The sequence below is a fragment of the Maricaulis sp. genome (assembly GCF_015665295.1).
Taxonomy (GTDB): domain Bacteria; phylum Pseudomonadota; class Alphaproteobacteria; order Caulobacterales; family Maricaulaceae; genus Maricaulis.
Genome location: NZ_JADFAJ010000002.1, coordinates 1 through 41,515 on the forward strand (window position 1 = coordinate 1; position 41,515 = coordinate 41,515).

Annotated in this window: 33 protein-coding genes and 2 pseudogenes; 24 read left to right on the plus strand and 11 right to left on the minus strand. The window is 65.1% G+C overall.

Annotated features, from left to right (window positions below; translation table 11 throughout):
• The 8 genes and pseudogenes from QZZ02_RS01355 to QZZ02_RS01390 form a co-directional block, all read left to right on the plus strand.
• Positions 1-1,586 (plus strand): annotated as a pseudogene (locus tag QZZ02_RS01355) (hypothetical protein); the annotation flags it as partial.
• Positions 1,583-3,418 carry a hypothetical protein gene (locus QZZ02_RS01360; protein WP_291841759.1) on the plus strand — a complete coding sequence of 612 codons (1,836 nt, stop codon included), beginning with the start codon at positions 1,583-1,585 and terminating at the stop codon, positions 3,416-3,418. The pseudogene QZZ02_RS01355 and the gene QZZ02_RS01360, both read left to right, overlap by 4 nt.
• Before the next feature lie 9 nt (positions 3,419-3,427).
• Positions 3,428-5,281 (plus strand): hypothetical protein, encoded by a 1,854-nt coding sequence (locus QZZ02_RS01365; RefSeq protein WP_291841760.1) that lies wholly within the window; start codon positions 3,428-3,430, stop codon positions 5,279-5,281.
• A gap of 164 nt (positions 5,282-5,445) precedes the next feature.
• Positions 5,446-6,210 carry a hypothetical protein gene (locus tag QZZ02_RS01370; protein WP_291841761.1) on the plus strand — a complete coding sequence of 255 codons (765 nt, stop codon included), beginning with the start codon at positions 5,446-5,448 and terminating at the stop codon, positions 6,208-6,210.
• The gene (locus tag QZZ02_RS01375; protein WP_291841762.1) at positions 6,207-6,911 is read left to right on the plus strand and encodes a hypothetical protein; all 705 of its coding nucleotides are present in this window, start codon (positions 6,207-6,209) and stop codon (positions 6,909-6,911) included. The genes QZZ02_RS01370 and QZZ02_RS01375 overlap by 4 nt, the downstream gene beginning before the upstream one ends.
• A complete protein-coding gene (locus QZZ02_RS01380) occupies positions 6,908-7,645 on the plus strand; it encodes a hypothetical protein (protein WP_291841763.1) in 738 nt (245 codons plus the stop codon). The genes QZZ02_RS01375 and QZZ02_RS01380 overlap by 4 nt, the downstream gene beginning before the upstream one ends.
• Positions 7,642-8,385 carry a hypothetical protein gene (locus tag QZZ02_RS01385; RefSeq protein ID WP_291841764.1) on the plus strand — a complete coding sequence of 248 codons (744 nt, stop codon included), beginning with the start codon at positions 7,642-7,644 and terminating at the stop codon, positions 8,383-8,385. The genes QZZ02_RS01380 and QZZ02_RS01385 overlap by 4 nt, the downstream gene beginning before the upstream one ends.
• The gene (locus QZZ02_RS01390; RefSeq protein WP_291841766.1) at positions 8,382-9,095 is read left to right on the plus strand and encodes a hypothetical protein; all 714 of its coding nucleotides are present in this window, start codon (positions 8,382-8,384) and stop codon (positions 9,093-9,095) included. The genes QZZ02_RS01385 and QZZ02_RS01390 overlap by 4 nt, the downstream gene beginning before the upstream one ends.
• On the opposite strand, the gene QZZ02_RS01395 is transcribed toward QZZ02_RS01390, so the two are convergent.
• Positions 9,092-9,781: an SOS response-associated peptidase gene (locus tag QZZ02_RS01395; protein ID WP_291841767.1), complete on the minus strand. Its 690-nt coding sequence runs from the start codon at positions 9,779-9,781 to the stop codon at positions 9,092-9,094. The genes QZZ02_RS01390 and QZZ02_RS01395 overlap by 4 nt on opposite strands.
• Positions 9,782-10,626: 845 nt before the next feature.
• Here QZZ02_RS01395 and QZZ02_RS01400 point away from each other — a divergent pair.
• Together QZZ02_RS01400 and QZZ02_RS01405 are read left to right on the plus strand one after the other, a co-directional pair.
• Complete coding sequence (locus QZZ02_RS01400; protein ID WP_291841768.1) at positions 10,627-12,348, plus strand: hypothetical protein; 1,722 nt, start codon at positions 10,627-10,629, stop codon at positions 12,346-12,348.
• A 219-nt stretch (positions 12,349-12,567) separates the two neighbouring features.
• Complete coding sequence (locus QZZ02_RS01405; protein WP_291841769.1) at positions 12,568-15,816, plus strand: error-prone DNA polymerase; 3,249 nt, start codon at positions 12,568-12,570, stop codon at positions 15,814-15,816.
• A gap of 295 nt (positions 15,817-16,111) precedes the next feature.
• Here the strand turns inward: QZZ02_RS01405 and QZZ02_RS01410 are convergent, their stop codons facing one another.
• The 3 genes from QZZ02_RS01410 to QZZ02_RS01420 are packed head-to-tail and all read right to left on the minus strand — an operon-like array spanning position 16,112 to position 18,912.
• Positions 16,112-16,882 carry a DUF1295 domain-containing protein gene (locus QZZ02_RS01410; RefSeq protein ID WP_291841770.1) on the minus strand — a complete coding sequence of 257 codons (771 nt, stop codon included), beginning with the start codon at positions 16,880-16,882 and terminating at the stop codon, positions 16,112-16,114.
• A gap of 9 nt (positions 16,883-16,891) precedes the next feature.
• Positions 16,892-18,592 carry a sodium:solute symporter family protein gene (locus tag QZZ02_RS01415; protein ID WP_291841771.1) on the minus strand — a complete coding sequence of 567 codons (1,701 nt, stop codon included), beginning with the start codon at positions 18,590-18,592 and terminating at the stop codon, positions 16,892-16,894.
• Positions 18,589-18,912 (minus strand): DUF4212 domain-containing protein, encoded by a 324-nt coding sequence (locus QZZ02_RS01420; protein ID WP_291841772.1) that lies wholly within the window; start codon positions 18,910-18,912, stop codon positions 18,589-18,591. Before QZZ02_RS01420 ends, QZZ02_RS01415 begins: the two co-directional genes overlap by 4 nt.
• A 125-nt stretch (positions 18,913-19,037) precedes the next feature.
• On the opposite strand from QZZ02_RS01420, the gene QZZ02_RS01425 reads away from it, so the two are divergent.
• The gene (locus tag QZZ02_RS01425) at positions 19,038-19,403 is read left to right on the plus strand and encodes a BlaI/MecI/CopY family transcriptional regulator (protein ID WP_291841774.1); all 366 of its coding nucleotides are present in this window, start codon (positions 19,038-19,040) and stop codon (positions 19,401-19,403) included.
• 2 nt (positions 19,404-19,405) lie between these two features.
• On the opposite strand, the gene QZZ02_RS01430 is transcribed toward QZZ02_RS01425, so the two are convergent.
• From QZZ02_RS01430 to QZZ02_RS01440, 3 genes are all read right to left on the minus strand, one after another.
• Complete coding sequence (locus QZZ02_RS01430; protein ID WP_291841775.1) at positions 19,406-20,368, minus strand: alpha/beta fold hydrolase; 963 nt, start codon at positions 20,366-20,368, stop codon at positions 19,406-19,408.
• Positions 20,369-20,478: 110 nt separating this feature from the next.
• Positions 20,479-22,776 carry a TonB-dependent receptor gene (locus tag QZZ02_RS01435; protein ID WP_291841776.1) on the minus strand — a complete coding sequence of 766 codons (2,298 nt, stop codon included), beginning with the start codon at positions 22,774-22,776 and terminating at the stop codon, positions 20,479-20,481.
• Complete coding sequence (locus QZZ02_RS01440) at positions 22,773-23,684, minus strand: alpha/beta hydrolase (RefSeq protein ID WP_291841777.1); 912 nt, start codon at positions 23,682-23,684, stop codon at positions 22,773-22,775. Before QZZ02_RS01440 ends, QZZ02_RS01435 begins: the two co-directional genes overlap by 4 nt.
• A gap of 83 nt (positions 23,685-23,767) precedes the next feature.
• Between QZZ02_RS01440 and QZZ02_RS01445 the strand changes: the two genes are divergently transcribed.
• From QZZ02_RS01445 to QZZ02_RS01470, 6 genes are all read left to right on the plus strand, one after another.
• Positions 23,768-24,376, plus strand: coding sequence for a TetR/AcrR family transcriptional regulator (locus QZZ02_RS01445; RefSeq protein ID WP_291841778.1), 609 nt, complete (start codon positions 23,768-23,770; stop codon positions 24,374-24,376).
• On the plus strand, positions 24,373-25,167 hold the full coding sequence (locus QZZ02_RS01450) for an enoyl-CoA hydratase/isomerase family protein (protein WP_291841779.1): 795 nt from the start codon (positions 24,373-24,375) through the stop codon (positions 25,165-25,167). The genes QZZ02_RS01445 and QZZ02_RS01450 overlap by 4 nt, the downstream gene beginning before the upstream one ends.
• On the plus strand, positions 25,167-26,669 hold the full coding sequence (locus QZZ02_RS01455) for a long-chain fatty acid--CoA ligase (protein WP_291841780.1): 1,503 nt from the start codon (positions 25,167-25,169) through the stop codon (positions 26,667-26,669). Before QZZ02_RS01450 ends, QZZ02_RS01455 begins: the two co-directional genes overlap by 1 nt.
• Positions 26,666-27,061 carry a MaoC/PaaZ C-terminal domain-containing protein gene (locus tag QZZ02_RS01460; protein ID WP_291841781.1) on the plus strand — a complete coding sequence of 132 codons (396 nt, stop codon included), beginning with the start codon at positions 26,666-26,668 and terminating at the stop codon, positions 27,059-27,061. Before QZZ02_RS01455 ends, QZZ02_RS01460 begins: the two co-directional genes overlap by 4 nt.
• Positions 27,058-27,447 carry a phosphate acetyltransferase gene (locus tag QZZ02_RS01465; RefSeq protein ID WP_291841782.1) on the plus strand — a complete coding sequence of 130 codons (390 nt, stop codon included), beginning with the start codon at positions 27,058-27,060 and terminating at the stop codon, positions 27,445-27,447. Before QZZ02_RS01460 ends, QZZ02_RS01465 begins: the two co-directional genes overlap by 4 nt.
• A 70-nt stretch (positions 27,448-27,517) precedes the next feature.
• Positions 27,518-29,164, plus strand: a complete 1,647-nt coding sequence (locus QZZ02_RS01470; RefSeq protein ID WP_291841783.1) for an NAD(P)/FAD-dependent oxidoreductase — start codon at positions 27,518-27,520, stop codon at positions 29,162-29,164.
• 81 nt (positions 29,165-29,245) lie between these two features.
• Here the strand turns inward: QZZ02_RS01470 and ppa are convergent, their stop codons facing one another.
• The 3 genes from ppa to QZZ02_RS01485 form a co-directional block, all read right to left on the minus strand.
• Complete coding sequence (gene ppa / locus QZZ02_RS01475; protein WP_291841784.1) at positions 29,246-29,773, minus strand: inorganic diphosphatase; 528 nt, start codon at positions 29,771-29,773, stop codon at positions 29,246-29,248.
• Between the two features lie 110 nt (positions 29,774-29,883).
• Entirely contained in the window at positions 29,884-34,416 is a 4,533-nt protein-coding gene (gene gltB / locus QZZ02_RS01480) for a glutamate synthase large subunit (protein WP_291841785.1), read from the minus strand.
• Positions 34,413-35,834: an NAD(P)-dependent oxidoreductase gene (locus QZZ02_RS01485; RefSeq protein ID WP_291841787.1), complete on the minus strand. Its 1,422-nt coding sequence runs from the start codon at positions 35,832-35,834 to the stop codon at positions 34,413-34,415. The genes gltB and QZZ02_RS01485 overlap by 4 nt, the downstream gene beginning before the upstream one ends.
• A gap of 399 nt (positions 35,835-36,233) precedes the next feature.
• Between QZZ02_RS01485 and moaA the strand changes: the two genes are divergently transcribed.
• From moaA to QZZ02_RS01520, 7 genes are all read left to right on the plus strand, one after another.
• Positions 36,234-37,259 carry a GTP 3',8-cyclase MoaA gene (moaA, locus tag QZZ02_RS01490; protein ID WP_291841789.1) on the plus strand — a complete coding sequence of 342 codons (1,026 nt, stop codon included), beginning with the start codon at positions 36,234-36,236 and terminating at the stop codon, positions 37,257-37,259.
• A gap of 4 nt (positions 37,260-37,263) precedes the next feature.
• Positions 37,264-37,515, plus strand: coding sequence for a MoaD/ThiS family protein (locus QZZ02_RS01495; RefSeq protein WP_291841790.1), 252 nt, complete (start codon positions 37,264-37,266; stop codon positions 37,513-37,515).
• 3 nt (positions 37,516-37,518) lie between these two features.
• Positions 37,519-37,989 carry a molybdenum cofactor biosynthesis protein MoaE gene (locus QZZ02_RS01500; protein WP_291841791.1) on the plus strand — a complete coding sequence of 157 codons (471 nt, stop codon included), beginning with the start codon at positions 37,519-37,521 and terminating at the stop codon, positions 37,987-37,989.
• Positions 37,989-38,501: a molybdenum cofactor synthesis domain-containing protein gene (locus tag QZZ02_RS01505; protein WP_291841792.1), complete on the plus strand. Its 513-nt coding sequence runs from the start codon at positions 37,989-37,991 to the stop codon at positions 38,499-38,501. The genes QZZ02_RS01500 and QZZ02_RS01505 overlap by 1 nt, the downstream gene beginning before the upstream one ends.
• Positions 38,501-38,989: a cyclic pyranopterin monophosphate synthase MoaC gene (gene moaC / locus QZZ02_RS01510; protein ID WP_291841793.1), complete on the plus strand. Its 489-nt coding sequence runs from the start codon at positions 38,501-38,503 to the stop codon at positions 38,987-38,989. The genes QZZ02_RS01505 and moaC overlap by 1 nt, the downstream gene beginning before the upstream one ends.
• Positions 38,986-40,170: a gephyrin-like molybdotransferase Glp gene (gene glp / locus QZZ02_RS01515; RefSeq protein WP_291841794.1), complete on the plus strand. Its 1,185-nt coding sequence runs from the start codon at positions 38,986-38,988 to the stop codon at positions 40,168-40,170. The genes moaC and glp overlap by 4 nt, the downstream gene beginning before the upstream one ends.
• 89 nt (positions 40,171-40,259) lie before the next feature.
• A complete protein-coding gene (locus tag QZZ02_RS01520; RefSeq protein WP_291841795.1) occupies positions 40,260-40,937 on the plus strand; it encodes a GntR family transcriptional regulator in 678 nt (225 codons plus the stop codon).
• Between the two features lie 57 nt (positions 40,938-40,994).
• Here QZZ02_RS01520 and QZZ02_RS01525 read toward each other — a convergent pair.
• Positions 40,995-41,515 (minus strand): annotated as a pseudogene (locus tag QZZ02_RS01525) (class I SAM-dependent DNA methyltransferase); the annotation flags it as partial.

Below are 41,515 nucleotides of genomic sequence, written 5' to 3' on the forward strand. Positions count from 1 at the left end.
ATTATGTGCTGATCGCCGCCATGCTGGCGGTCGTCGTCATTGGCGGCGCGCAATGGGCTCGCGGGCCCGGCGTTTACGGAGACGGCGCTGGCCGGGTGCCAACCGGGGCCACACCCATTCCCGAAAGGCCGGAGGTTTCGGATTCCTCCATTGCGGTCCTGCCCTTTGCCGACCTGTCACCGGAGGGCAACCAGGCCTATTTTGGCGACGGCATTGCCGAGGAAATCCTCAACGTGCTGACCCGCGTGGACGGGCTGCATGTCGCCTCCCGCACCTCGGCCTTCCAGTTCCGCGGCGACGAGCTGGGCATACCGGCCATCGCACAGGCGCTGAATGTCCGGCATGTTGTCGAGGGCTCGGTGCGCAAGGCTGGGAGCACGCTGCGCATTACCGCCCAGCTGATCGATTCCGAGACCGACCAGCACCTCTGGTCGGAGACGTTCGACCGGCCACTGACAGCGGAAAACATCTTTGCCATTCAGGACGAGATTGCATCGGAGATTGTCCGCGCGCTCAGCGAAACGCTGGGTATGGAACCGCCCGATGTCTCCGTGAGTAGCGACACGGAAAATCTGGATGCTTATGAGCTCTTTCTGCGCGGCCAGGATATTTTCCACCGGCGGAACAATGACAACATTCCGGACGGCATCGCCTATTTCGAACAGGCCGTCGACGCCGACCCGGACTTTGCCCGTGGCTGGGCCGGGCTAGCCGCTATCTATGGCATCGCCGAAAGCTGGATTGGTGGCGGCGAGGCCGATCAGGATTTCGACGCGCTGGCGCTTGAAGCCGCCGACCGGGCTACGGCTCTGGATGCCAGTCTCAGCCTACCGTACTCTGTCCGCGGCAATGTCGCGCGTCGACGCTTCGAGTGGTCCGAAGCACTCAACCAGACCAATGCTGCCGTCGAGCGCGACCCGACGAGTGCCAATGCGTGGTATTTCCGGGGCTCGATCTGGCTGGATGCCGGTTTCTTTGATCAGGCGGCCACCGATTTTGAAGCATGCCTCGAACGCGATCCGAACTATGAGATCTGCCGCCGTTTCCTCGCTTTTGCCGAACTCTATCGCGGGCATACGGACCTGGCACTTGAGCTTTTTGAAGCCGGCATCCTGGCGGGACAGGAATCCTATCCCCATATCATGGCCCCGGTCTATTTCGCCACCGGAGACGCCGCGACAGCCCTATATTTCCTCGCTTACTTGGCTGAGGACCGTAGAACCGACGCCTATCTCGAAGCCCGTTACCGGTATTATAGCGACCATAGCCTGACGAACGCAGAATTCGAGCGAATGCTCAGGGCTATTTATCTGCGCGAAAACGGCTCTCTCGAGGGCTTCGAGCCACCTTCCTTCGCATACAACGAAGACTTTCCGATTGATGACTTCGATATTCGCTGGAACCCCCTCCAGATTGACCGGTTCCGGCCGGAAGTCCGTGACGCCTTTATCGCGGCGCGCCACAGGGCCATGGAGGCCGCCAGCCTTCCCGATTTCTGGCGTGAACGCGGCTTCCCGCCACAATGCCACCCCGCTGGAGAAAATTATTTCGAATGCGGCTGGTATGACGGGGAGGCGGACGGATGAACCATTTCCTCGCCGAGCTGCGCCGCCGCAACGTCTTCCGTGTGGCCGCCGCCTATCTGGTCGCGGGCTGGCTGGTGATGCAGGTCGTGGCGACCATCGGAGCCGCCGCCGGACTGCCCGACTGGGCCGACAGCCTGGTGCTTGTCCTCCTGATCGGGGCCTTCCCGATTGTCCTGTTTATCGCCTGGGCGTTCGAACTGACGCCCGAGGGCACGAAGAAGACCGAGGCCGCAGACGCGCCCACAGGGTTCAAACCGCTCGGCCCCAGCGATTATGTGCTGATCGCCGCCATGCTGGCGGTCGTCGTCATTGGCGGCGCGCAATGGGCTCGCGGGCCCGGCGTTTACGGAGACGGCGCTGGCCGGGTGCCAACCGGGGCCACACCCATTCCCGAAAGTCCGGAGGTTTCGGATTCCTCCATTGCGGTCCTGCCCTTTGCCGACCTGTCGCCGGAGGGCGACCAGGCCTATTTTGGCGACGGCATTGCCGAGGAAATCCTGAACGTCCTTGTACGGATTGATGGGCTGGACGTCGCCTCGCGCACGTCTGCCTTCCAGTATCGGGGCGAAGCCTATTCCATCCCGGAAATCGCAGAAGGTCTGAATGTCCGGCACGTTCTGGAAGGCTCGGTGCGTACCGATAGCGCCACGGTACGCATTACCGCCCAGCTGATCGATGCGCGTGATGACCGGCACTTGTGGTCAGACACGTTTGACCGGCCGCTGACAGCCGGTGCCATTTTCGCCGTGCAGGACGAGATTGCCACGGCCATCGTCGAGGCGCTGCGCGGCTTCCTGGATGAGTCCGTTCCCGAACCGGTCGTCGCCGTCGCGGCCGTGACGGATGATGTCGATGCCTACACCCTCTATCTTCAGGCGCGGTCCCTGTATCTCGGCCGCCGCGATCTTGGCCAGGTGATGGACCTGCTGGATCAGGCAATCGCCCGGGACCCCGGTTTCGCGCAGGCCTATGCCATCCGCGCCGGCGCAACGCTCCTGCTGGTAGAGTACAGCGAAACCAGCCGTCCCCTGGAGGATTTGCATGCCGAAGCGGCCCGGTTTGCGCGCCATGCCCTGGACATCGATCCAGAGAATGCGACAGCCATGGCCGTGCTTGCCAATTCACAGGCATTCCAATCGCGCCTGCTGGGCCGGTGGGCGGATTATTCAGACATCATTGCCCAATTCACACGCGCGCTGGACTTCGATCCCCATGACGGATCGGCGCGCAACTGGCGCGGGCTGGTCTATCTGGACATGGGCTATCTCGACCTCGCGCTGAATGATTTTCAGGTGTGCATGGCGCAGGAGCCCCGTTATGCGCCCCGTGTCGAAAATACCTACGATACACTCTATGCCATGGGGCGCGCCGAGGACGGATTCGCGACGTACAGAAATGCCCTGAACGCGGGCCTCGTTACCGGTGAATGGCTGAATTTCGGGATGCTGGCCCATTTCCGAGAAGACATTGCCTTTACCCAGGCAGTCAATCTGGCGTCAGTCTTGCCGCGCTATCCGCGCGCCGGCGAGATCTACGAAGCCTTTCTGAACCTGGACGAAAATCATTCCGAGCTAGGGGCCGATGCATGGCGGTATGCCGAAAGCATTGGCAATACCGGGGAATACATGGTCGCGATCCTGCTGCTTCCGCTCGACCCGAGCAATTCAAGTCAAAACCCCTTCATCTACTGGCAGTCGGAACTGCACGCCTGGCGTCAGCTGGACCGGTTCAAGGACCGGATGCGCCAGACCGGCATACTCGACCACTGGCGTGAGCACGGCTTTCCGCCGCAATGCCGCGCCGGCGAAGACGACGATTTTGATTGCGACTAGGATGACCGGATGAACCGCCTGCTCTCCGAACTGCGCCGCCGCAACGTGTTCCGGGTCGCGACCGCCTATCTGGTGGTCGGCTGGGTGCTGATCCAGGTCGTCTCGCTGATCGCCGAACCGTTGGGCCTTCCGGATTGGACCGATACATTCTTCATCGTGCTGCTGGGGGTGGGCTTTCCCATTGCCCTACTGCTGGCTTGGGCGTTCGAGATGACGCCCGAGGGCATGAAGCTGACGGTTGCCGTGCCCGCAGACGACGGCATTGCCACACAAACCGCCCGCAAGCTGGATTATGCTATCGTCGCCGGGCTGGTCGTGCTTGTCGGCGTCATCGTCTGGCAGCAATTGGCGAGCCCGCAAGCGGCAACCGCTCCGGAGCTCGCGGCGCGGGCGGAGGCCGGCGAAGGGGCATCCGTCGCGGTGCTTCCCTTTGCAGACATGAGCCCCGATAGCGATCAGGCCTATTTCGCCGATGGGATTTCGGAAGAGATCCTCAATGTCCTCGTTCGTATTCCTGACCTCCAGGTCGCGGGCCGCACCTCCAGTTTTGCCTATCGGGGTCAGGACCAGGATTTGCGTGAGATCGGCAGTGCGCTGAATGTCAGCCATGTTCTGGAGGGTAGCGTGCGCCGCAGCGGGACGCGGCTTCGGATCACCGCCCAGTTGATCCGTTCCGAGGACGGTTTTCATCTCTGGTCGGAAACCTATGACCGGGAACTGACCGATATTTTCGATATCCAGGACGAGATCGCGGGGGCGGTTGCCGATGAACTCGCCACTTCCCTGGGACTCGAGACGGGGGCGATCAGCGTTGCGCGCACCTCCGATCTGGGCGCCTACGAATCCTTCCTTCATGCCCGACAACTCTTTCGCGAGCGCGGTCAGGCCAATCTCGAACTCGCCGCTGCCATGCTGACCGAAACGCTGGCGCGCGACCCCGAATACGGGCCCGGATGGACACAGTTATCTGGTGTTTATTGGGTGATGCACTATTACCGTCAGGGCAACAGCGCGCCTGCGCCTGAGCTTGCGGTGAGGTGGAATGCCCTGGCCGTAGAGACCGCGCGCCGGGCGATTGTGATCAATCCGGCCGACGCCCAGGCCCATGCCTTTCTTGGAGCGGCGCTTACCGAGAACTGGAACTGGATCGAGGGGCTGGACATGCTGGACCGGGCCGTAGCCCTTGCTCCCAATGACCCCGACGTCCTCGACACGGCCGCTCAGATACTCGGAAAAGTGGGGTATGTGACGGAAGCGTTGGCGCTTTCCGAACATGCGGTGGCGCTGGATCCGCAGGGGGCGATTTTCCGCAACACGTTGGGAAACCTGCTCGCCTATCAAGGCCGGTTCGAAGAATCCAACGCTCAATTCCGTGCCTCAATCGACATCGACCCGAGCTTGCGCTTCCCGTATGCCAACCTGATGTGGGGCCTTGCGAGGGCCGGTGACATGGCCGGAACCCAGTCCGCGCTCATCGCCATGCGCGACCGCGGCCACCTGGTTCGTGGAGATGAGGATTTGATCGAGCCCTTCGTCGCTGCGCAAAGCCTGACAGACATGCAACCGCTTGCCGTGGAAAGCCGGGGCTTTGTCCGTTCCCTGTATGCCTTGCTGGCGTCCGACATCGAGTATTATTTCTCCCGAGCCCCGATCCGTGACATCGACGAGCTGCCCAGCAATTGGGCTAACTACAACCCGTTCTGGCAATCTTTCAGAGGCGAAATTTTCGCCGATCCGCGATGGAAGTTCTGGGTCCGCCGTGGGGACCTGGTGGATCTCTGGAGGGCGCGCGGCTTCCCGTCCCAATGCCGACCCGTGGGCGAGGAGGACTTTGAGTGCCTTCCGCCGAGCGAAATGGATTAACAACACTGTGGCGCGCGGCTGGTGCAAAGGGAAGCCGAGGCAGACCCGGCGATAGGCACGCGGGGGATTTGCTTTGCGTCTGTCTCCGGGACGCGCGCTCAATCTTTCCCTTTTGTAATTCTTCCCGCCCCTGCTAGCGTCGTTGTCAGGAGAGGAAAAAGAGGATGATTCTTCAAAGGATTAGCAAGGCCGTCCGCGAACAGAACTGGCTCGCTGTGGCGATCGAATTCGTCATCGTCATCGCCGGCGTGGTGATCGGTTTCCAGATCACGGCGTGGAATGCCGCCCGCCAGGAGCGCATCGACGAACGCGACACATTGATCCGGCTCTATGATGACATTGCGGCCAGCCGGACTGCGCAAATCCGGGATATTGCCTTTCTCGAACAGCAGATATCGGATCAAGCCGTCATAATTGGGTCGCTATCGCGCTGCTCTGTCGCGCCGGAAGACGACACGATGTTCCAGCGCGGAATCTCGACGCTCGGATGGATCAACCCGCCGCGGCTCAATCGCCGCACCATCGATGAAATGCTTGCTTCGGGGCGTACCATTGTCATCCGCAACCGGGCTATTCTCGACCAACTGGCCAACATCGTTTCTATCGTCGAGTGGCGGGCGGCGGCCTTCGATGACACGATGAACAGCATGCTGCAAAATCGCCAGCGCATTGAACCGCAATTGCGGTTTGGCCTCGATCAGGTCATCGACAATCCCTTCGTTCCCGAACACCGGGTCCGGATCAGCTACGACATAACGGCGATCTGCCAGGACAGTCTGCTGACCAATTCGATCTCATCGGTCAGCTATCTGACCCATGAGCGCATGGACGCTTACCGGCCGCTCATCGGGATCTACGGAGCGCTTCTTGTCCAGATCGCCGATGAACTTGAATTGCGTTGGGATATCGATCCGGAGGCCATTGAATGATCCTCGCCCGTCTCTCCTCTGCGATCAAGGAACAGAACTGGTTCGCCGTCGTCCTTGAATTCATCATCGTCATCGCGGGTGTCGTGATCGGTTTCCAGATCACGGCATGGAATAGCGAGCGGGCCGAGGACGCTCGCGCATCAATGCTGATAGAGCGCATTGAAGAAGAATTTCGAGTTCTTGAGACGAGTTTGTCCGACTACGAGCGTTTACTGGCCAGTTATGAAGCCGCCAGTGAAAATGTGATCGCGGCGATCCGGAATGATACCGTGTCCACAACGGATCCGGCGCTGATGAGGGACTGGCTGGGCCTGACCCGCCATGTCGGTCGACCGCCTGCACGTTCCGCCATCTTTGCCGAGATGATTGCGTCCGGCGAGCTGTCGCTTCTTCCTGAGGCATTGAGGACGGCTTTAGCGGAGTTTGATCAGGAAATTCAGCGCAACGCCTATCTGTGGCCAGAAGCGGCCAGTCATCTGACAGGTTCGACTGCCCTGTTCGATGCCGTAGAATACAACTCGTTGTCGGCGGATCACGACGTAACCTCCTTCGATCCCAATTTGCTGCCTCTGGCAGAATCCGATCTGGAAGCTCTGGTGATTTATCAAGGCGCGCTCAGAATAACCTATGAGCGAATACTGGGAAGCGCTCGCGAGGTTCTTGCCGCGATTGAACCAGACCAAGGGGGAGCGATGCCATGATCCTCGCCCGCATCAGCCGCGCTATCCGCGAACAGAACTGGCTCGCCGTGGCGATCGAGTTCGTGATTGTCGTGGCCGGCGTCATGCTGGCCTTCCAGTTCACCGCCTGGAATGAGCAAAGCCAAAATGCGGTCCGGGTCGAACAGGCGCTCGCGCGGCTGCAACTGGAGACCGAGGAGAATATCGGCGCCCTGCGACAGCGCATCGACGCCAATGCCCGGCGTGGAGCCGACCAGCAGGTCATGATTGCCGTGGCGATGCGCGGGCATCTCGAGGACGGCGAAGCCGAGGCCTTCGAGCGCGGCGTGGCGCAACTGATGTATTTTTCGCGCCATCCGGTCCGGCGGAGCATCTATCAGGCGCTCGAACAGTCCGGTGACCTGGCGCTCATCGCCGACCGGGACCTGGTGATCGCGCTGAACCGCTACCAGGCCAGTCTGGCCTGGATCGACAATCAGCACGCCAGCTTCCGACGCGGGCTCACCACCTTCACCGACACGCTGGCGGAATTTTCCTTCCACGAACCGACGGATGATCCGACCATCACCCGCGTCCGTGTCGACCTGGAACGCCTTGCGGCCGAGCCACGGCGGACCAGCGCGCTGGTCCAGATGGCCCGAATGCACGCGATTTTCGGCTACTATGTCATCCAGCTGGAGGCCGAAACGGTTGAACTCTGCCACCGCCTGGCCGATGCCACCGGCCGCCCCTGCGCTGAGGAGAGAACGCCATGATCCTCGCTCGCATCACCAGGGCGCTGCGCGAACAGAACTGGTTCGCGGTCAGCCTCGAATTCGTGATCGTGATCCTCGGCGTCGTGATCGGTTTCCAGATCACGGCCTGGAATGAGGCGCGCACCGCGGTCGCACTCGAGCAGATCTATCTGGAAAGGCTGCATGACGACATGGCGCGCTCGCGCGCCGTGCTCGAGGCCGAAATCGCCAATTCGAGGGAATGGCACGAAGATGGGGACGCGATACGCATAGCCCTTCTGACCGGTGATCGTGAAACCGCGGGCACGGGATGGCAGCTCAATGCCGCGACCCGGCTCGTCGTGGGTTCGCCGCAAATGGGCACGCTGAACGAACTGATCAGCGGCGGCCAGATGAATCTGATCCGCGATCCCGATCTGCGCCGTCGCATCGCGCAGACAGACGCCCAATTGCGCAGCTATGCCGATTACATCGCGCTGATGAGCAATACCGCACCGCCCTTCATGTACACCATCCAGTCTCGCCTTGAGACCGGGACAGGCGGTGCCGAGGACGTGCATTTCGATTTCGACGCGCTTGCCGCTGACGAGGAATTCCTCAATGCGTTCGGCCACATGCTCCGTCTGAGTTCGGTCAATCGCTACTGGCTCGAGGGCATGCTGACCGAGGTGAATGAGCTGGAAGCCATCCTCACCGACACGCTGGATATCGAGGCCGCCATCGCACCGGCCGACGCGCCGGAAGAAATGGTCGCCGAATGATCCTGACCTCGATCACCAAGGCCCTGAAGACCCAGAACTGGCTCGCCGTCGCAGTCGAATTCATCATCGTGCTGGCCGGCGTGGTGATCGGCTTCCAGATTTCCGCCTGGAACGAGACCCGGATCGAGCATCAGCGCGAAGCCCTGATCCTGGACCGCCTGCACGCGGACTTCGTCGAGATCGAGGCCCGTACGGCGACCATGGTCGCCCAGCTCGAGACACGGATCGAGGCGGGCACGTCCTTCGAGACTCTCCTGCTGCGTGACCAGACCTTCGTCAGCGATGCTGACTTCTTCGAAGCCCTGCAGAACGCCATCGGCACGCCCGTGCCCAATGGTCGCTCGGCGACCTATGCCGAACTGGTGGCCTCCGGCGAGATGCGGCTGATCCGCTCGGAAGCCCTGCGCGAGGCGCTGGTGGAGTTTGACGAGCAGGTGCGTCGCCAGGAGCTGGCCTATGCCTCCCTCGCCCGGCTGATCACCGACAATGCTGGCCTCCTGCTGGAAGTCCAGGGCTATGCGGTGGAAGACCCCGAGGCGCTGCGCCCCGATCTCTATCGAGGTCTCGCCGAGATACGCCAGTCACCCGAGATCTTCACCGCCGCCCGCCTGACCACCCGCGCCAACCAGGTCAACCGGATATGGCATGAAGGCACGCTGGAACGGGCACAGGCCGTGTTGGCGGCGATGGAAACCGGCGACACCCCCTAGAGCAGGCCCACCCGCTGCGGGCCGTCGCCCGGCTCGGTCAACCATTCCTCGTCGACGCGGACATTGCCGACGGCCTTGTTGGCCTCGCGGATATCCATCGCCTCGGAGGGCAGGCCTTTCAGCAAAGGCTCGATGTCGTGATTGTCGGCATCGGTCCAGGCTTCGAAATCCTCCGGACCGAGAATGACCGGCATGCGGGTGTGGATGGCGGCCATGGCCTCATTGGGCGCGGTGGTGAGGATGGTGAAACTGTCGATTGTCTCGCCCTCGACCTCGGCCCGGTCCCACAGGCCGGCAAAACCGAACCAGTCCTGATCCTTCACGGTGATGAAATGCGGCTGTTTGGCGCCTTTCGGACCGGTCCACTCGTAAAAGCCCACCGCCGGGATGATGCAGCGCCGCTTCTGGAAGGGCATGCGGAAGCTGGGCGCCGAGGCGGCCGTCTCCGACTTGGCGTTGAAGGTGGAGAATTTCATCTCCTTGAGCGGTTTCTGCCAGAAATAGGGCACCAGCCCCCAGCGCGCCATCACCGCTTCCGTACGGCCGTCCTCGCGACGGATGATCGGCGCTCTCTGGGTCGGGGCGATATTCCAGCGCGGCTCGAGATTGAGCGCGCCCTGCTGGAGCTTGAATGTCTCCTGCAGAATCCACCACTGAAGCTTTCCAAGGGCATAGCGACCACACATGCCGGGCAGACTAGCCCGATTGGCGGGGCGTGCGAAAGCGCCCGGATTCGTCGCTTGACTCTGCCGCGCCAGATGAGAACATAAGAAGAACATCAAGCGAGAGCCAAATCTGATGACTGTGCCGTCACACCCTGACCGGCGGCAGCAGCTTGCCGAGCTGCGCCGTCAGATACGGGCCCTGGACCTGGGGGAGACAGACCCCGCCGCATCGCCCGCCGAACCCGCGGAGGCCGTGCCCCCGTGCGATGCAGCACGGATCGGTGCCGACCCGTTGCAGCTGGCGCCGGGCCTGCACGAGATCTGCCCGGCCGGCTATCTCGACACGCCGGCGGCGCTGGCCGTGCAGGCCGGGCTGATGGCCACTCATCTGGCGGCGGCAGGCCGGGAACGCCCCGTGCTCTGGGTCCGGCGGTCCATGGGCACCGGCCAGGATTTCGGTCGCCCCTACCCGCCAGCCCTGGCGCAATGGGGGCTCGATCCGGCCCGGCTCATCCTGGTCGAGACGGGCTGCGAGAGCGACACGCTGTGGACGCTGGAAGAGGGGCTGAAGACCGGCGCCGTGGTGATCGGCGAGACCGGTCCCTCGGCCCGCTATGACCTGACCGCCACGCGCCGGCTCGACCAGGCGGCGCGGCGGGCCGGAGCCCTGGCTCTGGTCCTGCGGCCGCATGAAGGCCTGGCACCGAGCGCCGCGCTCAGTCGCTGGCGTATCGCCGCCCGCCCGTCCCCGGCACGGGCCTGGATCGGCGCAAGAGGGCTGCCGGGATTGGGAGAACCGCGGTTTCACGCCGCACTGGAACGGGTCAGGGGCGGCCCGCCACAGGAATACGAGATCGAGTGGAAACATGCGTCGTTTCATGTCCTTGAGCCTGCCCCGCTGGCCGACCGACCGGCACCGCCAGAGCGCAATACCGAGCGCAAGACCGGACCCGACACCCGCCCCGCCAGCCCGGCCGCGTCCCGCTTCGGCCCGGCCCTGGCCGGTCAGCTTATCCGCCTCACCGGATAAGCCGGCCCCGTCAGACAAGCTGGCGACGGACGCCCGGCCGGCGCCCTTCGCCCTGGTCCACACCACGACGGGGGGCGAGCGCCTCTATGCGCTCGATGCCGAGGCCGCACGGCGCGGTCTGCAGCCCGGCCAAGCGGTCTCCGATGCCAAGGCACTGGAGCCGACCCTGCAGCTGCGTCCGGCCGACCCGGCCGGTGATGTCCGGCGCCTGGCCGCGCTGGCGCGGGGCTGTGGCCGCTGGTCGCCCTGGACCGCACCCGACCCCGGCCTGCCCGGCGAGGATGGCATCCTGCTGGAAATCACCGGCTGCGCCCATCTGTTCAGCGGTGAAGAGGCCCTGCTGCACGACGCCCTGACCGCCCTGCGCCGCCAGGGGCATGAGGCCCGTGGCGCCATCGCCCCGACGATCGGTCTCGCCTGGGGCCTGGCCCGTCATGCTGCGCCCGGCGCGCCGGGCGGGCAGGTCATCGTCAAGGACATATCCGCCGCCCTCAACCCGCTGCCGGTCGCCGCCCTGCGCATTGGCGAAACCGCCGCCACCCTGCGTCGTTTCGGGCTCAAACGGGTTGGCGATATCGCCAGCCTGCCACGCGCCAGCCTGGTCCGGCGCTTCGGGCGCGCCCTGGTCGACCGGCTTGACCAGGCGACCGGCCGGACCCGCGAAGTCCTCAATCCGCTACAACCGGTCACGCCCTTTCGCGCCCGCACCCGCTATGTCGATGCGCTGCTCCTGCTCGATGGCCTGAAACAGGGGGTTAAGGACACGGCAGAAGGCCTGTGCGGGGCGCTGGAAACGGCCGGACGCGGCGTCACCCGGCTCGACCTCCACCTCTTCCGGGTCGACGGCAAGACCCATCTCCTCACCCTGGGCACCGCGGCACCGGCCCGCGAGGCCGGTCATCTCGCGCGCCTGTTCAACGAGAAGCTGGACCGGGCCGAGATCGATATCGGTTTCGGCATCGCGATGATCGAGCTGACCGCCCGCGCCACCCAGCGCCTCGGCGAACGCCAGGACGGGCTGGTCGATGACGGCCGGGTCGACGAGACCGATCTGGCCCGCCTGACCGATCGCCTCGTCGTGCGGCTGGGCGAGGACAAGGTCCAGCGCGCCGCCCGCCGGGCCAGCCACCAGCCCGATCGCGCCGCGCTCTGGCGTCCGGCACTGGCCAGTCCGCCAGCCCCTGCTGCCGCGCGCCGCGCCCCCATGCTGGCGGTCGCCGAATCCGAGCCGCAATCAACGCTCCTGCCACCACCCCGGCGCCCCCTGCTCATCCTCGCCCGGCCGGAACCGGCCGAGGCCGTCGCCGAGATTCCCGATGGCCCGCCACGCAGCTTTGTCTGGCGCCGCGTCCGCCACCAGGTCGACCGGGCCGAGGGCCCTGAACGTCTCGCTCCGGACTGGTGGCGCGAGGGCATCTGGCAAACCGACCGCCCGGCCCGCACCCGCGATTACTTCCGCGTCGAAACCCGTGAAGGCCGCCGTTTCTGGCTCTATCGCGACGGCCTCTACGGCCTCGAGACCACCCGACCCCAATGGTTCGTCCATGGCGCGTCGTGAGAAGAAGGAAATGAAGGAAAGGCTTTCGCCTTTCCTTCCCGGCGCAGCGGCGGGGGTGCCCGGCCATGCCGGGCGGAGGGGTCAGGCGCAAGCCGGAAAAAAACCCATCGACCTGCCGCAAAGCGGCAGCCCACTTCCCCCGCAAGCGGGAGAAGAAAAAGGAACATCGACCCGTCGCTGTGCTCCGGCCCACATCCCCCGCCATGCGGAGGAAAAACTATGAGCCGCGACTTTGCCGAACTGCTCACGGCCAGCAATTTCACCTTCCTGACCGGTGCCTCGCATCCCGACGAGATGGTGGCGCAGGCGAAGGCGCTGGGCCTGGCCGGGATCGGGCTGGCCGACCGCAACAGCTTTGCCGGCATGGTGCGCGCCCATCTGGCCGCGAAGGAGGCCGGCATCCCGCTCCTGGTCGGCACCCGCCTGGTCACGCGCTGCGGGCTGGAGATCGCGGCCTATCCGACCGATCTGGCCGCTTATGCCCGTTTGACCCGCCTGCTGACCGACGCCAATTTCGCCACCACGAAGGGCAATTGCGACCTGCACGCCGACGACCTCGCAAACGCCTCGGCCGGACAGATCCTGCTGCTCATCCCGCCGCACGAGCCGGACCAGGCCTGGCAGGACCGGGTCAGCGCCCTATTGCCGACCCTCAGGGGCGAGACCCATCTCGTCCTGACCCGCTGGTTTGACGGCCGCGATGGCGAACGCCTGCACCGCCTCTCGCAGCTGGCCAATGACTGGAGCCTGACGACAATCGCCAGCACGGATGCCCGCTATCACGCGCCAGGCCGCAAGCCGCTGGCCGATGTCGTGACCTGTATCCGCGAGCATGTCCGCATTACCGAGGCCGGCTTCCACCTCGCCGCCAATGCCGAACGCCATCTCAAGCCGGTGGCCGAGATCTACCGCCTGTTCCACGGCTATGAGGAGGCTGTTGCGCGCTCGGTCGGGATCGCCCGCCGCCTGACCTTCTCGCTGGACGAACTGGTCTATCATTACCCCGACGAGGTGATCGGCGAGAATGAAACGCCGAACGAAACCCTGCGACGCCTCGCAGCGGAGGGTCTGCAAACCCGCTATCCCGCCGGCGTGCCGGACAAGATTGCCCGCGCCGTCGCCACCGAACTCGACCTCATCGAAGGGCTCGACTACCCGTCCTATTTCCTCACCGTCCAAGACGTGATCCGCTTTGCCCGTTCGCGCGGAATCCTGTGTCAGGGACGCGGATCGGCGGCCAATTCGGCGGTCTGTTTTGCGATCGGCATCACCGAGGTCGACCCGAACCGGATCGATCTCCTCTTCGAGCGTTTCGTCTCGGCCGAGCGCGGCGAGCCGCCTGACATCGACGTCGATTTCGAGCACAACCGGCGCGAGGAGGTGATCCAGTACGTCTATGAGAAGTACGGGCGTCGCCGCGCCGCCATGACGGCGACCGTGAATTGCTATCGTCCGCGCGGCGCCATCCGCGAGGTCGGCAAGGTGTTCGGCCTGTCCGGCGATGTCATCTCGGCCCTGTCGAAAAGCCTGTGGGGCTGGTCCAGCGACGATCTCCAGGAGAGCCGCATCCGCGACGAGCTCGGCCTCGATCCGGACAGTCCGGCGCTCGCCATGACGCTGCGCTATGCCCGCGAGCTGATGGGCTTCCCGCGTCATCTCGCCCAGCATCCCGGCGGTTTCGTGATGACCCGCGCCCGGCTCGACGAGATCGTGCCGCTGCACAATGCCGCCATGCCCGAACGCACCATGCTGGAATGGGACAAGGAGGATATCGACGCACTCGGCCTGATGAAGGTCGATGTGCTGGGCCTGGGCATGCTGACCTGTGTCGCCCGCGCCTTCGAGCTGCTGGCCACGCACCATGGCCGCCATCTGACCATGGCCAGCATCCCGGCCGAGGATCCGCGCGTCTATGACATGATCTGCAAGGCCGACACGGTCGGCGTCTTCCAGATCGAGAGCCGGGCCCAGATGACCATGTTGCCGCGCCTGAGGCCGCGCAATTTCTACGATCTGGTGATCGAGGTGGCCATCGTCCGGCCCGGCCCGATCCAGGGCGATATGGTCCATCCCTATCTGCGCCGGCGACGTGGCGAAGAGATCGTGGAATTTCCCTCGAAAGAACTCGAAGAGGTACTGGGCAAGACGCTCGGCGTGCCGCTCTTCCAGGAGCAGGCCATGCGGATTGCCATTGTCGCCGCCGGCTTCACCCCGGCCGAGGCTGACCGGCTGCGCCGCTCCATGGCCGCCTTCCGGCGCTCGGGCACGATTTACGAAATGGGCCAGAAACTGATGAATGGCATGATCGCCAATGGCTATGAGCCGGACTTCGCCGAGCGCTGTTTCAGGCAGCTCGAGGGCTTCGGCGAATACGGCTTTCCCGAAAGTCATGCCGCCAGCTTCGCGCTCATCGTCTATGTCTCCTGCTGGCTGAAGCATTATTATCCCGACGTCTTCCTCGCCGCCCTGCTGAACAGCCAGCCCATGGGATTCTATGCTCCCGCCCAGCTGGTCCGCGATGCCCGCGAGCATGGCGTTGATGTTCGCCCGCCCGACATCAATCACTCCGACTGGGATGCCACGCTGGAGGAGACCGATATCCCGCGCCGCGACGGCACCGGCATGCGCTTTGCCGTGCGCCTCGGCCTGCGCCAGATCAAGGGCATGAAGGAACCGGCCGCCGCCCGCCTCGTTGCCGCCCGCCAGGCCGAGGGGCCTTTTGAAAGCCTGGCCGATCTCGCCCGCCGGGCCCGGCTCGACAAGGGCTCGCTGGATCGGCTGGCCAATGCCGATGCCGCCGGCTCCCTGGCCATGGACCGGCGCAAGGCGAGCTGGACCGCCTTGGCCGAGGCCGGCAGGCCGCTGCCTCTCTTCCAGCACGCCGACAGCTGGGGGCATGAGCATCCCGTCGCCCTGCCCGAACTGACCGGTGGCGAACAGGTCGCCCAGGATTACGCCACCCTGCGCCTCTCCCTGAAGGCCCATCCGCTGAGTTTCTTTCGCGGCGAGCTGGCCGAGACCGGCCATGCCACCTGCTCGGCTCTCAATGAGATGCGTGACGGGCGCTGGGTCACCCTGGCCGGCCTGGTCCTGGTGCGCCAGCGCCCCGGCTCGGCCTCGGGCGTCATCTTCGCCACGCTGGAAGACGAGACCGGCATCGCCAATGTCATCGTCTGGCCGAGCTGTTTCGAACGCCATCGCCGCATCGTCATGTCATCCAAGCTTCTGGGTGTGACCGGCCGGGTTCAACGCGAAGGCCCGGTCATCCATGTCGTCGCCAATCGCCTCACCGACCAGTCCTGGCGCCTCGCCGCACTGGCTGATGGAGCCGATTTCGCCGAGGCCGTCGCCCATGCCGACGAAATCACCCGCCCCAATGCCGACCCCAGAACCGTCGCCCTCTACCGCCGCGTCATGCAGGGCGAGCGACTGGAGGACATATTGCCAAAGAGCCGGGATTTTCATTGAGGGCGGAGGCTCGAAGGGCGGCGAGTGTCTGCCTGTGGGTCCCGGATCTGCGCCCCGCCTGCGCGGGGCCTCCGTCCGGGATGACAAATGGGTTCCCCCGCGAAAGAGGGGCTCCAGCGCACACCCCGCCATGAATCACTTGCCGGGAGAAAGCCGTATCGGGTTCTCGAGCTCAAGGGGCCTGCCCGCGAAGCGGCGCCTGCGGCGCCCTTGACCTCGAGAACCCGATACGGCCCGCTGGCTGACAAGTGATGTATGGACAGCTCCACGCGGAGCGCGTCCAATTGCGCAACCTTCACCCCCGCTTCGGCCACCAGGGCACGAAACCCGGCGTCCGGGCGACATAGTCCGCATAACTAGGCCGGCTTTCGTGAAGACCTTCCTCCAGCATTTTGGCGCCGGTCCAGCGGGTCAGGGTGAAGGTGAGGAAGAGCGGGCCGATGATTGTCCACCAGCCGTCTCCGTCGGCGACCGTGATCAGCCAGAGGCCCCAGAAGAGGACGGCATTGCCGAAATAATTCGGATGACGGGTATAGCGCCAGAGCCCCCGGTCCATGACCTGGCCCTTGTTCGCAGGATCTGCCTTGAAGGCGGCCAGCTGACGGTCGCCGATCACTTCAAAGGCGAGGCCGATGGCAAAGAGGGCCATGCCCGCGATTGCGGCCGGGGCGGTGTAGCGGGCGCCCTCCATCACGGCATGCTGGACCGGCAGGGCGGTCACCCACAGGAGCACGCCCTGCAGGAGGAAGACAGCGACCAGCATGAAGATGGCCTCCTTGCCCGGCGGTGAGCGTTCGAGGAGCTTCTGGTAGCGCTTGTCCGCCCCCTCATGCTGCCAGCGCGTGAAGAGATGATGGCCCAGGCGCAGGGCCCAGATCGCCACCAGCGCGACATACCAGGTCGCGCCCTCCGCCCCGGCGAACAGGAGCGAGGACAGGGCCAGGACCAGAAAACCCAGCGGCCAGATACTGTCGATATAGGAGGGATCCTTGCGCGGGACGCTGAAGGGCCAGGCCAGCATCATGACGCCGAGCATGAGGGCGAGATTGAGAAGATAGGGGATCATGCCTCTAACCTAGGGTGCCCGGATCCGTTCGACCAGTTCGCGGACCTCGGCCGGCGGGGCCGGTGTCATGAGCGAGACCGTCACGGAAATCACAAAGCTGATCACCATGCCGATCGTGCCAAAGCCTTCCGGCGAGACGCCGAGGATCCAGTACTCGGCATCATTGGGGATCCAGCCGAAGATCTTGTAGGTGAGGATATAGGCGCCGGTCACACCCAGGCCGGTGACCATGCCGGCAATCGCGCCTTCCTTGCTCATGCGTTGCCAGAAAATGCCCAGCAGGATGGCCGGGAAGAAGCTGGCCGCCGCGAGCCCGAAGGCCAGCGCCACGACCGAGGCGACAAAGCCCGGCGGGTAGATGCCGGCGAGGATGGCGATCAGCACGGCCCCGGTCGCCGACAGTCGGGCGATCAGGAGTTCCTGCTTGTCGGTCATGGATTTGAACAACACCTTGCGACACAGGTCGTGCGAGATCGAGGACGAGATCACCAGCAGGAGACCGGCTGCCGTCGACAGGGCCGCCGCGATCCCGCCCGAGACCACGAGGCCGATCACCCAGGCGGGCAGGTTCGCAATCTCCGGATTGGCGAGCACGAAGATATCACGATTGAGTGTGGTGACTTCGTTGGTCGCCGGGTCGGCGCGGTACTGGATGCGACCATCGCCATTGCGGTCCTCGAAGCCAAGAAGACCGGTCGTCTCCCAGCGGTGGAACCAGTCCGGCGTCGCGCTTTCACCCTCGGCCAGCGTCGTGGTTTCGGGCTCATAGACACTCTCATTCACCGTCTCGATGAAATTGGTCCGGGCGAAGACGGCGACCGCCGGGGCGGTGACGTAGAGAATGCCGATGAAGAGGAGCGCCCAGCCGGCCGATTTGCGCGCATCCGCGGCCTTGGGCACGGTGAAGAAGCGCACGATCACATGGGGAAGGCCGGCGGTCCCCGCCATCAGCGCCAGGGTGATTGCGAAGACATCGAAGGTCGATTTGGAGCCGTCGGTATAGGGGGCAAAGCCGAGCTCGGTGAGCATGCCGTCCAGCTTCATCAGGAGCGGCGTGCCATCACTGGCATTGCCGATGAAGCCCAGCTGCGGCACCGGCGAACCGGTCAGCTGCAGCGAGATGAAGATGGCCGGGGTCATGAAGGCGAAGATCAGCACGCAATACTGCGCCACCTGAGTATAGGTGATCCCCTTCATGCCGCCGAGTGTGGCGTACATCAAAACGACCAGTCCGCCGATCACCACACCGGCCTCAATGGGAATTTCCAGGAAGCGCGAGAAGGCAATGCCGACGCCCTGCATCTGGCCGGCGATATAGGTAAAGGAGACAAAGATCGCGCACACGACGGCAACAACGCGGGCGGTGTTGGAGTAATATCGGTCGCCGATGAAGTCCGGCACCGTGAACTTGCCGAAACGCCTGAGATAGGGCGCCAGAAGGAGTGCGAGCAGCACGTAGCCGCCGGTCCAGCCCATCAGGAAGACCGAGCCGTCATATCCGGAAAAGGCGATCAGGCCGGCCATGGAGAGGAAGGAGGCCGCGCTCATCCAGTCGGCGGCGGTGGCCATGCCGTTGAAGACCGGCGGGACGTGATGGCCGGCGACGTAGAATTCATCGGTCGAGCCGACCCGCGACGCGATCGCGATCCCGATATAGAGCGCGAAGGATGTAATGACGAAAAAACCGGTCCAGAACAGGGTCGGGGTCATGACGCATCCTCCGGGTCGGGAGCGTCCGCCGGCGTTACCGGTGTCATGTCACCGCTGCCGAGCCGGTTGGCAAAGCGTGCCTCCAGCCGGTTCATCGCCCAGGCATAATAGAAGATCAGCACAATGAAGGTGAGGATGGAGCCCTGCTGGGCGAACCAGAACCCCAGCGGCGCGCCGCCCAGCGAGACCTGGTCCAGCCAGGGACGCAAAAGGATGCCGAATCCGAAGGATACGGTGAACCAGACCGCCAGCAATATGCCCATGAGGCCCAGATTGGCGCGCCAATAGGCCTTGCGCGCGGATGACTTGTCTTGCGCCATTTGCTCCCCCAGACTGATCGCATGACAGTGATGACGATCGGCGGCGCGAGCTTTGCAAACAAATCCTTAACACACCAGACCTGTTGCGTTTCAGGTCAGGAACGAGATGTGGAAGGATGACTGAGATGAGCCAGAGCGACCGCCTTACCGAAGACGAAAACGCCACCATGCGCATCCTGTGGGATCGTGGCGGCGCCTCGGTCAGCGAGCTGGCCATCGCCACCCGCCAGCCGGCGACGACCACACTCAACCTGCTGCACGGGCTGCGCCGCAAGGGCGCGGTCGAGCGCCAGCAGGCCGGGCGCGACATCGTCTACCGGCCGCGCCTGAACCGCGAAACCGCCCGCAGCCACGCGCTCGGCCGTCTGCTGTGTGGTGACAGCACCACCCCTGACAATGGCCTGGGCGTGGTCGTGCTGCGCGAGAGCGATATCGACCCGAAGGACTGGGCCGACCTGCAGGCCGAGATCGCCCAGCGCCGCAAGGCCTGACCTCATCCTGCCGACAGGAAAGCCCGCAGGTCAGCCAGCGTTTGCCCTGGCGCTTCCTCGTGCACCACATGCCCCAGACCGGGATAGGTGACCAGGCGGGCTTCCGGGATGGCCGCGACAAATTGCGGACCATGCGCCGGCGGCACGATGACATCGGCCTCGCCCCACATCACCAGGGTCGGCACGGCAATGCGGGCCAGATCGGCGCTTGGTTCCGGCAGGGTGAAAACGCGCAGGCGCTCGACCATGGCCTGGCCGACACCCTCACCGCGCATCATCGCATGGACGCGTTCCGGCGTTCCGTCCGGCATGGCGGACGCGTCACCATAGAGCATTTGTGTCGCCGCGGTGATAACCGGCTGCGGCGCCTGGGTGAGATAGAATTGCACGCCCATGGGGACCGGAACGGGATTCTCGGTGACGCCATTGATGGAAAACCCGCCGGGCGCCAGCAACACCAGGCGCTCAACTTTTTCGGGATGATCCGCAGCCTGGCGCCAGGTCACCAGGCCGCCGAGTGAATTGCCGATCAGCGTTGCCCGCTCGATCGCAAGTTCCGACATCAGCCGATCCAGAAACGCAACCGTTTCGGGCACCGAGTAGCGGGCCTGCGGATCGCGGCCGGTCAGGCCGTGGCCGGGCAGGTCCATGCGCACGACACGATAATCGGCGGACAGGTCGGCAGCCCAGGCGTCCCAGCTTTCCAGTGAATGGGAAAAGCCGTGCACAAGAACAAGCACCGGCGCCTCGTCCGGCCCCTCGATGCGAACTCGCGTCTGCACGCCGTCCACATCGACCAGCCGGTCGGCTTCACGCCACCAGGGTGAATCAATGGAGGCAGCAAGCCCGGCCTCGTCGATGGCCCCACCTGCCGGATTCGACTGGTTGGCTGAGCGGGTGAACAGGAAAACGGCGACCCCGGCGATGAGCAGCAGGCCAAGAAGCAGAGAAATCAGGAAACGCATGGCAGACCTCATGGCGCGACATGAAAGAACGGCGGCACCCCGAAGGGCGCCGCCGCAGGATAGTCCGGACCGGGCGGACGGGGGAGGTTCCCGTCCGCCGGCTGGTCGACCTAGTAGCGCCAGGTGATGGTCGCCGTGAAGGTCCGCGGCGGGCCGTAATAGCCAACCAGCGTGCCCTCAAGGCCCAGCTCCGGAGCCAGGGTCGTGTTGTTGACGAAGTCATAGCCGGAGACCCGGTATTCTTCGTCGGTCAGGTTGCGGCCATGCAGGCCGAACTGCCAGTGACCCTCATCACCTTCCCAGACAGCCGACGCGTTCCACAGCGTGTAGGCGCGCTGGTCGAGCAGTGCGAAGGGGAATTCGAACTGGCTGGAATCGCCGCGATGGCTGAGCGTGTTGATGATCGACAGGTCGCCACCATTCATCGGCGCGATATAGGTCAGCGTCGCCGAGATCGTGGTGTCCGGCGTGTTCTGGATCACGACCTGATCGGACACATCGACGCCGAAAGCGTTGATGAACTGATCATACTCGCCATCCAGCAGGCCGACAGCCCAGCCGAGGGTCATGATATCGCCCTGGTTGAGGACATCGGAGGCAAGGTCCAGCGAGCCCTCATACTCGATACCGCGAATGGTCGCGGCGCCGGCATTGGTGGTCACACCGGTGAAGGTGTCGTTGACGCCGTCATTGTCGGTATCAATGCCGACCGAGCCCGGCACCTGGATGTCGGTATAGTCCATGTTGAAGACGGCAAGGCTGTGGCTGTAACGATTGCCCTGGTACTTCCAGCCGATCTCGATGCTGTCGACCGTTTCCGGATCGAAGCTCATGAACTCATAGATCTCGTCTGCCTCAACCGTGCCGTTCTGATCGAAGTCCGGTGCGCCGGTCGTCTGGGCCCGCGGGTCGAAACCGCCGCCCTTGAAGCCTTGGGAATAGGTCAGGTAGAAATTGTTCGAGGCATTGGGCTGCCAGGCCAGCGAGGCGGTCGGCGAGAAATCATCCCAGGAATTGGTGCCGGTAAAGTCCGACGTCGTGGCGATCGGGAAGCCGGCACCGCCGAAGAATTCGGAGAAACCGCCGAGATAGGTCCGGCGCAAAACCGTCGAAGTCCGCTCGTCCTCGGTGTAACGGCCACCCAGGGTCAGCGAGAACTCGTCGGTCAGATCATAGGTGAAGTTGGCGAAGACCGACCAGGTCTTGGTGTCCACTTCGCCGAAGGTCTGGGCGTTGAGACCGGCCAGGACATTGTCCAGCAGCACGTCAAACACCGTCATCGCGCTGGCGTCGAGATAGTAGTAGCCGACCAGGCCGTTGAGGCGCTCGCCGGAATAGAGCAGCTGGAATTCCTCGGAGAACTGCTCGTTCTCGTAGATCGCCGGAACATCGAGATCGCCGGACGGCAGGTTGTCGAAATCGATCGGGGTGACCGAAGTGTCGGACCGGTCGGCAAGGATGTTGCGGACGGTCCAGTTGTCGTTGATCTGCCATTCGGCGGTCAGCGCGAGGCCATCGCCTTCGACTTCCTGGTCGACCACATTCAGGCCGGCCCGGGTGTCATGGACATTCGACAGGATCGGAGCGCCGGACAGCGCGCCGACGGTCAGACGGTGACCGCCGCGGGCGTTCGAGGTGTCCGAGACATTGTCATAGGCCAGACGGACGAAGAAATTGTCGGTCGGCTCCCACTCGGCAGATACGCGATAGCCGAAGACATTCTTGTCGTAATTGTCCTCGCCGGTCGTCAGGTTCTCGCCGAACCCGTCGCGCGTGAAGCGGCCCATCGAGCCACCGACACGGATAGTGTCGGTCAGCGGTGCGCTGCCGGACAGAACGGTGTCGAGCTGGCCATAGCTGCCAAACCCGACGCGGGCCGTCATGGTCGGCTCGTCGGCATCGATGCGACGGGTGACGTATTTGACGGCGCCACCGATCGTGTTGCGGCCGTAGAGCGTGCCCTGCGGACCGCGCAGGACTTCGATCCGGTCGACATCATAGATATCGAGGACCGCGCCCTGCGGGCGATTGAGATAAACGTCGTCAACATAAATGCCGACGCCGGCTTCGAAACCGGCGACCGGGTCTTGCTGGCCGACGCCGCGGATGAAGGCCGACAGGGTCGAATTGGTGCCGCGCGAGACTTCCAGCGTGATGTTCGGCGTGGTGTCGGCAATGGCGACAATGTCCAGCGCGCCCATTCGCTCGAGGTCTTCACCGCTCATGGCGCTGACGGACAGCGGCACGTCCTGCAGTGTTTCCTCGCGGCGGCGAGCCGTGACGGTGATGACGTCGCGGCCTTGCGATGCACCATTGTCCTGGGCGACGGCGGGCGCCGCGACCAGGGCTGAAGCGGCAACCGTGCTCAATAGCAGCGCGGTGCCCGTCAGGGTCTTGAAGTGTTTCATGAGATACTCCCCTCGATGGTCTGTTTTGATGTCGCCTGCGCCAGGGCCTGGCGGGCGAAGGTTTTAACCGCGTCGACAAATTCTTCCGGTTGTTCGAGATGCGGTGCATGCCCGGAGTGGGCGAACCCATGCGCCTGTGCGGCGGGCAGGGTTTCGACGAGATAGCGGCTCGTCTCCGGGCCATAGGCATCGCTGCGTTCGCCAAAGGCGATCAGCGCCGGGATGGCCATTCCCGAAAGTCTTGGGCGCAGGTCCTGCTGCGCCATGGATGCCCACAAATCCGCCATGGCATCGGCATTGCGGGCTCTCAGCAAGGTCAGGGCGTCGGCCACGATCTGGGGCTCGCGGGCCGCCCGGTCACGGGCGAACATGCGCGGTGCGAACGCGGCGGCATAGGCGGGCCAGTCAGCCCGCATGGCGGCGGTGGCGCGGATGGAGGCTGCCACATCCATGCCACTCGACATGCCCAGCGCCCAGCTTTCGTCATTGAGAATGCGCGGGCTCATATCCTCGATCACCATGCCGGCGAGCCGGTCATATCCGTGCCGCTCGATCATCGACCACAACACGGTGGCCCCCATCGACCAGCCCAGCATGACGACATCGGTCAGCCCCAGCGTGGCGAGAAATTCGTGCATGTCGTCGGCAAGGTCGGCGATCGAGGTCGGGCCGGGTCCGGCCGGTGTCAGCCCGTGACCGCGCAGATCGGGCACCAGGATGCGAAACTCGTCAGCCAGCAGACCGGCGACCGTGTCGAAGAATTCGCCGGAGGCAGCCCAGCCGTGGACGAGGAGCAACGCCGGTCCGTCGCCGAGATCGCGATAGGCCATGACCGTGCCGTCGCGCAGCGTCAGGCGCTGCGTCGGGCGCGCGCCTTCTTCCGGTCTGTGCGGCTGCGCATCGGCCACGTTTCTCAACTCCCCTTGACCGTCCAATTTTCTCTGGATCGTGCCATATTGATCTTGGAGCCATTTTGTGAAAACTGAATCATATGTCAACTTCTGAAACGAGCACGGTCGACAAACGACCGAAAACCGCCCGCGGCCAACGCACCCGGAACAAGCTTCTGGAGGCCGCCGAGGGCGCCTTTGGAGAGAATGGTTTCCACGCCACATCGATCGGCGACATCACGCGCCGGGCCTCGGTGGCACTGGGAACCTTCTATGTTTATTTCGATTCCAAGGACGAGATATTCCGCGCCCTTGTCGCCCACATGGGCGAGATGACGCGCGGCTGGATTGCCGAACGTGTAAAAGGTGCACCGGACCGCCTCGAAACAGAGCATCGCGGCCTGGTCGCCTATATCGAATTCGCCCGGGCGCATCCGAATCTCTACCGCATCATCGAGGAAAGCCAGTTCGTCGCTCCGGACGCCTACAAGGCCCACTACGACGTTTTCATGGAGCGCTATCAGCGCAATCTGGAAGAGGCGGAGGCGCGCGGCGAAGTGCGGGCCGGAGACCAGGGCAAGCGCGCCTGGGCCCTGATCGGAATGAGTGTGTTCATGGGGTTGCGCTTTGGCATCTGGGAACGCGACCGCAACCCCGAGGACATCGCGCGCGTGGTCTCCGACCTGATCGCCAACGGTCTCAAACCATGACAGAAACAACCACATCCTCACCGCTTCTTGTCGACCGCGACGACGCGTGCATGCGGATCCGGCTGAACCGGCCCGGGCGCGGCAATGCGCTGACGCCGGAGCTTCTGGATGCGCTGGTTGACGCACTCTCGACCTGTGACGAAACGCGGGTTGTTGTCCTAACCGGCGAGGGCCGCGCCTTCTCCTCGGGCGGCGATATCAGCGAGTTTCACGCCCGTGCCGAAGACCCGCAAACGCTGCAGGCCTATGGCGATCGCGTCGTCAGCGCGCTCAACCAGGTCATACTCGCCCTGCGCGACCTGCCCTGCCCCAGCGTGGCAGCGGTCAATGGTCCGGTGACCGGTGGCGCGATCGGATTGATGCTGGCCTGTGACACCATCGTGATGAACCGCGACGCCTTCATCCAGCCTTACTATGCCAGGATGGGCTTCGCCCCGGATGGCGGCTGGACCGCGCTGATGCCTGATCGGATCGGGTCAGCCCGCACCGGGTCCTGGCTGACCCTCGACAATCGCGTCAGCGCCGTTGCGGCCTTCGAAATGGGTCTCGCTGACCGGCTCGCTGATACCGAGAGCTTCGAAACCGTGCTGACGGATACGGTCGCTGAACTGGCCGGCCATGATCCGTGCGTCGCCACAATCAGCCGCCGCCTGCTTGATGCGCGCCGCTCCGGCGATCCGCTCAGCGCCAGGCTCGAGCGTGAGCGCACCGCCTTCTGCGCGCTTCTGGTGCGCCCCGAAACACGCGCCCGCATGGCCGCCTTCCTCGCACCCCGCGCGGAGGCCCGCTGATGGATGTGATCACCGACATCACCGCCCGCCGCGCCGCCCTCACGCCGGACCGCCCCGCCTTTCACGTCGTCGCGACAGGCGAGATTGTGAGCTTCGCGGCGCTCGAGGACCGCAGCGCCCGCGCCGCCCGCGTGCTCGCCGACCGCGGCGTTGGCGCCGGCGACCGGGTCGCCATCCTGTGCCGCAACCGGGTGGAGTTTTTCGAGGCCCTGTTTGCCTGCGCCAAGCTGGGCGCCATCTTCGCCCCCCTCAACTGGCGCATGCCGGCCCGCGAACTCGCCGACCTTCTCGATGATTGTGCGCCCGTCCTGCTGCTTACCGGTGCCGAAGATGCCGCAACGGCAACCGGAGCTGCGCAGCTGCGCGGGATTGCGGTCATGGATCTCGAACAGGACTGGCAAGCTGCGCGCGATGCGGCCGAGCCCCATCCGGGGCGCGTGTCCTGGCCGGGCGACGAGCCGTGGTATCTGATCTACACCTCGGGAACGACCGGACGACCCAAGGGCGTGATCCAGACCTACCGCATGGCGCTGGTGAATTACGTCAACATCTCCCAGGCGATCGGCCTGCGCGATGGTGATGCGACGGTGAACTTCCTGCCGCTTTTTCATACCGCCGGGATCAACCTGCACACCCTGCCGGTCCTGATGGCCGGAGGTCTCAACCATGTCCTGCCCGGCTTCGACGCCGCGACCGTGCTGGCACTGATTGAGGCCGGTCGCCTCGACGTCATGCTGTGCGTACCGGCGGTCTATCGCGAGCTGTCACTGCACCCCGCTTTCGAGACCACCGACCTGACCCGGCTGCGGCACTGGGCCTGCGGCGGCGCGCCGATGCCCGACGTGCTGATTGAGCAATATGCGGCACGCGGCGCCGTCGTGTGCAACGGGTTCGGCATGACCGAGACCGGGCCGACCGCCTTCCTGATGGATCGCGAGCATGCGCTCGACAAGATCGGATCGGTCGGCAAGCCGCAGCTGCTCATTGAAGCCCGAATTGCCACGCCCGATGGCACGCCCCTTCCGGTCGGCGAGACGGGTGAGGTGCAGTTCTTCGGGCCGGGCCTGACGCCGGGCTATTGGCAGCGCGAGGCCGAAACGCGGCAACTCTTCACCGCCGATGGCTGGCTCAAGAGCGGTGATCTCGGTCGCTTCGACAGCGACGGCTACTGCTATATCGCGGGCCGGATCAAGGAGATGTACATCTCCGGCGGGGAAAACGTCTATCCGGCAGAAGTCGAGAACGTGCTCGACGAACATCCCGCGATTCTCGAAGCCGCAGTGACCGGCGTCGACGACGAGAAGTGGGGCGAGGTCGGCTGTGCCCATCTCATCCTGCGCGCGGGCCAGTCGGTGACAGATGAGGCGCTGCGATCCTGGTGCCGCGAGCGCCTGGCCGGCTACAAGGTGCCGCGTCATTTCCTGCGCGCCGACGATTTTCCGCGCACGGCCGCCGGCAAGGTCCAGAAACACCTCCTGCCGAGGCCGGAGGGCGTTGAATGACCGCCCTCAAACCCCGCCCGGCCCAGGATCGTGCAAAGCTGGACAAGACATTCAGCCAGGCCGATTTCGACGCCTTTGCGCGCCTGTCCGGCGATGACAACCCGATCCATGTCGACCCGGAGTTCTCGGCCAGGACCCGGTTCGGCAAGACCGTCGCCCATGGCGCGCTCCTGTGCTCGGTCCTGCGCGGCCTTGTCGAAACGATCATGCCCGGCGGCCGTCAGCTCACCCAGAACACACAATACCCGGCCCCCAGCCTGGCCGGCGAGGTTCTCCGTTTCGAAGCCGAAACGGTTGGCGCCACCGAGCTGGGTATCCTGATCGCGCTGAAGGTCACCCGCCTGTCCGATGGCGTGGTCACCTGCCTCGGCCAGACCGAGGTGACGGCATGAGCGGGCCGCTCAAACGTGGTCAGAGCGCGACCACAGAGCGAAGCTTTTCGCCGCAGGATGCCGCCGATCTGCATGCCCTGACCGGTGCGCCACTGTCCGGCGATGTCGTCCCGGAAGCCCTGATCAACAGCCTCTTCTCCTACCTGCTCGGCGTCGATTTGCCGGGCGAAGGCACGAATTATCTCAAACAGGAAACCCGCTTCCTCGGCCAGGCTCCGCTGGGCGAGCCGCTGACCGCGCGGGTCGAGATCACACGCCTGCGTCCGAACAAGCACCTGGTCGATCTGGCCACGACCTGCGTCACGGCGAGCGGCCGGACCATTGCCGAAGGGCGTGCCCTGGTGCTTGCCAGGGACGTCGCCAGCGCCTTTGGCAGCAAGGAATAGGCGACACTCTGCCGGCACAACCTTCACGCTGCATTGCGTTTTTTACTGTTCGCAGCCAATCTCCGGCGCCATGAACGCCCTCAAGAAAGTCAACCACACACCCGCCGGCAGCGCCCGTCCCGACAGCGACATCATCATCGTCGGCGGTGGCCATAACGGCCTGGTTTGCGCCGCCTATCTCGCCAGGGCCGGACTCAAGGTCACCGTGCTGGAACGCCGCGATGTCGTCGGTGGTGCCGCCGTGACCGAGGAATTCCACCCCGGTTTCCGCAATTCGGTGGCCAGCTACACGGTCTCGCTGCTCAATCCGAAAATCATCACCGATCTCGACCTGCACGGCCATGGTCTTGAGATTGTCGAGCGCAAGATCGGCAATTTCCTTCCGCTCGAGGATGGCCAATACCTGCTCGCCGGTGACGGGCTGACGCGTGACGAGCTTGCCAAATTCTCGGCCCGCGATGCCGAGCGACTGGATGAATACAGCGCCCGGCTTGAAGTGGTCGCCGACACGCTGCGCTCGCTGGTGCTCGAAACCCCGCCCAACCTGTCCGAAGGCAGCTGGCTGGGCGCGCTGCCGGAAATGATGAAGGCCGCCAATCTGGGTGGCCGGCTCGGCGGCATGTCGATGACGGCACGGCGCGACCTGCTCGACCTGTTCTCCAAATCGGCCGGCGACTGGCTCGATGGCTGGTTCGAGAGCGACGCCATCAAGGCGCTGTTCGGCTTTGACAGCATTGTCGGCAATTTCGCCAGCCCCTATACGCCGGGCAGTGCCTATGTGCTGCTGCATCACCTGTTCGGCGAGGTGAATGGCAAGAAGGGCGCCTGGGGCCATGCAATCGGCGGCATGGGGGCGATCACCCAGGCCATGGCCCGCTGCTGCGAGGCGCGTGGGGTCGAGATCCGCACCGGCTGTGCGGTCCGCGAAGTCCTCGTTGAAGACGGCGGTGCCGGGACGGTGGTGCTCGACAGTGGCGAGCGCCTGGCTGCCCGCGCGGTGGTCTCCAACCTCAACCCGAAACTCCTGTTCGGCTCCCTGATCGATCCGGCCGCCCTGCCCGCCGATTTCAGCGAACGTATCCGCCATTATCGCTGCGGCTCCGGCACCTTCCGGATGAATGTCGCGCTGGACCGACTGCCCAGCTTCACCGCCCTGCCCGGCGACGGCGATCATCTGACCGCCGGCATCATCATGGCGCCCTCGCTGGCCTATATGGAGCAGGCCTATGTCGACGCCCGCCGCCAGGGCTGGTCGAACGCGCCGATCATCGAAATGCTCATCCCCTCGACCCTCGATCCGACCCTCGCGCCGGAAGGCAAGCATGTCGCCAGCTTGTTCTGCCAGCATGTTCAACCGGACCTGTCCGGCGGTCGCGACTGGGATGATCATCGCGACACGGTGGCCCAGGTCATGCTCGACACGGTCGAGCGCTGGGCGCCCGGCTTCCGGGACAGCGTTCTGGGCTATCAGGCCCTGACACCGAAGGATCTCGAGCGGACATTCGGCCTCATCGGCGGCGACATCTTCCATGGCGCCTTGAGCCTCGACCAGCTGTTCTCGGCCCGCCCGGTGCTCGGCCATGCCGACCATCGCAGCCCGATCAAACGCCTCTACCAGTGCGGCGCCGGCACCCATCCCGGCGGCGGCGTCACCGGCGCTCCCGGCCACAATGCCGCCCGCGAAATCCTGAAGGATTTCGGCAAGCGGATGGGCTAGGGCTGTCGGGGACAGGTATAATTAACGCGCCAGACCGTGGATCTGGCGCGTTAATTATACCTGTCCCCTTTTGGCGGAAGCTCAGCCCTTGACGCGTTCCAGCGATTCCGCGATCAGCTCGCGCGCCTTGGCGGCGTCGCCCCAGCCAATGACCTTGACCCATTTATTGGGCTCGAGATCCTTGTAGTGCTCGAAGAAATGCTTGATGCGCATCAGCTGGGCTTCCGGGATGTCGTCCGGCTCGTTGACCTTGCCATAGAGCGGCGACAGCTTGGCGTGCGGGACGGCGAGGATCTTCTCGTCCATGCCGCTCTCGTCTTCCATCAAGAGGACGCCGATCGGACGGGCGCGCACGACGCAGCCCGGCACCAGCGTGGTGTGGCCGACGATCATCACATCGATCGGATCGCCATCTTCCGACAGGGTGTGCGGCATGAAGCCGTAATTGCACGGATAGCTCATCGGCGTGTGCAGGTAGCGATCGACAAACAGCGTGCCCGCTTCCTTGTCCATCTCGTATTTGACCGGCTGGCCACCGACCGGGACCTCGATGATGACATTGATGTCTTCAGGCGGATTTTCGCCCGCGGAGATTTTGTCGATCCGCATCATGGACTCCTTGCGGCTGGTCCGGACGTTGTCTTACGCCCGATTTCTGGCGCGACCAATGCCCGTGTTGCGCCGCAATATCAATTCTCAAGGGCATAAAAACTGGCGGGTCAGGCCGATTGGCTGTCATTCGCCGCTGCCAGGGCCGCGCGCTCGCGCTTGACCACTTCCTCGCCGCGCAGATGGACAAAATGCGCCCGCTCCGTTGTCCAGCCTGCAAGCAAACGTTTCGCGATCCGCGATCCGGTCTCCGCCGCATGCGCCTCGATCATCGCCAGGCAGCGCTGTTCGCTCTCTCCTTCGAGGTCGAAGGCGAGCACCGTCTCGCGATTGAGGCGGGCATCGAGACGACGGTCCGGATCATGAACGAAGACATCGCCCCCGGTCATGCCGGCGGCAAAATTGTCGCCGACCGGGCCGAGGATGACGGCAGTGCCACCGGTCATGTATTCACAGCCATTCGTGCCACAGCCTTCGATCACCGCATCGGCCCCGGAATTGCGGACGCCGAAGCGCTGGCCGGCCCGCCCTGCCGCCATCAGGCGGCCGGTGGTGGCGCCGTAAAGACAGGTATTGCCTATGATGGCGTGTTCCTCATTGGCCTCGGTCGCGCCGCCATAGGGTCGCACGATGATCGAGGCACCCGACAGGCCCTTGCCGACATAGTCATTGGCATCGCCATCAAGCTCGATCCGCAAACCCTTGGCTGCGAAGGCGCCGAGCGACTGACCGGCCGAACCGCGCAGACGCAGGGTGAGATGGTCCGTGCCGAGCCCGTCCGGACCGAAACGGGCGACAATCTCCGAAGAGGTTCGTGTGCCGACAGCGCGATCGGTATTCTTGACGCCATAATCGAGCTGCATCTTCTCGCCGCGATCGAAGGCGGGCGCCGCGTCCTCGATGATCTGCTCGTCGAGCGCCGGGGCGACAGGGTTGCGCAGGCTGCGGGTCGAACGCGCCGGACGCTCCACGGCATCGGCGCGCGACATGATCGCCGAGAGGTCAAGATCGTCGAGCGATTCCGAGCCGCGCGAGACCTGGTCGAGCAGGTCAGCCCGGCCGATCACATCTTCCAGCGAGGTGGCGCCGAGGCCGGCGAGTATCTCGCGCACATCCTGTGCGAGGAAGGTCATCAGGTTGACGACATGGTCCGGGAAGCCGCCAAAGCGGGCGCGCAGATCATCATCCTGGGTACAGATCCCGACCGGGCAGGTATTGGAATGGCACTGGCGCACCATCAGACAGCCCAGCGCGATGAGCGAGGCGGTCCCGACACCGAATTCCTCGGCGCCCAGCATGGCGGCAATGACAATGTCGCGCCCGGTGCGGATCCCGCCATCGGCGCGCAGGGTGACACGCTCGCGCAGGCCGTTCAGCGACAGCATCTGGTGCGCCTCGGCGAGGCCGAGTTCCAGCGGACCGCCAGCAAACTTGATCGAGGACAGGGCTGCCGCGCCGGTGCCGCCGACCGAGCCGGATATATTGATGATATCAGCATTGGCCTTGGCGACGCCGGCAGCGACGGCACCGACCCCGGCGGCCGCAACCAGCTTCACCCCGACCCGGGCCGTCGGATTGATCTGCTTGAGGTCATAGATCAGCTGCGCCAGGTCCTCGATCGAATAGATATCATGGTGGGGCGGCGGCGAGATCAGGCTGACGCCCGGCGTCGCCAGGCGCATGCGGGCGATGAATTCGGTGACCTTGAAGCCGGGCAGCTGGCCACCTTCACCGGGCTTGGCACCCTGTGCCACCTTGATTTCCATCTCGCGGCACTGGCCGAGATATTCCGCCGTCACACCGAACCGGCCGGAGGCGATCTGCTTGACCGCGGAGTTCATGTTGTCGCCATTTGGCAGCGGCTTGTAGCGGGCCGGATCCTCGCCGCCCTCGCCGGAGACCGATTTGGCACCGATCCGGTTCATCGCCACATTCAGCGCGCCATGCGCTTCGGGTGACAGGGCACCCAGCGACATACCCGGCGTGACGAAACGGCGCCGGATGCCGTTGATCGATTCGACCCGGTCGAGGCCGACCGCCGGACCGATGGAGCGCATGTCCATGAGGTCGCGAAGCTGGATCGGTCCCTGGTCGCGGATCGCCGAGCGGTAGGATTTCCACGCCTTCGCATCATTGCCGCGAACGGCCGCCTGCAAGGCGCTGATCACCGGTGCGTTGAGCGCATGGCGGTCACCGCTGGAGCGCTGGCGATAGAAACCACCGACCGGCAGGCGCGCCTCATCGCCGCGCCAGGACTTGCGGTGAAGTTCCACGGTGCGCACTTCCAGACCGGGAAGACCGATCCCGGAGATCCGGCTCACAACGCCCGGCAGATAGGCTTCCACCAGGGCGCGCGACAGGCCGAGCACCTCGAAATTGCAGCCGCCGCGATAAGAGGAAATGATCGAAATTCCCATCTTGGAGAGGATTTTGAGCAGGCCGCCATCAAGCGCCGCTTTCAGGCGGCCGGCGCGGGCGCGGGCCCAGCTCTCGCCGCCCACGCTTTCGCGTCCCGCCGTGACCGTGTCGAAGGCGAGATAAGGGTTTACCGTGGTCGCGCCGAGGCCGATCAGCACAGCCGCATAATGGGCGTCGAAACACTCACCCGCCCGCACATTGAGCGAACAGAAATTGCGCAGGCCCTCACGGGTCAGGGTGGAGTGGACAGCCCCGGCGACCAGGATCATCGGCAGGGCGGCATTTTCGGCATCCTGGCGGTGATCAGTCAGGACGAGATGGGCAGCGCCGTCGCGGACGGCGGCGACACATTCGCGGATGACATCATCAATCGCCTGGCGCAGGACCTGACCATCGCCTGTGGCCTTCACGACCGGCAGCAGGCAATCGATCTCCTTGACCGCGCAGCCCATATGGCCGCGCCAGCGCTCATAACCGCCATTGGTCAGGATCGGGCTGTCGAGCACGAGCACGCTGGCCCGCGCCTCACCCTGTCCCAGGATATTCCCGAGATTACGGAAACGGGTCTTCAGACCCATCACCCGGCCTTCGCGCAACGGGTCGATCGGCGGATTGGTGACCTGGGAAAAATTCTGCCGGAAGAAATGCGCGAGCGGGCGATAGTTTTCCGACAGGACGGCCAGTGGCGCATCATCACCCATCGAGCCAACGGCTTCCTTGCCATCTTCGGCCATCGCCTTGATGACCAGCTCGATATTCTCGAAGGTAAAGCCCGCCGCCGCCTGACGCCGCGTGCGATCATCATCGCTGAAGACCTGGTCCTCCGAGCCCGGTCCGACGACGGATTCAAGATCCTCCATCTCGCCAAGCCAGCGCGTATAGGGATGTTGTTCGGACAGCTCGTTGAGGATGTCCTGCTCGCGGTAGAACTTGCCCTCGACGATGTCGAGCGCGATCAGGCGACCGGGCGTGATCGAGCCGCGCTCGGTCACGGTCACCGGATCGACCGGCGCCATGCCGGTTTCCGATCCGGCGACGAAAATATCGTCGCGGGTCAGCGCGTAACGCATCGGGCGCAGACCGTTGCGGTCGAGCCCGGCAATTGCCCAGCGCCCGTCAAAGGCGGCAATCGCAGCCGGCCCGTCCCAGGGCTCCATGACCGCATTGCAATACTCATACATGCGACTCCAGCCCTCGGGCATGACATCAGCCCGTTTCGACCAGGCTTCCGGGATCAGCAGCGTCTTGGTCATTGGCGCCGAGCGACCGGCGCGGACCAGGATTTCAAAGGTCTGGTCGAGCGCGGCACTGTCCGACGCGCCCGGCTGGATCACCGGTTTCACATCGCCGATGACATCGGCAAAGGCGGTCTCGGCGATGTGGACCTCATGGCTCCGCATCCAGTTGATATTGCCGCGGATCGTGTTGATCTCGCCATTGTGGGCCAGCATGCGGAAGGGCTGGGCCAGCCGCCATTCCGGGAAGGTGTTGGTCGAATAGCGCTGGTGGAAGATGGCGAAGGGCGAGACGAAGTCCGGCGATTGCAGGTCGCGGTAGAAAGCGTCGATATCCTGGGCGCGGAACAGGCCCTTGTAGATGATGTCGCGCGAGGACAGCGAGCAGACATAGAGGTCGCGCAGGTTTTCCTCGCGGGCCCGGCGCTCGATGCGGCGGCGGACGATGTAGAGCACACGCTCGACCGCCTCGCTGTCGCGTTCGCGCGGATCGCGGAACAGGACCTGTTCGATCTCCGGCAGGGTGGCGCGGGCCTTGTCGCCCAGCACCGAGGTGTCGATCGGCGGCTGGCGCCAGCCGTAAAAGGCGAAGCCCTCGCGCAGGATTTCCGCCTCGATGATGGCGCGGGCCCGTTCGCGGGCGGCGAAATCCGTGCGCGGCAGGAAGACCATGCCGACAATCACATCGCCGCGCTCGGGCTCGTGCCCGGTGCGCGCCACGGCCGCCTTGAAGAAGTCCTGCGGCACGCCAACGCGCAAACCTGCCCCGTCACCGGTGAGACCGTCAGCATCGACGGCGCCGCGGTGCCAGACTGCCTTCAAGGCATCAATCGCCAGTTCGACAATATCGCGGCGGGCGCGGCCCTTCATGTCGGCGATGAGGCCGACACCACAGGCATCGCGCTCGTCGCGCGGATCGATCAGGCCGGCGCGGGTAAGGGTTTCCAGCCCCTGGCGGTGGGCGGCTTCGGACCAGGTCTTGTTCGTCATTCGGCCGCTCCCAGCACACGCATGCGATTATCGAGATAGGATTCGATCGAGCGCGCGGCATCGAGCCCGTCCTTGATCGCCCACACTACGAGCGACGCGCCGCGATGCAGGTCGCCGGCGACGAAAACGCCGTCGAGGCTGGCCATGCGCGTGTCGCGATCCGCCTCGACGCGGCCATCACGATGCACGGAGAGGTCCGGCGCATCGAACAGGACGGGCAGGTCCTCCGGCGTGAAGCCGAGCGCCGAGATCACCATGTCGGCGCCGATATCCCAGGTCTTGCCCGGTTCCGGCTCCGGTGCCCGGCGACCCGACGCGTCCGGAGCGCCCAGCCGCATGCCCTGGACACGCACCGCCGTTATGGCGTCGCCCCTGGTCAGCACGGCAAGCGGGGCGGAGAGCCATTCGAACACGACCCCCTCCTCCTCGGCATGTTCCACCTCGCGGGCCGAGCCGGGCATGTTGGCACGGTCACGGCGATACAGGCAGGTCACCGACCGGGCACCCTGGCGAATGGCCGTGCGGACACAGTCCATGGCGGTATCCCCACCACCAACCACGACGACATCCTTTTCATGGGCATCCAGCACGCTGTCATTGGCGGCCGGATCGCCCAGATCATTGCGATTGGCGCGGGTCAGATAATCCAGCGCCGCCAGCACGCCATCGCCGGACCCCGGACAGGTCAGCTGGCGGGCATTATAGACACCGGTCGCAAGCAGGACGGCGTGATGCTCGGCCCGGATACCGGCCAGCGTCGCGTCGCGTCCGACCTCGACATTCATCCTGAAGACGACGCCACCCTTGACCAGCCGGTCGATGCGGCGCTGGACCACGGTCTTTTCCAGCTTGAAGCCGGGAATGCCGTACATCAAAAGGCCGCCGGCGCGGTCGGCACGCTCATAGACCGTGACGGCAAACCCGCCCTCGCGCAGGCGCTCCGCCGCCGCCAGACCGGCAGGTCCGGACCCGATGATGGCGACGCTCTGGCCGCGCTCGGGACCCGGCTTGAGCGGCTCGACCCAGCCTTCCTTCCAGGCGGTATCGGTGATGTATTGCTCGACCGCGCCGATGGTGACAGCGCCGTGTTTGGACTTCTCGACCACACAAGAGCCTTCGCACAGACGGTCCTGCGGGCAGATGCGGCCACAGATTTCCGGCATGGTCGAGGTCGCGGCGGAGGCCTCATAGGCCTCGCGCAGCCGGTCCTCGCCGGCCAGCATCAGCCAGTCGGGAATATTGTTCTGCAAAGGACAGCCGGACTGGCAGAAGGGAACACCGCACTGCGAGCAGCGCGAAGCCTGCCGGGCCGCGGCTTCGGTCGAGTAACCGCGGTAGATCTCGTTGAAATCATTACGCCGTTCGCTCTCCGAGCGCTTCTCCGGATAGGCCTGGTCGATGTCCACAAATCTGAGCAATCCTGCCCCCGTCAAATTGCCGAAAGTTCGCCAATGCAGCACAGACTTCGCAGGCGCACAAGTCGGAGGCCGTTCGGCAAGTTGGCAATTTATGCCCTGAAAGCGATATTTGTGGCATGAACTTCCAAGAATTATGACCCGTAAACCGCTTGCCGGCAAATACATGGCAATTGCGCGAGCTTGTGACGAACCCCGTCGCGCAAGAATGATGCAGGCATGCTCGCGAATGCGGCAGGATGAACAACTCATCCCGCCGCGGCCGGGCCAGACGTGCGGCCACGGCGTCGAATGCGGGATCAGCCGCCGATCTGGGCACACGCGCGGTCACGATTGCGTGGTGTCGGCTCCGATCGGTCAAAGCGCCTTGCCCTGCCTCGCCATCCCCCCCAAATTCGGGTGATGACACTGCCCCATCCGACAACGCCCCTTATCGACAGTTTCGGTCGCCAGATCCGCTATCTGCGGCTTTCGGTGACGGATCGCTGCGATTTGCGCTGCGTTTACTGCATGAAGGCGCAGCCCGATTTCCTGCCCAAATCCGAACTGCTGACCCTTGAGGAGCTGGAGCAGGTCGCCAGCGCCTTCATCGCGCGCGGCGTCACCAAGGTCCGCATCACCGGCGGCGAACCGCTGGTGCGGCGCGATGTGGTCAGCCTGATCGAACGCCTCGGCACCCGGCTGGGCAAGGCTGGTAGCCCCAAAGGCGCGCTCGAGGAGCTGACCCTGACCACCAATGCCACCCAGCTGCCGCGTTTCGCGGCGCGGCTGGTCGCGGCTGGCATGCGGCGCATCAATGTCTCGCTCGACACGCTGGACCCGGAGCGCTTCGCGCGCCTCACGCGCGGCGGCCGCCTCGCCGATACGCTGACCGGGATCGCGGCCGCCAAGGCCGCCGGGTTATCAGTCAAGATCAACGCCGTCGCCATGAAGGGCGAAAATGAGGACGAATTGCCCGACCTCATCGCCTGGGCGCATGGCCAGGGCCATGACATCACCCTGATCGAGGTCATGCCGATCGGCGATGTCGGCACCGACCGCTCGATCCAGTTCTTGCCACTGACCGCCGTGCGCGAACGTCTCGAACAGCGCTGGACGCTGACCCCGCTCAGCGACAGCACCGGCGGTCCGGCGCGCTATCATCATGTCGCCGAGACCGGTGGCAGGCTCGGCCTGATCACGCCGCTGACGGGAAATTTCTGCGCCAGCTGCAACCGCGTCCGCCTGACCTGTACCGGCCAGCTGCATTCCTGCCTGGGACGCGAGGGTGAGGTCGACCTGCGCGGCGCCCTGCGCGAGCACGGCGTCGACGGTCTGCACGCGGCGCTGGAGGCAGCCATCGCCAACAAGCCGGAAGCGCATGATTTCGACGTCAGCCCGGGCGCCAAACCCTCGGTGAAGCGGCACATGGCCATCACGGGAGGCTGATCCGATGCACGTCCATATCCGCTACATGGCCGCCCTGCGCGACCGGCTCGGCGAAGGCGAGACCACGCTCGACCTGCCGCCGGATGTCTCGGACAGCGAAACCCTGATCGCCCATCTCACCGCAAGCGATGCGGCCGCCGCCGCCCTTGCCGCACCGGAAATTCGCCTGATCCGCAATGACCGCATCGTCACCCGCCCCAGCGCGCTTGAGGATGGCGACCGGCTCGCCTTCTGCCCGCCCTTCACCGGAGGCTGAGCCATGATGCCGAAGATTCTGGTCACAGCCGATCCGCTCGACCCGCCCGCCCTTGTTGCCGCCCTCACGGGAACCGATCCCGATGACGGGGCCGTCGCGAGTTTTGTTGGCCAGGTCCGTGCCGAACCGGGTCTCCAGACGCTGGAACTCGAGCACTATCCCGGCGTCACCGAAACCGCGCTGGCAGAACTGCGCGAGCTGGCGATGTCGCGCTGGTCGCTGAGCCAGGCGATCATCCATCACCGGGTCGGCCGCATGGCGGTCGGCGAGACCATTGTCGTCGTCGCCGCCAGCGCCCCGCACCGCCGCGCCGCGCTGGAAGCGGTCGGCTTCCTGATCGACCGGCTCAAGACCGAAGCGCCGTTCTGGAAGCGCGTCCACACGGCGGGCGGCAGTCACTGGGTTACCGCCCGTGACAGCGACGCGGCGGCGTCGCAATACTGGCGCGACCAGATCGCGCAGGAGGATGCCTGATGAGCGACGAGCACCGGCTCGGCTTTGCCGTGATGACGATTTCTGACACGCGCGATGCGGCCAGCGACAAGACCGGCCCCTGGCTGCGCGAGCAGATCGCCGGCGCCGGTCACACGGTCATCGACCACGCCATCGTGCCCGACACGATCGAGACCATCCGCGCTCGCCTGCAGGCCTGGCTCGATGATCCGGCTATCCATGCGGTGATCACGACCGGCGGGACGGGCCTGACCGGGCGCGATGTCACCCCGGAGGCGATCCGGCCAATGCTGGACAAGGAGATCGACGGTTTCTCGGTCGTGTTCCACCAGATCTCCTTCCAGTCGGTCGGCGTCTCGACCCTGCAATCGCGCGCCCTCGCGGGCATCGCCAAGGCGACCTATGTCTTTGCCATTCCCGGCTCGATGGGCGCCTGCAAGGATGCCTGGAACGGGATTTTGCGGCATGAGTTCGATGCCGCGCACACGCCGTGCAACCTCGTTGAAATCCTGCCCCGGCTGGGAGAAAGCTGATGACCGGGCTGACCCACCAGGACAGTGAGGGCCGGGTCCGCATGGTCGATGTCGGCGACAAGGCGGTCACCCGCCGCACCGCCACAGCCAGCGCCCGGATCGAGATGAGCGCTGCGGCCTTTGCCGCCGTGCGCGACGGCCAGGGTCCCAAGGGCGATGCCTGCCGCACCGCGGAGTTGGCCGGCATCATGGGCGCCAAGCGCACCGCCGACCTGATCCCGCTCTGCCATCCGCTGCCGATCACCAGGGTCGAGGTCGCCATCGAGCCCGTACCGGGCGAAACCGCCTTTGCCATCACCGCCACGGTGCGCACGGATGGCAAGACCGGCGTCGAGATGGAGGCCCTGACGGCCTGTTCAGTCGCCGCGCTGACCCTCTATGACATGGCCAAGGCGCTCGACAAGGGCATGCGGATCACCGCGATCCAGCTCGACAGCAAGAGCGGCGGCAAGTCCGGTGACTGGCAGCGCGGAGACGCAGCGCCATGATCCCGCTCAGTGAGGCCATCGCCCGTGTTCGCAGCGACCTCACGCCAATGGAGGCCGAGACAGTCAGCCTCGGCGAGGCGGCCGGGCGGGTGCTGGCAAAAGCCGTCACCGCCCGCCTGACACAGCCGCCCTTCCACGCCGCGGCGATGGATGGTTATGCGGTGCGCTCCAGCGATCTCGGCGACCATCCCGTCACCCTGCCGCTTGACGGCGAATCCGCCGCCGGCCATGCGCTCCATCGTCCGATCCGGCACGGTACCGCAGTGCGCATCTCGACCGGAGCCGCCCTGCCCGATGGGGCTGACCAAGTCGTGATCCAGGAAAACACGACGCGCACCGGCGACCGGATCACCCTGCAGGATCCGCCCCAGCGCCTGCGCCATGTCCGCGCCATGGGCGAGGACTTCGCGAGCGGCGAGACCTTGCTGGAAGCCGGACTGCGCCTCACCGCACCGCGCCTGGCGCTGGCCGCGGCGGGCGGAGCCTCGTCACTGCTGGTCAGCCGCCAGCCGCGCATCGGCGTTCTGGCCTCGGGCGACGAGCTGGTGACTGCCGGCGCCCCGCCCGGTCCCGGCCAGATCATCAATTCCAACGCCCCGGCCCTGATCGCCCTGCTGACCGCCTGCGGCGCCGTCCCGATCGATCTCGGCATTGCCCGCGACACGCCGGACGCTGTCCGCAAGGCTCTTGAACGGGCCAGCGATTTCGACCTCCTGGTCACGATCGGCGGCGCATCCGTGGGCGATCATGATCATCTGCGCCGGGTCTTTGCCGAGATGGGCGGTGAGCTCGCCTTCGACAAGATCGCGCTGAAACCCGGCAAGCCGACCTGGTTCGGCCAGCTGCCGGACGTGCCGGTGCTAGGCCTGCCGGGCAATCCGGTCTCCGCCCTGGTGGTCGCCGAACTTGTCCTGCGCCCGGCCGTCGAGCGCCTGCTGGGCGAAACGCAGCGCCCGCGCCTGCGCCCGGCACGGCTGATGGCCGACCTGCCCGGCAACGGGCCGCGCGAGACCTGGATTCGCGGTCGTTTCGATCCCGAAACAGGCCGTGTCCGCCCCTCCGGCAGCCAGGACAGCGGCATGATCTCGGCGCTGGCCCGGGCCGAGCTTCTCATCCCGCGCGCCATCAATGCACCGCCGGCAGGAGCCGACCAGATGATCGACGTCCTGCTGCTCGACTGAGCCCCGGGACCGCCCGCCGGTCTGCCGGCATGACAGTCGCCGCGCACCTGCCTACTCTGCCCCGTCGCCAATCATCCGGGAGCGCCCCCGTGCCGGGCACCGATAGCAGATTTTCCGACCCCATCACGTCCACATCAGTGGTCGACCAGCTGGCCGCGCGCATTCGCGCCCGCATTCTGGCCAATGAATTCAAGCCCGGCGAAGCCCTGCGTCAGGAGACATTGGCCGACGCCTACAAGGTGTCGCGCATGCCGGTCCGCGAAGCGCTTCGGCGTCTCGAGGTGGAGGGCCTGGTGGTCTTCCAGCCCAATCGCGGCGTCACTGTCTCGCCCGTCTCGGCCGCGGACATGGCCGAACTCTTCGACATCCGCCTGCAGCTGGAACCCGGCCTCTTCGCCCGCGCCATCGAGCGCGCCAGTGCCGCCGACATCGCCGCCGTCGAGACCATCCGCGCCCGCGAGACTGCCGCCCTGGCCGAGGGCGACACCGCCCGTTTCGGCGCCCTCAACCGCGACTTCCACGCAGCCCTGCACGCCCCGGCAGACCGTCCGCGCACATGGGCCATCGTGCAATCGCTCAACCGGCACATCGACCGTTATGTCCGCCTCCAGCTCTCCCTCACCCCCGACGCCCGCACGACCGCCAATGCCGAACATGACGGCCTGCTCGACGCCATGAAGTCCGGTGATCCGGTTGTCGGCGAACAGCGCATGGCCCAGCACATTGTCACGGCGCGGACGGCGCTGGTTAAGGCGTTTGAGGGCTGATTACCCTCGCGGCGCCAGGCCACTTCCCCCGCAAGCGGGGAAGAAGAACGCGCCCCTTCACCCCGCCACGAAATACCGCCCCTCGGCGTCCATCTCCGCCTGTCCGAGCGCTTCCATGACGTCGAGCATGTCGGCGACGCGGGTGAGTTTGGCTTTGGTATTCTTGCCGGCAAACTGGCGCGCCAGGCCCTCGACCGAGACCGGGCCGGTCGCCGCCTCCAGCAATTCGCGGACGATGCGGGCCTGGGCCTTGCGGTCCTTCGCCGGGAAGGGTGGCAGCTTGGCACCGGCCTCGACCGCCTCTGCCTCGCCCAGATCGAGATCGTCCTGCCGGGACTTCGCCGACTTGGGCGCAAAGCGCGGGATCTGGAAGTCGGGCCGCGGCCAGCGGACCTGGCCGCGCTGTTCCTCCTCATGACGCTCCAGATTGAGCGCGACCAGCCGTTCCAGGATCGCCTCGTCATCCAGATCCGCCGGCCAGCCATAGGCCTCGAACACGGCGGCATCGATATCGTCATGAATGGATTTCAGCGTCCCGACCAGCCCGGCGTCGTAAATGTCCCGCTCGGCGTCGGTGA

Coding starts and splice junctions, on each gene's coding strand:
- QZZ02_RS01360 (WP_291841759.1), top strand. CDS start 1,583: ATGAACCATTTCCTCGCCGAGCTGCGCCGCCGCAACGTCTTCCGTGTG.
- QZZ02_RS01365 (WP_291841760.1), top strand. CDS start 3,428: ATGAACCGCCTGCTCTCCGAACTGCGCCGCCGCAACGTGTTCCGGGTC.
- QZZ02_RS01370 (WP_291841761.1), top strand. CDS start 5,446: ATGATTCTTCAAAGGATTAGCAAGGCCGTCCGCGAACAGAACTGGCTC.
- QZZ02_RS01375 (WP_291841762.1), top strand. CDS start 6,207: ATGATCCTCGCCCGTCTCTCCTCTGCGATCAAGGAACAGAACTGGTTC.
- QZZ02_RS01380 (WP_291841763.1), top strand. CDS start 6,908: ATGATCCTCGCCCGCATCAGCCGCGCTATCCGCGAACAGAACTGGCTC.
- QZZ02_RS01385 (WP_291841764.1), top strand. CDS start 7,642: ATGATCCTCGCTCGCATCACCAGGGCGCTGCGCGAACAGAACTGGTTC.
- QZZ02_RS01390 (WP_291841766.1), top strand. CDS start 8,382: ATGATCCTGACCTCGATCACCAAGGCCCTGAAGACCCAGAACTGGCTC.
- QZZ02_RS01395 (WP_291841767.1), bottom strand. CDS start 9,781: ATGTGTGGTCGCTATGCCCTTGGAAAGCTTCAGTGGTGGATTCTGCAG.
- QZZ02_RS01400 (WP_291841768.1), top strand. CDS start 10,627: ATGCGTCGTTTCATGTCCTTGAGCCTGCCCCGCTGGCCGACCGACCGG.
- QZZ02_RS01405 (WP_291841769.1), top strand. CDS start 12,568: ATGAGCCGCGACTTTGCCGAACTGCTCACGGCCAGCAATTTCACCTTC.
- QZZ02_RS01410 (WP_291841770.1), bottom strand. CDS start 16,882: ATGATCCCCTATCTTCTCAATCTCGCCCTCATGCTCGGCGTCATGATG.
- QZZ02_RS01415 (WP_291841771.1), bottom strand. CDS start 18,592: ATGACCCCGACCCTGTTCTGGACCGGTTTTTTCGTCATTACATCCTTC.
- QZZ02_RS01420 (WP_291841772.1), bottom strand. CDS start 18,912: ATGGCGCAAGACAAGTCATCCGCGCGCAAGGCCTATTGGCGCGCCAAT.
- QZZ02_RS01425 (WP_291841774.1), top strand. CDS start 19,038: ATGAGCCAGAGCGACCGCCTTACCGAAGACGAAAACGCCACCATGCGC.
- QZZ02_RS01430 (WP_291841775.1), bottom strand. CDS start 20,368: ATGCGTTTCCTGATTTCTCTGCTTCTTGGCCTGCTGCTCATCGCCGGG.
- QZZ02_RS01435 (WP_291841776.1), bottom strand. CDS start 22,776: ATGAAACACTTCAAGACCCTGACGGGCACCGCGCTGCTATTGAGCACG.
- QZZ02_RS01445 (WP_291841778.1), top strand. CDS start 23,768: ATGTCAACTTCTGAAACGAGCACGGTCGACAAACGACCGAAAACCGCC.
- QZZ02_RS01450 (WP_291841779.1), top strand. CDS start 24,373: ATGACAGAAACAACCACATCCTCACCGCTTCTTGTCGACCGCGACGAC.
- QZZ02_RS01455 (WP_291841780.1), top strand. CDS start 25,167: ATGGATGTGATCACCGACATCACCGCCCGCCGCGCCGCCCTCACGCCG.
- QZZ02_RS01460 (WP_291841781.1), top strand. CDS start 26,666: ATGACCGCCCTCAAACCCCGCCCGGCCCAGGATCGTGCAAAGCTGGAC.
- QZZ02_RS01465 (WP_291841782.1), top strand. CDS start 27,058: ATGAGCGGGCCGCTCAAACGTGGTCAGAGCGCGACCACAGAGCGAAGC.
- QZZ02_RS01470 (WP_291841783.1), top strand. CDS start 27,518: ATGAACGCCCTCAAGAAAGTCAACCACACACCCGCCGGCAGCGCCCGT.
- ppa (WP_291841784.1), bottom strand. CDS start 29,773: ATGCGGATCGACAAAATCTCCGCGGGCGAAAATCCGCCTGAAGACATC.
- gltB (WP_291841785.1), bottom strand. CDS start 34,416: ATGACGAACAAGACCTGGTCCGAAGCCGCCCACCGCCAGGGGCTGGAA.
- moaA (WP_291841789.1), top strand. CDS start 36,234: ATGACACTGCCCCATCCGACAACGCCCCTTATCGACAGTTTCGGTCGC.
- QZZ02_RS01495 (WP_291841790.1), top strand. CDS start 37,264: ATGCACGTCCATATCCGCTACATGGCCGCCCTGCGCGACCGGCTCGGC.
- QZZ02_RS01500 (WP_291841791.1), top strand. CDS start 37,519: ATGATGCCGAAGATTCTGGTCACAGCCGATCCGCTCGACCCGCCCGCC.
- QZZ02_RS01505 (WP_291841792.1), top strand. CDS start 37,989: ATGAGCGACGAGCACCGGCTCGGCTTTGCCGTGATGACGATTTCTGAC.
- moaC (WP_291841793.1), top strand. CDS start 38,501: ATGACCGGGCTGACCCACCAGGACAGTGAGGGCCGGGTCCGCATGGTC.
- glp (WP_291841794.1), top strand. CDS start 38,986: ATGATCCCGCTCAGTGAGGCCATCGCCCGTGTTCGCAGCGACCTCACG.